Raw genomic sequence first — 57671 nt, 5'->3', positions numbered from 1 at the left:
TTGGCTAGCAATTACTGGAACTGCATTGCGCGCATGACTTGCAATCGCAACTGTTTTCACGTCATAAGTTTGAGTCGCCAGCTTTGGATATAAGCCGATCCCAATGATTGGCAGTAGCAGGCAAGCCGCAATGAAAAACTCTCTTGGCTTCGCATCTAACACAATGTTCTGCACAATCGCTTTGCCTTCTTTGCCGTAGAACATTTCGCGCAGCATCGAAAGCAGGTAAATCGGCGTAATGATCAGACCCACCGCTGCTAGTAGAACCACAACTCCCTTAAAGGCAGAAGTGTAAGCATCGCTCGTGGTGAAGCCTAAGAAAATTGCCAATTCCCCGACAAAGCCGCTCATTCCAGGCAACGCCAAGGATGCCATTGAACACATGGTAAATAGAGCAAAGGTTGTCGGCATCTTCTTCGCCAATCCGCCCATGTCATCCATGTTGAGGGTGTGGGTGCGATCGTAGACAATTCCAGCCAAGAAGAACAACGCGGGTGCAATCAATCCGTGGGAGAGCATTTGTAGCACTGCCCCATTCATACCCAATTCAGTAAATGAGGCAATTCCCAACAGCACAAAGCCCATGTGAGAGATCGACGAATACGCCATCCGACGCTTCAGATTTCGCTGAGCAAAAGACGCCAATGCTCCGTAAATAATATTGACAATACCGAGAATCGCCAGAATTGGGGCGAAGTAAACATGAGCATGAGGCAACATTTCCACATTCATGCGAATGAGGGCATAGCCACCCATCTTTAGCAATACTCCAGCCAGAATCATCGAAACCGGAGCCGATGCTTCACCATGAGCATCCGGTAACCATGTGTGAAGCGGGAAGATAGGTAACTTGACGCCATAGGCAATCAACAGTCCAGCATAAACACACAGCTCAAACGGCAAGGAGTATTCCTTCAAGCCCAACTCATGCAGGTTAAAGGTAACCACATCGCCCGAAAATGCCATTGCTAAAGCAGCGACCAGAATGAAGATAGAACCAACTGCCGTATAAAGAATAAATTTAGTACCTGCGTAGAGCCGCTTCGGGCCACCCCAAATCGAAATCAGGATGTAGACCGGAACCAGTTCAACTTCCCACATGAGAAAGAACTGAATCATATCTTGAGCGCAGAAAACGCCAATCTGAGCGGAATACATCACTAGCATCAGAAAATAAAAAAGCCTGGGCTTTTCTTTCACCTGCCAGGCTGCCAGCATCGATAAAGTTGTAACTAATCCCGCTAAAACAACCAGCGGCATCGAGATTCCATCCACCGCAACCGACCAATTAATACCAACTTGTGGCACCCAAGCATAGCTCTCAGCCAATTGGAAGTCAGGATTTTGAAAGTCGTAGTGGCTCCAAACCGCGTAGACCAAGAGCGCAAAATCAAGCAGTCCAACGCCCAAAGCGTACCAGCGTACTGTTTTGCCTTGTTTGTCTGGCAGGATCGGGATTAAGAGAGAGGCTACCAGGGGCAGCAGGATTAGGGTCGTTAGCCAAGGAAAAGAGGTACTCACCATGAGAACTGAAACCAGGTTTGTAGGGATGTAGAGAGGTCGGTTCGATGTGAAGCACACCTAATCAATCCGCAGAGAGGCTCGTGTATCGGGTGAAGCAAGAGGCTGTAGTGTGCCAAATCTTTAGATCGATAGTGAGCTAGGCAGGATTCGCGGGTGAATCGAAGTGTCTCAAGGCGAGGCGGTGACTATCCACAAATCCCGCAATTCAATAAACCAAAAGGCTTTATTGAGCGGATCGAGAAAGGAGGAGGTTAACCCAATGAGGATTAATACCTACTGACCCATCTTACTCTAGTTTGATGAAGTTTATTAAACTTTAAAAACAGAGTGTGACGGTTTTTTGATTGAAAGTTTGCGTTTAAGAAGGCGCGATCGCTGAATTTGCCGATCCAGTAAGCTATGAAACTAATCCCTCTCGGCTGAAAGCGTCTACTTTCACGCTGCTTAACAATCGTTCACATTATAGGCGTGTGTTTTTGAATCGCGTAAAAACTTAATATTTGGCTAAATCCTTGATAGGCAAACCGTTCCGTCTATAAGATTAGGCATAGAAAAAGAGAGGCAAGCACTTGCCTCTCTTTTTTAGTTGAAACAGAACTTTACTTAAGGTTCTTGCGAAAAGTTCTAATGATACCTAAATTCATCAGCTGCCAAAAATTGGCACTCTTATCGCCCTAGCTGAAACTTCCTCAGACTAGCTGTTTTTCACCAACACTCCAATCTCACGCTGAATTGGCACAACATCTAGCACATCTAATCCTGCGCAATATTTCAAATCGTCATGGCAGTCGAGTTTAAGCAAGCGCTTACCGTGACTGGCATAGTGCAAGAGTTCCAATAAATTCTCTTTCCACTGCTGATAGAGAGTCACTGCGCCCACGACTTCATCGTTGCCCGTGATCTCCTCTAGTGAGCAATCAAGCCTTTCAGCTAGAGTATGCGCGATCGCACCTGCACAGACTGTATCTTCTAACGCAAACGAGCCTTCCCATCCTGCGTTCACAATCCATACGGTATCCGGTTGCTGCTTGAGCAAATATTCAACGATCGCCTTGCGGTTAATCAACGCTGCCGCTAAAACGGTTGGCGATGCCTGAATCTTCTGAAGCGCTCGCGTTCCATTCGTTGTGCTAATGAAAAGACGCTTTTCATTCATTAACTGAGGCGTGCAGTCAAGCGGAGAATTTCCTAAATCGCAGCCTACCACCTTGCTGCCACCGCGCTCGCCTGCCCGTAACCGTTTCTCTGGCATCCAGCTTTCGCTTTCATGCATCAGCTTGTCCAGATCGCTAAAGACTTGAACCGCTTCGGCTCCTACCGCTAATGCCGTTGCGATCGTGCTTGTTGCTCTCAACACATCGATTGCGATCGCGCAATCAGCATAATTTTGGTCAGGAGTGAGTTCAGGAGTATGAAAAACGCAAAGTTTCATAGTGTCAAAAAGACTGCGGAGCAAAGGTATACGGATTAAGCAGTGATGTAGAAGCCGGAAATTGTCACAGTTTCAGAATACTGGATACTTCGCGGATCAACGCAACTATTCTTAATCCATAACAATAGAGTAAAAGCAATGCTTGTAACACTCAGAATTGGTTTTTCCTCAAGTTTGATTCCTAATACTCGAAAGGGTAGGCAACCGCCTACCCTTGTACTCTTTAAACCATCAACTTAAAGCATCAACGCGCTTTTGCAAGTTTCTGTGAGGCAAACTGCGCTTATTCTTCTAGCTCATCATCGTCGATATCATGCTCATCGACTATGCCAACCGTGTTCGCCGAAACCTCTGCGCCCATTTCTAGCTTCTCGCGCACCAGTTTCTCAACTTCCACGGCAAACTCAGGCTTTTCTTCCATGTACTTAATGGCATTGTCGCGACCTTGGCTAATATTGTCGCCGTTGTAGCTATACCAAGCCCCCTTGCGAACCACAACGCCCGTTTCTTCTGCCATGTCAATCAGGCAGCCCAAGGTCGAGATACCCTTACCAAAGATGATGTCAAACTCCGCAATACGGAATGGCGGCGCGACTTTATTCTTCGCGACTTTCACCTTGGCGCGAGTGCCATACTCTTCGTTGCCCTTCTTCAGCGTTTGAATCCGGCGAATGTCGAGTCGCACCGAGGCGTAATACTTCAGCGCTTGTCCACCCGTGGTCGTCTCAGGGCTACCATAAGTAACGCCAATCTTCTGACGCAACTGGTTGATAAATACCACCGTACAGCCAGACTTACCAATGTTTCCGGTAATCTTGCGCAAGGCTTGGCTCATCAGACGCGCTTGCAGACCCATGTGAGAATCGCCCATCTCACCTTCAATCTCAGCGCGAGGAACGAGAGCGGCTACCGAGTCGATGACCACGATGTCTACCGCCGTCGATCGCACCAACTGATCAACGATTTCTAACGCAGCTTCTCCAGTATCCGGCTGAGACACTAACAGATTATCAATGTCTACCCCTAAGTTAGCGGCATACGCCGGGTCAAGGGCATGTTCTGCATCGACATACGCGGCTACGCCACCAGCTTTCTGAACTTCTGCCACGGCATGAAGCGCGATCGTCGTTTTACCCGAACTTTCAGGACCGTAAACCTCAATCACTCGACCTTTGGGCAAGCCACCACCAAGTGCTAGATCCAGCGTCAGTGCGCCACTCGAGATCGTTTCCACCTTCATTCGGGTGGCATCGCCCAAGCGCATAATGCTGCCTTTACCGAAGTTGCGCTCAATTTGAGTCAGCACCATGGTTAGTGCTTTTTGCTTATCAGAACTCTCTGTTTTTGTTGCCATTAGCGCCTCAGAAAATGAAAGTATGGGGTGGGGGAAAGAATGGTCGAGGTTAGGTATGACTAATATCTAACAACTAAGATGAAGGACGAACAACTCATTCTCAATCTTATGTAGCATGGAAGCAGCTATTCTACGATTTGCTCAGTAAAGTTGCTCGGTAAGGTGTAAATCTGCTCTTCTTCCAGGGTACACACGATGACCTCTAATTTGCCGTCTTTACTGGTGCCAGATACCGCCCTTTCTGTGGCGGGTCTCACGGCATACATCCAACTCCTGCTCGAGGAAGATGATCAGCTGCGCCAAGTTTGGATCACGGGAGAAGTATCGAGCGCAACGCAATACAAGAGTGGCTTGTTTTTCACGCTGCAAGACCCGGATGCTAAAGCCGCAATTAGTTGTGTGATCTGGAACAGTCAGTTGCATAAGTTAGCGACGTTACCGGTTCAGGGAGAGCAGTTTATTTTGCTGGGTCGGGTGCATGTACAACCCCATCGTGGTACTTACCAATTGATTGTGTGGCAAGCCCTGCCCGCAGGAGAAGGGTTAAGAGCATTGCGCTACCGCCAACTGCGGGATCGCTTAGAGGCAGAAGGACTGTTCGACCCAGAGCGAAAGCGTCCTCTACCGCTTCATCCGCAAACTGTAGCCGTTGTCACCTCACCCCAAGCTGCAGCTTGGGGTGATATCCAACGCACTCTAAAGCGCCGCTATCCAGGATTGCGTGTCCTGTTCTCTCCGGCACTTGTCCAAGGAGATCAGGCTCCTGCGTCTATTGTGGCTGCGATCGCTCGAGTCGAACGCGATAATAGAGCAGATGTACTAATTCTATCACGCGGTGGCGGTGCGAGCGAGGATATGGCCTGTTTTGATCATGAAATTGTGGTACGAGCGGTGGCAAACTGCCCCATTCCGGTGATTGCGGGGATTGGGCATCAGCGTGACGAGTCGTTGGCGGATTTAGCAGCGGATGTTCATGTCCACACGCCCACTGCTGCTGCTGAACTCGCGGTTCCTTGTCTTGCAGATTTGCGGGTTGAGCATGGGGAGCGGCTAAACGCGTTAAACCAGGCTGTGAACAGATATCTGAGCAGTGAGCGCGATCGCGTGCAGACAATGCGCGATCGCTTCGGTCGATTAAAGCTCGATCGGCTGCTTAAACAAGAGTATCAAGTCGTGTCCTGGCTACAGCAACGGCTGATTCAATCTACTCAACGTCGCTTTCAATCCGCGCAGCAACATCATCAGATGCTGCAAGAAAAATTGACGACTCTTGATCCTCAAGCCGTCTTGCAGCGAGGCTATGCGGTTGTAAGGCAGGGGAACGGCGGAATTGTCCGATCAATCAATGATGTAAATCAGAACGAAAATTTAACCATTCAACTTGGTCAAGGGCACATTAAGGTTACAGTCACGGATGTATCAGGTGCTTCACCCAAGTTCTCTAAATAGGGACTAACAAAGAAGAGAACGCCCACTTCGCTTGTTTTTGGGGTAACGTATGGCTAAGTCCCAAAACTGCTGCTAAGGTAACTCGCTTGCCATCTTCACCTGATTACGAGCATTGGAATTACGAAAGAACGGTTGCTAGAGTTGAAGAAATTTTGACAAGAATTGAATCTGGCGAACTAGACCTTGCGGCTGTTTTTGAAGAGTTTTCTGCGGCAGTTGAATACTTACGCCAATGCGAATCTTTTCTAGCAGAACGGCAGAAGCAAGTCGATTTGCTAATTGAGACGTTGACCGACGAAGCTGAGTTTTAGTAACCAGATTAATTGCCTAAATATTACAGACTTCTTCTGTAATGGCCTCGATTGTTAACTTCAAGTCGGGTAAGTAATTTTCAATAATGTTCCATACCACCTCGAGGTCAATATCTAGATACTGATGTGTTAGTAGATTTCAGAAATCAGCAATTCGCCTCCAGTTGAGTTCAGGGTGTGCTGCTTTCCACTCATTAGGTAGGCGCTGAGTTGATTTGCACAATGTTTGCAAATTTCTAATAACGGCATCTTGGGTCTTCAAATTCTTTAGGAATCCAGCTTTTCCTTCTATTAAGTAGCTTTCAATTCTTACAATGCAATCGCGAATGTAGATCAGATAAACTCGCTTATCTTTCATAATGGTTTCGCCTCTTCCAAGACACGATCGCGGATAAAGTAATGCACCGCTCTTGCAGTTACAACATCAACTTTTCGACCTAATAAATCCTCAAGCTCGTGAATTAAGCCTGTCGGAAACCAAGGACTTAGTTTTTCGCCCAAATCAATTAAGAAATCAACATCACTCTCTGACGTTGCCTCTCCACTAACTACAGAGCCAAACACTCGAACATTTCTGGCACCATGTTTTGCCGCGATCGCTAATATTTCATCCCGCTTCTCTTGCAGATCCTGAAAGTCCATTACGCAATGCTGCCTCGCTTACGAGTTTCTTTATAAGACGTTCCTACATTTTTGAGTCCAGCTCGAATCATTTGTTGTTCTAGCAGTGCGAAGAATCGAGCACGATCGCCGCCTCTTACCACCGCTTGATTATGCGCTTCTGCCAAGGCTACCGGATAGCCATAACCCTTTTGAACTTGGGCTAACACAAGACTTAATGCTGAATCTAACATCTCGCGATCGCCCGCCACCCAGCCCGGAACCTCGACCCGCGCAATCTCGCTACCCACATGCACATAGCAGAAATGAATCGCATGATCTCCGTAAAACTCTTGAATTCGTGCCGAACTTTTCCATAAGGGACTGCGCTGTCCAGGCTGTAACAGTCTTCCCCACAACGCTGTGTCTTTTAAGGGATCAAGCACTTGGCATGGGGCACGGTTAGAAGACGCTTCGCGACCTGTTTGTCCGGCACAATGAGAGGCGCAATCAGGGGCAAGATAGGCGCAACTCTGAAGCCGCAGGAAATTTAACGCTTCACCACTGCGAGACGCACTAATGTATCCAACTAGCGGAACGTCTAGCGATCGCAGCTTATCCCATGCCTCCAAAATCGGCGTCAGGATCTGATCCCGCGCTTCAGTAGGCAATGGTTCTAGAAACCAGTACAGTAGTGAGCCATCGACGAGCGCGATCGCAGGCGCTAAGCGATCGCGGTCTTCTTCGACTAACGCTTCCGCCAATTCTGCCAGCACACACGCTTCTTGAGTTGTACGCTTGTATCCCATCCATTCTTCAGTCCTGATGCCCCACTGCCGCGACGCATAGAGATCTTCAGAACGATAAAACGCTTCGGGCAAGCTATCCAATAGAGGAAATTTGCTTTGACCGTAATGTAGAACAATGCGCCCAATGTTGATTAGATAGCAGTATGCAATTTCGTGATGACTTGGCGCAATCTGAGAACCATCCGTAGCAATGACTGTGTGAGCCGATGGAGCTAAGTCAACATCGATCCGGCTATTTAGCGATTCAATCGGTTCGGCAGCGGTGAATATGAAGCGATCGCGCCACGTTTTTTGCATCTCTACTAGTTCAGATTGCCGCTCAGAAGCTTGTGCCATCAGCAGTTCGGCTCGTTCAATTCGTTGACGAGTTGCCGTTGCCTCCACCGTTAAGTGCTGGCTAATGCCTTGCATTTGCTGAGCTAGTTTGGTGAGATCCAGCATTCGCTTACTACCAGTTCCTTTGCACTAGTAGCATAGCGCTTTGCTATTTGTTTAGGAACTAATTACAGCAGGATCATCGCCATACAGAAAAATCCTGACAAAACTGATCCAGCGAAAGGAGATGAATTCGATTATCTTTGAATGCTGCTTGTCGTTCTTCAGGAGTGTTATACCCCCAATTCGCAAGAAAAAGCTCTACCGTTTCTAGCTGAGGTTGATGTTGCACAACTTGCAATGTTTTTAATCGATCTTCAATAAACCAAATCACCGAGTCATCGCCATATTTCTCTTGCAACTCTTGCAAAATTTGATACTTCGAGCGTTTTGCCTCTTTACCGTAAATTTGAGAATCTGAAAAATTTAATCCTTGCTGTTGCAGTAGCTGTTGGATAAAACGCCCTTCTTTAGTGCTAATAATGACAGAGTTTGTTGAACGAGCAATGGCTTTTTGAAGTCGCTGAAGTACACCTGGATAAAATCGATGTTCTGCCAACCAGCTATCTAAATCAGATGCGATCCACTGATCTCGAATGGTATCTACAATAGCGCTGACTTCCAAAGGTTTCAATTCATGCTCGGCGATGATTTCCGATGCGATCGCGGCCCATCGCTCTAAGATCTCATCTTCATTCGTTTTCAATATCAATGCCCGCAGCAAAACTGGCATTTCCCAACCACTTTCGACGACAGGGCGCAATCGGTAAAAGCTTTCATCAAGACCTTGTGGTGGAGCCGTCTGATCGAGTTGCCAAATCTGGCAGTATGCTCTCCACGCCGTTTGAAAATACTCTTTCAACCCATCACAAATCACACCATCAAAGTCGAGTGCTAAAAGAGTAGGATTGCTTGCCCGCATAATTTCTCAGAAATCGTTGTCCTCTCACCCTACCGCATTCCCAATCCTTCAATTGGATAATCAATTCTTAAAGGCTTTCTCTAGATTAAGTACTAGAGGAGCGATCCGAAGAATCGCTCCTCTAATTCACTCTTCCAAATTTGGCTCTTCTGGCTCACGGCTACGACTACCCGCCAGAGCCGCCGCCATCGCATCTACGACTCGCGACACCTGGACGACCTCTAGCCCAACGTCTTTATAGCTCGATCCCTTCGGAACAATTGCCCGCGTGAAGCCAAGTTTAGACGCTTCTTTGAGCCGGAGTTCCATCTGAGAAACGGGGCGAACTTGTCCGCCTAGCCCCACTTCACCAATCACAACCGTATGGGGATCGATGATGCGATCGCGGAAACTTGCCGCTACTGCCACCGCCACTCCCAAATCTGCTGCGGGTTCTCCCACGTTTAAACCGCCGGACGACGCAACATAGGCATCAAGTTTAGACAACGGAATGCCAACCCGCTTCTCCAGCACCGCGAGAATTTGTAGCAGACGGTTGTACTCAATTCCAGTTGTTGAGCGGCGGGGTGAACTATAGCTTGTCGCACTGACAAGCGCTTGCAGTTCGACGACGATCGGGCGGGTTCCTTCACATGCCACAATGGTGGCGGTTCCCGAAGACCCTTCTTCCCGGTTGCCTAAAAACAGTTCCGATGGATTGGTGACTTCTTCTAAGCCCTGATCCACCATCTCGAAAACGCCGATCTCGTGCGTCGCCCCAAACCGATTCTTCACCGATCGCAGCAACCGATGGCTGGCGAAACGATCGCCTTCAAAATACAGAACTGTATCAACGAGGTGTTCGAGGACTTTCGGACCTGCGATCGCGCCTTCTTTGGTCACGTGTCCCACAATAAACAGCGTAATGTTCTGCTGCTTTGCCACTCGCATCAAAATGGACGTACATTCCCGAACCTGTGACACCGATCCCGGCGCTGACGTTAGCGCACTATAGTAAAGCGCTTGAATACTGTCGATAATGGCAACTCTCGGTTTTAGCGACTCCAGTTCTTCCAGAATCGTATCCAAATCAATTTCCGGCAGAAGGTAAAGATTGGATGGGTCTGCTTCTTGGTCTCCCTTATCTCCCTTAATTCCCAGCCGTTGCGCCCTCAGCTTCACCTGCTGCCCCGATTCTTCTGCACAAACATAAAGCGTGGGATATCGCGTAGACAACTGATTTGCGGTTTGCAGCAACAGCGTCGATTTGCCAATTCCAGGGTCGCCGCCAATCAGCACTAGCGACCCTGGAACAATTCCACCCCCTAACACGCGATCGAGTTCGGTATAGCCCGACGCCAACCGAGCTTCAGTGTGATCCGAAATTTCCGTAAGTTTTAAGGCAGAAACGGCGTGAGCAGGGCTATTCTTAGTCGAAGTACGCCCGTTGCCACCATTGACGCTGCGAACACGAGTTGCCGTAGCAGTCTGCGCGGCAGGGCGAGCAACCTGTTCTTCTAGCGAATTCCACGTTCCACAGGAGGGACATCGACCAAAATATTGAGACGATTCCGCTCCGCATTCATTACAAACAAAGGTCGATCGTACTTTTGGCATTTGCAAAAATTAATATTAGGTTGCTCTGCAAATCAGGTAAACATTAAGAAACTCTGAAGCTCAGCCAGAATAAGGTTTTTACGCCCTCAAAATGAAGAAACGAGTTACTATCTTTAATGATAAAGTACAAAAATTAAGGTTTATAGATTTGACTTCAAGGAGCGTTGCAAAACTTGGAAACTCATAAAGAAAAGATCTTGGTGGTCGATGACGAGGCAAGTATTCGCCGCATTCTCGAAACTCGCCTTTCTATGATTGGATACGATGTCGTAACGGCAGCAGATGGTGAGGAAGCCCTTGATACGTTTCGTAATGCCGATCCCGATCTAGTCGTTCTCGATGTGATGATGCCAAAGCTCGATGGCTATGGCGTTTGTCAAGAACTCCGCAAAGAGTCGGATGTGCCGATCATTATGCTGACGGCATTGGGAGATGTTGCCGATCGCATCACGGGGCTAGAACTTGGCGCAGATGATTACGTGGTCAAACCGTTTTCTCCAAAAGAACTCGAAGCGCGAATCCGCTCGGTTTTGCGCCGGGTGGATAAGACAGGGGTTACGGGTATTCCTAGCTCTGGTGTGATTCACATCAACAGCATTCGGATTGATACCAACAAGCGCCAAGTCTACAAAGGGGATGAACGAATTCGTCTGACAGGTATGGAATTCAGCTTGCTAGAACTCCTCGTCAGCCGGTCTGGAGAACCCTTCTCTCGGTCAGAGATTCTGCAAGAGGTTTGGGGTTACACCCCTGAGCGACACGTCGATACTCGTGTAGTAGACGTTCACATTTCTCGTTTGCGTGCCAAGCTTGAAGATGATCCTAGCAACCCAGAACTAATTTTGACAGCTAGAGGAACGGGTTATCTATTCCAAAGAATTTTGGAGCCTGGGGAGATCGAATAAGGTTGCTGCCAGCTTTGGCGCTCCATGCTTGACTTGAAATCTATAGCTGTTCAGAGCTTGTAACCGTAATTTGTCTAGGCAAGTAATCGGTTCCAAGCTTTTTTGCACAGAAGCCTATCGAGATGGTTTGGTTAGGCTGCACATTGCGCCCCCACGCTGGAGGCGCGACCGTGTAGTGTGAATTTTGTTTCTCATACCAAATTGCACTGACCAAATTACACTGAGAAGATGGCAGACAACGTTGAAGAACTTGCAAAAAGTGCTGCCGATTGTAAATTACTTGCTCAAACGCGATGGCCAACGAGGCGATCCGAGCGATCGCGATTAGCAACGATGAGATTAGACCTGATAAAACAGAAGAAAGGGTAGTGACTGCACTACCCTTTTTAAGATTGAATTACTTTTTTTCAGCACTCTCAATGTCGATTGCATAACGAGCGATCGCTAGGGTAATTCGTGCCTTCTCGGTTTCAGAAAGGTCTTCCCACGCCGCCGAACGCATATTGTTTGCTGGATCCTCGCCTCGCATTGAGTAAGCAAAAGGACGCGCCAGAACTTGCAAATCATCTTCTGCCCACCCAGGCAGCACGTCCTGCACACACTGCACTAACTGATCGGCGAGCGCGATGGAGGTCTGCGCCACTTGCTGAGCTTGCTGTGCGATGGCATTTAATAAATCCTGAGGAACATTGGCAAACTTGTGTGATAGCGAAGTTTGCAGAGTTGTTACCGAGAACAACTGATCGATATGGTTGAACAGAGACTGCGATCGCTCGGCGACGTCTTGATCCGATAGCTCCAAAGTAAGCGCTTGCTCTAAATCATTGAAGAATGATTCTGACGCTGGATCGGCAGGATTCCAGGGATAAGGAAGTTTGCTCTTTGGCTGATCTAGTACCTCAAACTCATCTCCGTTCCACGTCACGCCTTCTGCTTTGAGCAGCGCATCGAGAAGATCTTGCTCCACATTAATTGAGCGATTAGAACGACTTGCTTCCTTACTCATAGCTGATGAATCCCGCGTCCACGAATTAAATTAGGTTTGCTTTCTAGAGCTACAGACTGCCCAACCTCGATTCCGTAACTGATCCTACAATTTCCGTTAAATCACGCAATGATGGGACAGTTTCTGCAACGTCCTCCTCTCAGATCGCCTCTGACAGCATAACTGAAAATTCTAAGACAGAATTCTGAGAACCCCCGAATTTTAGTTGCGCTCCGGGCTGCAACGACACCTCCTGATGGTGGACTTTCTGCCAGTCGCCGGCAACCGTGACCCACGTTCCGTACCGAGAAAAATCTCGCAGAAAATAGGTAGGTTGATGAGCGCCTTCTGCCACGCTGCGATAGAAAATTTCTGCATGTTTGCGCGAGACGCCTGGTTCGCTTGAAAGAACAACGTCGTTTTCAGCACTCATGCCGACTCGCATCAAGCCACCTCGAATCTGCCATACTCTGGAAGTTTCCAGCGATCGCAGGGCGGCGATCGGCGTGGGTTGCCCAAGCTGACTAGGAGTGCGCGGAATTTGAGTTAAGCTTTCATCCGATGGCTTGATCAATTCCCCGTCAAACTCAGGGTGCATGTAGAGGACAGGCAATGTCCAGGCTTGATGATTAAACCGAAACAAGGTCAGTAAATGTTGCCGCGCCACGGCGACTGCTTGATCGATCGGCATTCGCTGAGCCAAGGCTTGAGCGAGAACTTCGATAAAGCTCAACGCTTCTTCATCCGTAATCGAATCGCGCATCGCTAAAACAGCCGGAACCCCGTGATGCAGCAACACTTCTGCCAAACTACTCCGAGGAATCACCTGATAGCCTTGCTGATCGGGTTGTGCGCCCCAACAGGCATTAAACACGGCTAATTTGACTTGACAGCGCGTGAGGACCTGCGCTAGTTCCGTTCCATTCATCGGCATGTCAGGACGCAAGAACAGCATCCCGCCATCTGGTGCGGGGACTCCGTGCCCTGCATAAAACAGGACGTTGTACCGCTTGGCTTCTAATACTTCAATCAATTCTGCGGGCGTCGGTTGTAATAGGGTATCGACCCGACAGGGTGCCATCCGCCGTCCATCCCCACCCTTTGGATTTAAGATCCGAGTCAGCGCGATCGCTTCTTGCTCTAGCCGCAACCGGTTTAGATCAGCCTTCTGAATTCCTTCTAGCGCACTAGAATTAGGCTGCGCTCCCGGAGCCGCGTCTTGGCCCAACACCAGCAGAATATTCAAGCTTTGCTCAGAGCGCAAGGCAGGCAGCGCATCTACGTCACTGGTCGTGCGACTGAAGAGAAGCTGCTGGCTCAGGGACACCGCTTGCTTGCCCGCATCGCTCTGCATAATCTCCCACGGAATTTCAATCAAGGCGGGATCGCGGACATCGATCCGGATTCGCAGGGGTTTACCTTGCCCAATCGCGATTCCCTGGCTTTGATCGAGGCTACTCTGAATCGGCCCATCAAATAGCCAATGCCATAGCCCAACTCCTAGCGTCTGCATCAACCGCCCGCCCCGAGAAACGGGCTGTCCTAGAGGGGATTCAATTAGAACGGGGGGACGGGCTTGCGACACGTGAGGCACATCCGGCAAGCCCCGCGCCGAAAATAGCTCTTGCCATGCCCACCAAAGCTGTGCCAGTTCATCTGACCAGATCGAGTCGTGCAGCACATATCCTGCTCGATAGGGCGCTTGGATAACATGAATGGCAAAGTGCGGCGCTTGGGTTGCCCGCAATCGTCCGATCGCTAAACTTAAGCAGGGAATGTCCAACACAGCCATTAATTCACTACAAATACTCAAACATGATGCTTCCCAAACTCAATCTTAAAGGCTAGACCTGTTAGAAACGAACTCTTCGTTCGGTTTCTGTCATTCGTTAGCGATTTGGCTGAGGAGATTGCCGTGGCGTATCCGTGGGCGAAGGAGTTGAACTCGTTGTTGAACTCGCTGGACTAGAGGTTGTAGTTGGACTCGGAGTTAGGCTTGGAGTCAGGCTTGGAGAACCAGGAGTACACGCTCCTAACTGATTGGGCTGGAGGCTAAGGTCTTGGTTGATAAAGGGCGCGATCGCGCTTTCCTGCTGCCATCCAGTTTGTCCTGGAATGGCAAATCCACTATCAGGCGGAACCGAACACACTTTCAGCCCAACCCAAGTTTGGCCCTGGACGGTTCGCTGTCCTACCACCTGAAGAACACTGCCTGAAGGAATTTGTCCCACAATCTGTTGAGGCGAGAGGTTGATCGGCTGTTCAGGATTCCGTAAGAGCGGTAGTTTCGGGCTCGCCGCATCCCGTTCGAGTTGCAGCAGCGATCCCGTTGATAATTTGACGCTAGGAGACGGGGAGGGATCAGGGGCAACTGCTGTAGGTGTCGAGGGAGTGGCTAATGGGGGCGTTGGGATTACGGCTCGGCGTAGCTCTGGAATCAGCAGAAGTGCTAAGAGTCCGCCGAGTCCGAGCAATCCGAGAAAGGTAAAGATTGGGGCAAGCCACCGCCCCGATCTAGACGCGTTAGACGGCACAACAATTTGTGTTTTTAGACGGGACGGATTGCTGGTCGCCTTGCTAGGAGGCGTCTGGGGAGGAACTGCCGATTGAGCCGTAGATAAGATAGGAGCATCGCCACGTTCTTGGCTAACTTGAAACCGCATGAGAGCGATCGTCACGTTATCGTGGCCATTTCGAGTGTTGGCAATCTCGACTAATCGGCGGGCAGCAGTTCCTAAATCTGCTTTGCCATCTAAAAGCGGCGCAATTTCGGTCTGCCAGCATTCCTCGATGCGATCGTTGTCGCTCAACCCATCGGAACACAGCAGAAACACACAGTCTTCGTCTATGACAAATCGCTGCACAGTGGGATGAAGATACGTTGAACTACCCATTCCCAACGCTTGCACTAGAGAGCCAGAGGCGGGATGCTGGAGCGCTTCACGGTACAGGGTATAGCCAAGCCGCACTTCCCGCGAGGCTACGTCATCATCAAGCGTGACTTGATAGCACTCGGTGCGAGTGATGCGGTAGGCGCGGCTATCTCCCACATGGGCAAGGTAGAGTTGATGGGCAGAGGCTAAACCCATGACCACGGTTGTCCCCATGCGCTGGCGCTCTTGCCGTCGTTCTAAGTCATTTTGCTGACTGATGCTGTTGTTGGCAGCACAGACCGCTTCATCTAACATATGGGATACGCTGGCGGCGTCCATAGAATGGGAAGCATTTTTCTGGACTTCTTCAGCGATCGTTGCGATCGCGATTCCTGACGCAACTTCTCCGCCTTCATGTCCGCCAATTCCGTCACACACAATTACTAAAGGGAACGGCGCGGCCTCGGTTGACGTGACAAAATTCGTGCCTTGGGGGGGATAGCAAGCGTCTTCGTTGGTCTGGCGGCTTGGCCCTTGATCGGTATCGGTGGCGATGTGAACTTGGCGATGCTGCCCGGTTGCATGGGTTGCCAACGCTTGATCGAGAATGGCAACCAAATGTTCTGGGGCTGTGATCTGCTCGTCAATCAAGTTTCGGCAGAGGTCGCTCAGAAACTCTGCGATCGCACTGTTAGATCGGGGTTGCCACTCTGCCCAGAGGTGTCCCAACTGAACGAGCGTAGGCGGCTGGCGATCATGGGCGAGTTCTAGCGATCGCACTAACGCACCATCAACTCGCAGCAATTCTGGAACAAGTAGGGTCGAGGCAACCTTCTCTGAACTCATCGGTTGCCAAAGCTGAGCAATTTGCCACAGCCAATTCAATTGACGCAACGCAGAACTGGATGGCCATTGACTAGCGAGATCTGGCATCAGCATTCCGCTCAAGTCTTGACCTTGGCTAGACCTAGCTCCGCTTGAATAGATGGGGGCTTGCTCTAAAAGCAAAACAGCCATGTCTTCTGACTCAACAAAGCCGTAAATTTGAGGAATATGAATACGGTAAGGGAAAAGCCGCAAATAAGCTTCGAGACTCGGCGTAATATCTGTCGGTGCCTCTGGGATCAAACCAGGCGTTGTGTCTAGCAGAATTCTCTGACTTTTCAAAATATAGCGGTTGGCAACCCTATCGCCCGGACGAAGCGTTTCCAAACCAACACCTACGGCCCAGAGATATCGCTTTGGCAGAGGCGTTTGGCAGTTTGAGCAGATCTGACTGCTCTCTGCATTGGGCATCTGACACAAGTAGTTAGGACACTGAATAGGTGAATCGTTTTGCATTGAGACTTACGCACTGACTAGAAAGGCGCACTGACTGGGAAGGTGGAAAAGGGCAATGCGGATTAGCTTAACATTCCACCGAAAACAGCAATTGCCACCCTTCTATGTTATCCCGCGTAGGTTATTCCACTTAATTTCTACTTGACGCCAGGCTGAACCTGCTGGAGGAATACTGGCGTCAACGCTGCGTCCATGAAGAACATATCGACCGATTAATATCGACCGATATAGACTGACCAACATCGACAGGATAAATGACTAGGTATTTGCGCTTTCCCCAGATCCACCTAGAATTGAGAGGGGAATAAGTAGATATACACAGCAGGATAATGGATATGGCAGAAAATGAGTCTAAAGTTTCATCCTCTCAGGCTCAGTCGCCATTGTCAGAACGGGAACTCCAGGTCATTGAACTCGTGGCGTCGGGGTTCACGAATCTAGAGATTGCTGAAAAGTTGGAAATTAGCAAGCGAACGGTAGACAACCATATCAGCAATATCCTGACCAAAACGGGAACCGATAACCGTGTGGCGTTAGTACGCTGGGCGCTGCAATGGGGCAAAGTGTGTATTGATGAAGTGAACTGCTGCACCCTGCCGCCATACAAGGCTAATGAGGACAGAGCCTCGTCTTAGAAGAGCTTGAGTTCAAGGAATTGAGTTCAATAGTGGGGTCTTCCCCAATATAGCGATCGTACACGAGGTGCAAACGTTGAAATATTCCATCCGAAATGCTCGGCTTCCTTTGGCAGTTTACCGAGAGATTGCGGCTCATCTCTCTCAACTGGAGGGCGTGAAGACCGATTTGACGCCAGAAACTTCTAAATCCTTTGACTACACGGCAAGCCAAATTGATCGCTTAGAGATTCAACTTGCTGATCCCGCCCAGGCAGAGGAGAAAGTTGAACAAATTTTGGCGTACTATAGCGATCGCTTTGGTGCGTGGGAACGCCAGTCAACCTAAATATTATTGAAATTTCAAAAGCGCAATGGCTTCAATTCAAGCAATTCGAGGAACGCGGGACATTTTGCCTGGTGAGATTGGCGACTGGCAAACGATCGAATCGGTGGCTCGAACGATTCTAGGCTGTGCCGCTTATCAGGAAATTCGCACGCCTCTGTTCGAGCAGACCGACTTATTTGAGCGGGGCATTGGCGAAGCAACGGATGTGGTCGGCAAGGAAATGTACACCTTTAAAGATCGCGGCGATCGCTCTCTTACCTTACGCCCCGAAGGAACGGCAGGCGTTGTGCGATCGTATGTTGAACATGGACTCCATGCCCAAGGCGGGGTGCAGCGATTGTGGTACACCGGAGCCATGTTTCGCTACGAACGTCCCCAAGCCGGACGGCAGCGCCAGTTTCATCAGTTGGGCGTAGAAGTATTGGGCAGCAGCGATGTGCGAGCGGATGCCGAAGTCATTGCGATCGCTAACCAAATTCTTCAAACGATTGGCTTAAAAAACCTCTCGCTGCAACTGAACTCGATTGGCGACGCGAGCGATCGCAGCAACTACCGGGAAGCCCTCGTCGCTTATCTGGCGCCCTTTCAAGACCAGCTTGATCCCGATTCGCAGCACCGTTTGAGCCACAATCCGCTCAGAATTCTAGATAGCAAAGACGCTAACACCCAAGCCATTCTCGATAAAGCACCCAGCATCTTGGAGTATCTCAGCCCTGATTCGCAGAAACGGTTTGAGCAAATCCAAGCTCTCTTAAATGATTTGGGCATTCCGTCCACGATTAATGCTCGCCTTGTGCGCGGCTTAGATTACTACACGCATACCGTTTTTGAGATTCAGTCAGAGGACTTGGGCGCACAAGCAACAGTTTGTGCAGGCGGGCGCTATGACGGGCTGGTGAGCCAGTTAGGCGGACCCGAGACGCCAGCCGTTGGATGGGCAATGGGGCTAGAACGCTTGGTCATTCTTTTGCAGCAGCTTCAAGCCCAAAAACTACCGTCGGTTGACTTTTATATCGTTTCTAGGGGCGAGGCGGCAGAAGCCCAAGCCCTAAAGCTCGCACAAGCCCTTCGCCAAAGCGGATTCAAAACTGAATTGGATCTCAGTGGCAGCGCCTTTGGTAAGCAATTTAAACGTGCCGATCGCAGTGGAGCCGCCGCGTGTTTAATTCTAGGTGATGCAGAAGCCGAGGCTGCAACTGTGCAACTGAAATGGCTGAAGAGCGGTGAACAAAGCGCGATCGCCCAAACAGAGTTGCTGAGCAATCTTGATCAGCTAAGGCAGCAGCTTACCCACGCAACAGCATAAGTAGAGCCTAAAGAATTGCATTTCCCGTCCTGCAAAAATCACCAATTTTTTGGGTTCACCTACTTAACTTAAAGGCATCGCGTTGATGAAATGGCGACGAACTAATTCAGAGCAACCGTTAGTTGATCGATGAGTGGATTGTAACGATTCGATTAATCTTCTACTTCATCCGTTGTGACAGAGTGAACTTTTCTAAAGACTTTGTTATGGTTTCCACCTTTTTCTCCTTAGAATAAATCTCGAATTCTTTTTGTTCTTTTCAGAATTATTAGGAACTATTAAAAATATGACTGAACAAGTCGTGAAGCCTTACCAGGGAGATCCCTTTGTAGGAAATCTCTCCACACCCATCAACGATTCTTCGTTCACCCGTGCGTTTATTGGCAACTTGCCAGCTTACCGCAAAGGTCTCTCGCCTCTGCTGCGCGGTCTAGAAATTGGCATGGCACACGGCTATTTCCTCGTCGGACCTTGGACAGTCTTCGGACCCTTGCGCGATTCCGAGGAGGCGGCTTTAGGCGGATTGATCGCGGCCGTTGCCCTCATCCTGATCGCGACGCTTTGCCTCTCGTCCTATGGATTGGCCACCTTTCAGAATGACGACGACAACTCCTCCAAAAATTCGCTTCAGACCTCAGAAGGGTGGAGCCAATTTGCGGGTGGATTCTTTATTGGGGCAGTCGGCGGTGCGTTTGTGGCTTACTTGCTGTTAACCAATCTTCCGATTCTTGACTCTATTATGCGCGGCGGCTTCAACTAAACAAGTTGTGCGACGCTCAGTCACTTCAATCTTGCTGTTTGAGTCTGATTTTCAACAATCAGGCTCTTTTTCATGGTCTTTATCTCCGGGAGTTAGAGGTAACTTTCATAATCCGTAGTCAAATCGTCGAACTTGGTCTACTCTTAGAACTACAAATTTCGGTGGGAAGCTCCTTAGCCATGCCTGAGACAGCAGAATGGGAATTTCTGTTACAGCAAGAAGGCGATCGCTCGTGGTTGCCGCTCGAATCGCCAGATGTGGAGATTTTGGAAGGTCGATATCGGATCATGGCGCGATCGCAGCGTCAGAATGCGACGGTGGACATTCAGATTGCTCATGAAGATTTCGACGACGATCCACCGAAGCGGCGCACCCAGAAGCGGACAAATCGAACCAACCAAAATGGCTTGCTAGTTGTGATTCCATACACCACGCTGAAGCCAGGAGCCTGGGAAATTGTTTGCTCTAATAGCGATCTAGTGACCGATTTGTTAGGCAATAGCTCAAAGCACACGGTTAAGCTCCACGTTCTGAGTCGCGAATCGGATACGTTGGATGACTGGGATTCAGATTGGCAAATTTCTGCTGCCCAATCAACTGATGCAAATGCTGCTTCTAGCATCGCATCGACTTCTAGCGAAATAACAGCGCACTCTAACAAAGAGAGTTCATCCTCCTCAGAAGAAACTGCCGAGTTTAAACCGTTGCCGTCTTTAGAAGACATCGTTGAGCTCGAACCACTGCCTGTTTCAGAATCCGACACAGTAGAGCTAAGCGATGCCATTCCTCCGATAATCCCTGAACCCGAAGTTTCCGAAATTAATGACTCTGAAACTAATGACTCTGAAACTAATGTCTCTGAACTTGATGTCTCCGAAGCCGAAGTCTCTGAACTTGATGTCTCCCCATCTGAAATAGCTGAAAGCTCTCCACCATCGGCATCAGATGATATTGCTGAGATAGAAAGATTGCTTTCTTCAGGCGTGGACAACCTAGCTCCTATCTCAAACGCTGAAGATTCGTTCTTACTGGCTTCAACAGAACTCGTTGAGCGATCGCACGATACCGATGAACTTGCTCTAGAGTCCAACGCAGATCCGCTAGTTGCTTTAGAAGAACTGGCTGAAGTTGAACAATTGCTTGCCTTTGAGACCGACGAGATAACTGAAACCAATGCGATAACGGTATCGGGTAAAGAACGGTCTCTGGCGCTAAGGGAGACGGCTCCAATTGAGGAAAAAGATTTTCTGGCGATCGACCCTCAAGAAGACGCTGATCCTTTGGTTGAACATTGGCTTGAGCAGGCTGAGCAGATGTCCCAACAGATTGCCGATGAGGTACTGCAAGAATACGGGTTGTCGCCCGATGACCTGACAATCAGCAGCGAATTCCCAGACATCCCGCTCACCAACATTCCCTCTCTTCCTCCCTTACAGATTGAACTCACGCAAAGCACTTACATTGCTCGTCGCGGCGAAACCCTAGTTTTAACTGGGCAGATTACAGCCACCGAGGAGGTTGCAGGCGATGTGCCAATGTTAGCCTCCGCTCTGCTAAATGTCGTGCTGCGTGATCCTCAAAGTGGCGAAACGCTGCTAGAAACTCAAGCAGCAATTGCGAGTCAGGCTTTGCCTGCCGATCTGACCTATCACCTCACTCTACCTTCTGAGTTGACGACTCAACTGGTCTTGGGCGAGGTGACGCTCTACGATATGACTCCCGACGAAGAGAGTGAGTCGTTCGGACTGATGCGGAGCGCCAACCGAATTTTGGCCAGTCAGCCTTTTACCCTCACAGCAGACGCCGCAGATTTACTAGACGCGATCGCAAAGCAAGCGGCCTCTAACCTCGCAGCGCAGGAATCGGAAGCGACACGACAGGCAGAAGCATCTGAACAGCATCGTCTAGCGGCGGAGACTACCACACCTCCCATCGCGCAACCTGCTCCTCTTGATCTCGCCTTTCTCAGCATGGTTGAACCCGTGCGATCGATGCAGTTCAAGAGTTTAGCGGCCACTATTAAAGAATCTTTGCCCCCCCAACTTTTTACGGCATCTACTGATGCAAAGCGCAAACGGTTAGACTTACCCGATTTCTCATCCCCTAAAACAACCGATTCAAACGCGCAGAATCCGTTTGCTGTAGAAGAGTTTGAGTTCGGTTATCCTGACGTAGAGCAACTCAACTTATTTGATTCGCCGGAGCCAACCATAGACTTAACGGCCTTAAAAGCAGCCGAGGCAGATTCAGAATCCGAAGAATTTGTACCGCTTCAAGAGGTTTCAGAGCAGATTTCACTAGATGAAGCCGGTCAAGGCGATGCGCCTCAGCCGCCGGAAACAACGCTCATTCAATCTACCTTTCAGGCTTTGAATATTCAGGATCGGTTTCTCGATCGCCTCAATTCGCTCGCCTCTGATTCAACTTCTTCAACTGAGCTAACGTCATTAGACCTAACGTCATTAAACAGTGAGGAATCGGCATTATTTCCGAGTACCTCTGACACATCGAAAGCTTTGGAGCCAGACAGAGCAGGTTCCGAAGATCTGCCCTCAGCACCACCCGTTCTATTTGAAGATCGCAACTTCAGATCATTTCCCGAAGCGGCTCCGACCGATGAGTTGTCCAGCGATGAAATCGTTGTCGATAGCGAACCGATCTTACCCCTGGCTGAATTAACGCTGTCCTTCGCTCAAAAGCCCTCTTTAGTAGAGCTGCATCCGGCCAACAATCCATTTCTGCTTCCTGAGGATCAGCCTGTCCCAGTGCCCGTTTTAGAGGCGATTGAAACTGAGTTAATCGGAGGGCAACCCTTCTCTGTGCGGGTAACGCTTCCCGATATCTTGCCTAAAATCTATGTCAAGCTTTGGATTCACGATCGCCAGAGCCGCGTTCTGCTCAACAGTCCTCGCTGGGTGTCAGAATTCACACCCAACGGGCTTGAAGCGGTAGAAGCGATCGCTCAACTCACCGTCCCGTTGGGCAGCGTCGAAATTGAAGTGAGTGCGATCGCTATTGAAATGACCACGAACCGCGAAAGCCACAAAGCCTCCCTCGATCTTTCCGTGACTCCCCCTGACTTTGCTGACTTGACCTTAGACGAGGTAGAAGACTAGAGGTTTGGTAGATTTAGGGATGAATGTTAAGAATTCTAAGAACTCCACTCCTCTGTCACCCTTCACAGGTAAATTCACAATTGGAATCATTTCATCACTAATAGGAAGTTTTCTTATGACAGGTTCATACGCAGCCTCATATCTGCCCTGGATTTTGATTCCTGTAGTGACCTGGCTATTGCCAGTCGTCGTTATGGGACTTCTGTTTCTTTACATCGAGCGCGAAGACCCCACAGGCATCTAAGTTCTAATCTCAAGCTTGTGAAATGCAAAACCGCCTTACTGCTCTAGCAAGGCGGTTTCTTGTATTAAAACCTAACTTAACGAAGCTTCTCTTACATGGAAGAGCCAATCCCTGCGTAAGAACCGTAGAAAAACAGCCCCATAATTCCGATAACGCCCAAGCCCGCAACTGTTGCTACAAGCCAAAGGGGAACCCGTCCGTTATTGATCATTTCTCCTCCTAACAAGCAAGATCGTAAATAAATCTGACGTCAATAAACCTAATCCAGGCAAGCTGGACTGAAACCATTCTCTCACTAGTTAAAGAAGTAACTAGAGAAAAGAATTCCAACCGTGAAAATGAGTAGCAGACCCAAATACAACGATGTCCGGTTGAGTTCAACAGGTTGTTTGTTGGGGTTGGGAGAGCCTTTGATGCCAGCCATTGTACTATTCTCCTAACGTTGGATAAATTGCATTGCCGCGATCGCGCCGATAAAGAAAATAGCGGGCACAGCTAACGTGTGAACCGCGATCCAGCGGACCGTAAAAATGGGATAAGAAATGGGTTGATTCGGATTTCCGCTCGTCATTGCTTTGCTCTTCTTTTAAACTACTTACTGCTACGAACTTGAGATGTGAATTGATCGACCTGCTGCTTCGCTTGCTGACGATTGCTAACGATGGGAGCCGATTCTTGACGTGCCATCGGATAGTATTCGTTTGGACGAGGAGTACCAAACACGTCGTAAGCTAACCCCGTGCTGACAAATAACCAGCCAGCAACAAATAATGCTGGAATTGTGATGCTATGAATAATCCAATAGCGAACACTCGTAATAATGTCACCGAATGGACGCTCACCAGTAGTACCAGCCATTTAGATTCCTCCGCAAACAACATTGAAAGCTGTAATAACTATCATACGGGACTTCAGAAGACCTCACAAGCAAGGTTTTTGAATTTAGGTTTTTCTCGCCCATTCCCGATGATTCAGGTGTCAGAAAACAAGCCTATTCTCGGTCGAGATTTCTATCTCAATTACGCGGCATTAGACACACCTTGATATTTTAGTAACGTACCACGCTGACCTAACACATAACCCCGGTTGGCGTCAAAGAAAACGATCTTATAGAGGTTAGCTGGAACGTCTTCAATTTCGCGGTCTTTCTGCCAGGTTTGTCCGCCGTCGAAGCTGGCAAGTAAGTTACCGCTACCGCCGACAATCCAGAGTTCTTCAGGCGTCCGATACGCGAGATCCAACATTCCCCAACTGGTCGAGAATTCAGGATTTTGAGGGTCTAGCCAATCTTCTGGATCAGGAGATGCGGTGAATTGAAGCTGTCCGCCTCGAGCTAACATCCACAGCCGCCCATCTTGAGTAAAGCCCATACTCTGCAAGCGACGAGAGCTATTTCGGTTGTAGGGATGCCATTCGGTGTCGCCGGGTTGCCAGACCGAGTAGAAGTTACCACGGGCCGAGACGGCCACGTATTTTCCGTCTTGCGATCGCTTGAGCGTCCGAACGACTCCAAAGGCGTCAGAAACAAGAGCTTTCCAATTCTTACCGCCATCCGTGGTGCGATAGAGCGCGCCAATATCCGTAGACATCTCCGCTATCTTGTCTCCAAGTGCCGCAACCTGATCAGGTGCGCCCGGAAGCTTTTCGCTCAGTGCCACTCGTGCCCATGATTGACCTCCATCAGTGGTGTGCAGCAAGAGGGAGGGCTGACCTGCAATCCAGCCTTCGTCACCGGAGAAACTGACCGATGCGAATCGATATTTCTGCTCTCCCAAGTCCAGCACTTTCTGCTGCCATGTTTTGCCGCCATCGGTTGTTTCTAGCAACGCCGAATTCGTCCCGACAATCCAGCCGTGCTGTGGATTAGCAGTGAAGCTAATTCCCAACATATTTTCTTGCAACGGCAACTCAATCACTTGCCACGGATTGACGCTCAAGGCGGGCAAAAATGCTTGGCAGCCTGTCGTCAGCAAGACAACTGCTACTAAGATGACAATTTGTTTCCAAGCTTTCACAATCCGGTGCATCACTTTACTTAATCTCTGTCCATTTAGAGGGTTTACAAGGTTTTGTACGAGCATGAATACGAACGTCTAGAAGCCCTACTGGATCCCATACATGCCGAGAAACAAGAGGAATGCTAGGACAAGACCCCCAAAAATGAGAATGTTTTTCTGTCCTGGGGTGAGAGTATTGACACCAAGACCGTAGTTCAAATTCTCTTTAAATCCGGATGGCGCACCTACCGGGCCAATACTGGCAAATCTTGACTTTGGCGCACCGCAAACCGGGCATTTCCAGTCAGCGGGCAAATCTTCAAACGCCGTTCCAGGAGCAATTCTGCGCCGATCGTCACCTTTGATAGGCTCGTAGTCGTACCCACAGGCAGCACATTCGTAGCGATCGAGAGTCTTTGGATCAACAGCTTCGGTACTCATAAAAGAAACTTAGGTGTAGGGGATAACTCTGCCAACCTTAAAATCTCCGTTACATATTATGACATTAGCTGGATTACTCTTCGCAGTATTCTACAAATCTCTACCAGCAGATCGATGAGACGCACGAAGTTTTCGCGTCAACGGTCAATTAAGCTAATTTCTGTAATAAATCTTATCAAGATTCTGATTTTCCATAGCCTGATCTCAATAGACAGCATCTATAAAGAAGTGGCGTCAATTTAAGGAAAATCAGGGTTTGGCCGCATCGGAGTGAGGAGTAGCGACCTATAATGAACTGTGAAGCATCATTAACGTAACGATCTTCAACGCTGTGGTTTGAAGTAAATCATGGTCTGAAATCTATGTTTTGAAGTAGAGGCAGCGACTTACGTGTTTGTTTTAAGCGGCTACGAGTATCTTTTGGGCTTCCTGCTGGTTTGTAGTTTGGTTCCGATTTTGGCACTAGTGGCATCGAAGCTAGTCCGCCCCAGTCGGCGTGGGCCTGAACGGAGAACTACTTATGAGTCTGGCATGGAGCCGATTGGAGGCGCATGGATTCAGTTCAACATTCGCTATTACATGTTTGCTCTGATCTTTGTAATCTTCGATGTTGAGACTGTCTTTCTATATCCTTGGGCTGTCGCGTTTAGCCGCTTGGGGTTACTCGCGTTTATCGAAGCCCTCATCTTTATTGGAATTCTTGTTGTTGGTCTCGTCTACGCTTGGCGCAAAGGAGCGTTGGAATGGTCATGAATCCTGAAATGGCGACTGAAAATACAGAGTCGCTGATAAATCCGATTGAGCGTCCTGCTGTGACGCAAGAATTGTCTGAGAATGTTGTTCTAACCACCGTAGACGATCTCTATAACTGGTCGCGGATGTCGAGCCTTTGGCCGTTGCTGTTTGGGACGGCTTGCTGCTTTATTGAGTTTGCGGCGTTGATTGGGTCGCGCTTTGACTTTGATCGCTTTGGACTGGTTCCGCGATCGAGTCCTCGGCAGGCTGACTTGATTATCACGGCAGGCACGATCAACATGAAGATGGCTCCAGCATTGGTGCGTCTGTATGAGCAGATGCCGGAACCAAAGTATGTGATCGCGATGGGTGCTTGCACGATTACGGGTGGGATGTTTAGCGCTGATTCTACGACAGCCGTTCGAGGAGTGGATAAACTCATTCCGGTTGATGTTTATTTACCGGGATGCCCGCCTCGTCCTGAAGCGATCATTGATGCCATCATTAAGCTGCGGAAGAAGATCTCGAACGAATCGATTCAAGAACGTGGGGCAACGCGGCAAACGCATCGCTACTACAGCACAACGCACAATATGAAACCGGCAGAAGCAATTCATGACGGAAAGTATCTCCAAGTTGAAAGCCGGATAGCTCCGACTCGCGAGTTGGCTGAAGCGATGGGTCTACCGATTCCGGTGGCTTTGAAAGAAGCAGAGAAGGAGGGTCGCGATCGTGTCTGAAGAAGAAATTAAATCCTCTGAGGCAGAAGCTAAACCTGAAGCAAAAGCCAAACCTGCTCCGGAAGCCGCTCCGATCGTAGAAGCAGGCAAATCATCGAAGTGGCTCACTGAACAGGGATTCGATCATGAATTCTTGGGCAGAGATGCAAGTGGCGTTGAGATGATTAAGGTAGAACCTGATCTGCTCATTCCGTTCTGTATGGCGTTACAAGCAGATGGCTTCAACTATCTCCAGTGCCAAGGCGGTTACGATATGGGGCCTGGTGCAGATTTAGTGAGCTTTTATCACCTGACTAGATGCAGCGATGATGCTGATCGTCCTGATGAGGTGCGGCTCAAAGTCTTTCTCCCGCGCGAAAATCCTAGAGTGCCTTCGGTGTTTTGGATTTGGAAGGCGGCGGACTGGCAAGAGCGCGAGACGTTTGATATGTACGGCATTATCTATGAAGGGCATCCAAACTTAAAGCGGTTGCTGATGCCGGAAGATTGGGTGGGCTATCCGCTTCGGAAAGACTACATCTCGCAAGACTTCTACGAACTGCAAGACGCTTACTAGATTGAACTCTTTTAACGTGAAGACTCTCCTCAGTTCTTGAGGGGAGTTTTTTGTGAGGATGCGATCGCGCGGAGCTTTGCAAGGGAGATTGCGATCGATAAGAAAAGTAGAAACTTTAGTTCAATACCTTTCTATTTAGGTTATCGATCAACGAAGATTAAGAACAGATCAATGTTGTTTTGTTCTTGATCTTTGTTGATTAAGAACAAAACAACGTTGATTGATAACGTAAATAGAAACTTTAGTTCAATACCTTTCTAGGTTTCTTATCGATCAACGAAGATCAAGAACAGATCAATGTTGATCAAGAACAGATCAACATTGATCGATAACGTAAATAGAAACTTTAGTTTAATGCGCTTCTACTTTTCTTATCGATCAATGTTGCTTAAGAACAGATCAACATTGGTTAATTACAAACTAAAGCAAAATGGCTATCTCTCACGCCATTGCTCTACGTCTCATAACGTCGATCGCCGTTGATGCCGTGTGAGAATGCTCATCATTTCATCGGCGTTACCAGTCGGCAAGAGCGGACTCCAATCTCCAGCTTCGGCAAAGCCGCGTCGATGTAAGGTATGAATCGTTTCAGTCACACCTGTAGACGTGCCAACCACAATGACTCTTAGGCGTTCTTGTCCAGTGAGGGGCGGAGGAGACGTGACGACTGCTTGCAGTGCAGTTTCATGGGTTGGCTGAGGTTCGACAAATGAGCGATGCAACGTTCTATTCATGATGGATTCTCCAAGGTTGAGTTCAGTAACCGCAAGATTCTGAACCCAAAAAGTTAGCCACCCCACACGACACACGAAGCAGGGTGGCTGAGGAGAATGGTAAAATCCATCCTTAGCCTACCGAACTGCTTAACCCAGTTTGGCGGGTTAGCTGCTCAAGGTTGTTGGCGCAACTTTGAGTAGCGACTAAATTTTTGGGTGAGTCACGGAAGCGACTTAATTTGTGAGAGTAGAAGATTTTCCGATGTTCGTCAAGTAGGGCATTGGGGATTAGAGGGGTGCGATTGGCTCTGCCAAGCTCCGAAGGATCGTCTTCTAGAAGGGGTTTTCCTTAATAAATCCTCAATCAATAAGTCAACCTGTAAGTATCAAGGAACCCAGCATCAAATCTGGTTTAGGGATTGACAATAAAGGTTTGTTGAAGGGACGAAAATGCTCTTTATCTTTGAAGACGTTATCTGAACAGTTCGCTGTATAACATGCTGCCTAGGGATGTTATTCGAATCTGCGTCTGTCTATTCCTCTAATTTGAGAGATAGACAGATTAGAGTAGGGAAGACGTCTAACTATTATTTAGACCGCTCATCCGTTGGCAGTCCTGTCCACTTTTGGGTGGGTGCTGGAGTCGTGTTTGTATTGTGATAGAGGACAGGTAAGTATCTAGCGCATTGGTATCATGGCAATATACTGTCCAAAGGAAACCTCTGAAAATTCGTTTGTATGGAAATCTATATATCAAAATATTCAAATGAATTTGGCGATGAGTGGATTTTTGAGTTTGATTACAGTGTTCTGGCTGGAACTTTAACTGGTTCAGATATTGATTGGACAGTACATCAAGTATTAGATGGCAAAGTACCTGAACTCAATCTCTATCAGGATGAGAAGCAATGGTTAAAGTCAGTTTAGAGAGAAGCAATTAAACCAGTGCCTAAAGCTTTTCGGCATATTATGTCTCTTACAGTGCATGATGGACGATCATTTACACCTAATGAGCTTCGTAATTGGTTATCAAACCCTATACATGCCGGGATTGGACCTTTTAGTAGACTTATTGATGTCGAGTTGGAAACTTTTGAACAGACTGACCACCTCTGTAGTGATTCAGAATGGATAAAGATTCAGAAAAAGCTTATTGAGGAGGATGGAATTCGTATTTCTCTTCTCCGCATTAGAGGAACTTTGCGCGAGACTCTTGGATTTAGAGTTGAAGAGATTTCTTATGAAGGATGGCTTGAAGAAGCAATTCGTACGGTTGAGGCAAATGGTACTGATTCCTTCTTTAAGAATCTTCTCGCTACTTTACGTCCAGTCCAAACTCCACTTCAGCTAGGGAGTACCCAAGTATATTTTCAAGATATTACCCAAGAATTATTAAGTACTCTGATTCGTGATCCTCAAGAAATTTATCGGATTTCGCCAGATATTTTTGAACAAATTATTTGTGAACGGCTAGACAAAATGGGTTTTGAAGTTAAGAGAGTTGGTGGACATACATATCATAAAGACGGAGGTATCGATATTGTTGCTTGGTCAAGAATTTCGTCTTTTCCATATTTGATGGCAATTCAAGCAAAGCATCATCGAACACCAAAGAAAAAGACTGGCCCTAAAGATGTTAGAGATCTTTATGGAGTAATTCAGCAGCACCCATTTAACATAGGTGTATTAGTTACCAATACTACTTTTACCCCTGATGCAAAATGGTTTGCCCAAAGTAGTAAAAATCTATTGCGTCTTAAAGACATCCATAATATCCAAGATTGGTTACAAGGAAGGTATCTAGAAAAATTTGAGCTGCGAGATGTGCCAAGTGAAATTGAAGTATGTCCAGGGGTGAAGATAGAAATTCCAAAGTTTATGTGAGGAGTAAATTTCTTGCTCTCCACTAATTCTTCAGGCTGTTTTAAGAATGCGGGCGCGGTCTAACAATTCGACTGGAGCGGACTGACAAACGCCCTTAGTGGAGATGCAAAGTTTACTTACCGCTCAGCCGAGCCGTTAGGCTTTGCTACTCAATTTTAAGTTTCACCGCGATCGTCCTGTCAAACTCTGAGTGATCGCCTCTGTTAAACTTCACTGCGCTTACTTCAGCCAAGTTTCAATGCGATCGCCTTTGCTAAACTTGACAGCGTTTCCTTCGGAGTTGCGCTCTGCGCTAATCGCCGCTGTTAAGTGTCAAAGCGACTGGCTGTCCCAAACCCCGGAGCGATCGCGCCACTAACACCCATGATTAACAAGTGCGTCAACAGGCAGCAAACTAGATCAAGCAAGAGAAAACAGAATAAGCCTTCCAGCTTAAACTAGTAGATACCTTGAATGCAAAACTCTCATGAGCATTAGTCTCACTCCCGACCAAGAACGTCTAATTCAAACCAAACTTCAGTCTGGCAAATATCGCTCCGCAGAAGAAGTGCTTGAAATTGCCTTGCGCTTACTCGACCAATACGATCGTGCCGATGGCGAATGGGTTGAGGACGTGCGAGCAAAAATTGATGCCGCGATCGAAGCTTCAACGCATACCCCCCCAATAGATGGTGAAACGTTCGTAAACCAAATTTTGGAGCGGTTTCAGCAAGCGCATTAAGCATAGATATGAATCGTTACGTCATTAACAGTCTCGCTAGCCGAGATCTGAACGACATCGCTGACTACTTTGCTGAGAACAGTCTCGCAGCAGGTGAGCGCTTTTTTCGAGACTTCAACCGCAGATGCCAACAACTTGTTGCATTTCCCAGTAGTGGCAAGAGCTATGCATTTATTCGTCCCGATCTACGAGGGCTATCCCTAGAAGGCTATGTTATCTTTTACAGAATTCTGGATGATGGTATTGAAATTCTGCGTGTTGTAAGCGGTCGTCGTAACTTTCCGTCACTCTTTGAAGAATCTAACTAAAATACATTGTTGCACTGCCTTCAGCGATGGTTTCAGCCTTATTAGGTGTAGCAATCTCTTGAGCGATTTCGAGAGCAATAGCGATCGCTCTACCCAACTTCTGCGGAACTCGAAAGCGATCGCTTCTGCCAAGCTCCGAAGGATCGCCTTCTAGAACGGGTTTTCCTCAATAAATAAGTCAACCTTTGAGTAGCAAGGAACCCAGCATCAAATCTGGTTTAGGGATTAACAATAAAGGTTTGTTGAAGAGACGAAAATGCTCTTTATCTTTGAGGATCTTATCTGAACAGTTCGCTGTATAACCTGCTGCATCGGGGTGTTACACAGATCTTCCTCTGCCTGATCCTCTCTTTTGAGAAGATATACAGACGCTCAATCCAGCTAGCGTCCTGATCGGAGCATTATGTAACTTTAGTCAACGGGCTCCTGTACCAAGCCAATGCAATGTTGAGGAATTCAGGCAGACGTTTAGGAGTGAGGCCTCTAGTGCAAATGTTCAATTTGCCTGCCTACTGAGCCGCTCCTACTGAAGGCAATAATCGGTTTACAGAGCGTCTGAAGAAATCCCTACCTGAAGGAGCGAGATTGAAGGCTGATAGATTCAGCCCCGCAGAACGGGCAAGAGAGTTTGGTGCCAAGGAATAGTAGGGAGACAAAAGGGAGAAGTCTCTGTTTCTTACTGTCAACGCTTGGGAAGGATTGAGCAGTAGAGGGTCTGTGTTGGCTCCAGTAGCAGCGCCAGAATGCAACTCTTTGCTGATCGCTCGCCATGCTCTGAGCGATCGGTAGGTTGTTCCGTTCCAATGAACTCTAAAGGTCCCGTCAGTATTCCAATAATAGTTGCCGTAAAAGTTCACGCTGGAGAACGGCTGATCGGCGGACACTAATAACATTGGAGATCGAGCCAAAAAGATGTTATTGGCAAAGAACACGTTACTAATTGAACCACCTTGTACTTTAACTACCTGAGCTGCCCCCTGGTCCGTGATGACGGTATTGTGAAGAAAATATGCATTTTGTACACCGAATGGATTACGGCTATCTGACCAGACTGATATCCCTGCACTTGATCGGCTTCCGTCGTATGCCGAAATGTTATATCTAAACGTCAAGTTTTTTAACGGTGCTGCATTGGCATACTGTGCGATCAAAAAACCAGGTCCCTCGTTATGGTGCGAATAGTTGAATTGCACAATACTGTTAACGGAACCGCCATCTAAATTAAAGCCGCCGCCATCCGCAACTGCCTTACCTCGGCTGTTATGATGCGACTCATTAAATTGCATCAAAACATCCTTACAATCGTAGGCCCAAAGCCCCACTGGTCCGCCAGATGGACCGTTAGAAAGGCTTCCGTTACCGAAGGACTCGTTATGCTCCATCACCAAGCCTTCAACTTGTCCAAAGACAGCGCCGTTTCCTGAAAAGGTTGTCGTCTTTGTCGGTATGCCTTTGTTATCGTAAACTCGGGACCGGGACAAGACAAAGTTGGAATGAGGCCAAGCAGTTCGCACAGCTGCTTTGGCGGGTGCGTACCCGTAGGACATAATTCCTGCATCCCCATTGTCATGGGCTTCGATTTCGGTAAGCGTAACGTTAGCGAATCCTGCATAAGGAGACGCTTCATTCCATGAACCAATGGCGATTCCATTCGCTCCGAATTGGGATACCTCCACCCGCTCTATTTTGATGTAAGGAAGTTTAGTATTGCTTGCAAGATCCGTGTAGAAGCTGATGCCATTGGTCCGCAGAGTATAATTCGCATCTCCTCGGATGGTCAAATCACGAATCTCAAAACCCGCTGTGTTATACGCATAAATTCCATCGCTTTTTGATGCAACGATTGTTGCACGACCCTTACCGTAACTTCCGACTCGAATGGGTTGAGCTGGACTTCCTCGGTCGGCACGATCAAAATAAATACTTCCAGGAAAGACCATTCCGCCTTCAAAGAAGAGGCAACTGCCCTTGTTGAAAGTGACTTTATTGACCTTAGCGATCGATCGCCAGGCATTCTGAATAGAAAGCCCAGATGCATTATCGTTACCAGTACTACTCACGTAATAGGCAGTAACACACGCCTTGGCAGGTGCGCTGATCAGTGTCGTCTGGTTCGGTGTTTGAGCAAGAACAGGCACAGCGATGGCAATCACAAACGCCAACACAATCGCCATGACGCGAATGCGATTTCTCATTCCGCTTCTCCAAAATCAGACAGGTTTAGATCCTCGCAGAGGTGATCCGTGAACTGGGACTATGCTAAAGCTTCTCAGATATCAACATTGTCAACAGTCAGATGAATCGTTTGAGGAACAGTGTAATTATTGCAAGTTGCTTCCTGAGTCGCAAGCTAACATTGCATTGGTGCGGACGGAACAGAGGCTATCGGTAGGAGGTCAAGAATGACCTGCCGCACGATTTTTCCGTTAGGCTTTGCTACTCAATTTTAAGTTTCACCGCGATCGCCTTTGCTAAACTCGAAAGCGTTTCCTTCGGAGTTGCGCTCTGCGCTAATCGCTCTATCCAACTTCAACGCGTTTCCTTCGGAGTTGCGCTCTGCGCTATCGCCTCTGTTAAGTTTCAAAGCGATTGGCTGTCCTAAACCCTGGCGCAATCAGGCAGCAAACTTGATCAAGCAAAGAAAACAGAATAAGCCTTCAGGCTTAAACTAGTAGATACCTTGAATGCACAACTTTCATGAGCATTAGTCTCACTCCCGACCAAGAACGTCTAATTCAAACCAAACTTCAGTCTGGCAAATATCGCTCCGCAGAAGAAGTGCTTGAATTCTAGACTACACTATTTCCGATTAAGTCTATTAGTCAGAGCAGAGCTGGGGGTTTACCTGATTAGATCAAAGGTCTGAACCTCGATGTAAGCATCGTGGAGCAACCCAACTACAGCATCTCTAGAGGTTGCGATCGTGCAGGCGGCGGAAATGCTTCATCCAACGCAGCCAAATCAGCTTGGCTCAACGTGATATCTAACGCAGCATAATTCTCTTGAATGCGATCGCGCCGACTCGATTTTGGAATGACCACGACATTCTCTTGATGCAGGAGCCACGAGATCGCAACCTGAGCAGGAGTAACATTTAATCGAGAAATCGCACCCAATGCTTTGTTCTTCAATAATCGACCTTGCTCAATCGGGGAATACGCCATTACAGGAATGCCTTGCTGCCGACACCACGGCAACACATCCCACTCAATTCCACGTCGGCTGAGATTGTACAAAACTTGATCGGTTGCGGTGAGGTTGTGGTCGAACTGGCGAGCCTCTACTAAATCGTCTTGGTCAAAATTGCTCACGCCAAAGTCGCGAATCTTTCCAGATTGTCGAAGTTCGAGTAAGGCTTCAAAGGTTTCTGAGAGCGGGACGGAGCCGCGCCAATGTAGCAGGTAAAGATCCAAGTAATCGGTTTTGAGGCGTTTGAGGCTACGATCGCACGCTTGAATCGTTCCGCGTCGCGTCGCATTGTGCGGATAAACTTTGCTGACCAAGAAGAGGCGCGATCTCTGCCCTTTGATCGCCTCTGCCACCACCTCTTCTGCTCCACCTTCACCATACATTTCAGCGGTATCAATCAGCGTCATGCCTAAGTCGATCCCAAATTTCAAGGCATCGATTTCTTGAGAGCGCTGTTTCGTGCGTTCTCCCATACCCCACGTTCCCTGACCGAGAACAGGCATTGTTGCGCCAGATGGAAGAGGGAGCGATCGCATAGTTTATCTCCAGATTGCGCCTGAGTTAACGATAGAAGGAGTAGCCATCCACTACCTCTAACTCTTGCAGGATTTGCTTGACTCTATTTTTCTGGCTCTTAATCGACGCTGACTTTGGCAAGAAACTAGCACAATATTGCGACCTATTCCGCAGTCTGCCCCACAGTAGTTTGACGTACGACCTCGGCTCAGTCGAAGAATTGTGGTTTAAGTGTGCTTTGATAGAGCAATCCACGACTAACCGCAGCAGTACTCATGTCTACTCAGTCTGTGACGACAATTGTTCTTTGCCTAACCCCAGCTTTCCTTTGTTTCGGAGCAATGGCGCGGGCAGACGATGCAGACTTAGTGGTGTCAGCGCCGACCAAAGCCCCTTACGTGATTAAAGGGTCGACTGCCGCTGAGTTGCGATCGCAAATGAATCAGCTCGGCCCATTCAGTGCCAAGGAAAATCGTCGCTTTGATGCCAAAACTGATTCTAAACCCTTCGCCAATTTCACATTTGGCGGCAAGAAAGGCAAAAGCTGCAAGTTCAAAACCGTGAAAGTTACGGTTACAACGCAGTTTACTGTGCCGCAGTGGACTCCTCCTGCGGGTGCTGATCCAGCCCTAGTTTCCAAATGGACAGCTTATTTGGCAAAGGTGCAGACCCACGAGGATGGTCATCAGCAGTTAAGCATTGATGCAGGCAAAGATTTGCTGGCAAAACTCAAAGCGCTACCGGAAGCGACTTCTTGCCCAGCGTTGTTAGAGTCAGCCAAGAAAGTGCAGCAGCAAGCCCAGGCGACATTGGATGCGAACCACGAAAAGTATGACACCAGCACAAAGCATGGCGAAACTCAGGGCGCAAAGTTCCCTTAAGGGCTAACTTTGGAGGGCTAACTTTGGGGTAACCCTTGAGGCGGTGATTGAGGTCCGGTGAAACCTTCGCCATTGAGTTGCAAGGTGCCAGAGCCGCTTTCGTCCTCATCTTCCTTTTTGTCTGGCTTGGGAGGCTGAGGCGACGTAGAGAGCGGTTGAATGCCTGCGTTTTGGGGATCGGCAACGAGGTTTGTGAGGTTGACTGGCACTGGGGAAGCGGCGGACTGAGCGCTCACTATTCCTTGACTAGAAGCAATCTGGACAGGAGCCGTACTCGCGCTACCAGAAGCGGGAACAACGCGCACTTGCAGCTCAGCAGGCGTACTGTAGTTGCCTTGTGTAATCATCCGGGCATAGACGCGATCGCTGACGCGGCTCCAGGGCGTGTTGCCCGATGTAGCACGGACATTCTGGGTCACGAGCGCACGAGATAGCGATTCGTAGTTATTACCGTAACGCAGCAGTGTCTCGCGGGTTTGCTTCAGCGTCACAACGGTTCTGCCAACGTCACCCAAACGGTTAAGGCTAGAATCCATCGACGGCAAGCCAGGAACCGTGCTGGAGAGTTGGCTCCAACTAGCATCAATTTGTTCTAAAAAGCTACGTCTGAGGCGCGGCTTGAAGTCTGGCAGTACAAGATCGACGATCGCTCGAAGTTCTGGGGTCATTTCCTCATACTTCATGCCCGCCTGCAAATTCCATGAGAGCACTTGCAGTTGCGGATGAGGCAGGTTTAACCCAACTGTGCGAGAGTTGAGCGCCACAATCACATCCGCCATTTTGCCCTTCAGTGGAGCCAGCAAATACCGATGTCCGGGCGGGCTAGACGCCGCATGTTTCATGCAAAACACGTTTACTGGAATGGCATAGTCACCCGGAGCCAGCAGAACAGTACCGTCGCGGCTAGTGCGAATTTGCTGCCCGATGGGACGCAGATCGCCAGTGGCGCGAAAGGGTCTACCTGGAAGGGTAGCCACCGTAGGAAAAAGAGCTTGGGCACTTGAGACGATCGGGGCTTCTGTTTGTAAGGTTCGTCCCATTGCTTGTGTGATCTGGTCTGCGATCGCGCCCTTAATGATCCCTTCAACGGCGGGGACTCCTGGAATTCCAATGCTGGGGAGCCTGATGTTGAATTGCGCCAGTTTTAGCCCAGAAATAGGTGTCGAGCCGGAAGCAGGCGAGGCAGCAGCCCTAAATTGAGTCGAGCCGAATAAGATGAAGCCACAGCTTAGTAGAGACGCCCAGCGGCAGGTTTGGTGTATTTTTAGACGCATGGGTTGACCTCAATCACTATCACTCCAGTATCAGCATAGTCAAGGCAGCAACTTTTTTGACATTTGTTTTCTAGGATAATCTTCAGGGGGGTTGGCTACTTAAGCTAGGAAGATGTCTCTCTGACTTCGGCTAACTCATCCCAAAATTCTCTTTGTACTTTAATTAGCCCTCACAATTGTTCTACCTCAGCTCGTAGTCAACAGTGCCTCTGATGTGGGAATTTATCACTTGAAGATAACTGTCTAAACTGCCCTCTCATTTAACTGAACTCTAATGGATAGTATTCAGCATCTCATTGAACCGCATGTCCAAGATCTAGGAGGATTCCAAGCCCGTCGGCTCCTTCCCTCAGATATGTTGACCTTGGTTGGTCCCTTCATCTTTTTTGATCATCTCGGTCCTGCTGTGTTTCCACCAGGCAAAGGTGTAGATGTCAGACCGCACCCACATATTAATTTAGCCACAGTGACCTATCTGTTTGAAGGCGCGTTGCTGCATCGAGACAGTGTGGGCAGCAATCAGGAAATTCGTCCGGGTGCCGTGAACTGGATGACGGCAGGACGAGGGATTGTCCACTCTGAGCGCACTCCTGACCATGAGCGCAGCAAAGAAGCCACATTGCATGGAATCCAGACTTGGGTGGCCCTTCCTGATGAGCATGAGGAAACAGAACCTTGGTTCCGGCATCATCCTGCCACTGATTTACCCGCTTGGGAAGAGGCGGGAGTAGCCATCACCCTGATTGCGGGAAAAGCATATGGTCGTCAGTCTCCAGTGCAGACCTTTTCACCTATGATTTACCTGGACGTACAGTTCTCTGCTGGTACGCACCTTACCTTACCGGGTGACTACCCAGAGCAGGCCGTTTACAGCGTGACCGAAGGACTACAGATCAACGATGCCCCTCTGGAGCAGCATCGGTTAGCGGTTCTGGGATCAGGTGCATCGGTAGACATTTCTGCCGATCGCTCGGCTCGTTGTATTGTGGTCGGAGGTGAACCTGTGGGAGAGCGGCACAAGTGGTGGAATTTTGTTTCCAGTCGCTTAGAACGCATTGAGCAAGCGAAGCGGGATTGGCAGGAAGGGCGGTTCGGGCAGGTTCCTCAAGAAACAGAATTTATACCATTGCCTGAGGAACCGAACCGCAAACGAGAACAGCCGCTATAGGACGACTGAGTGCCACTCATCCGATCACTCAACTAAATCGAGCACCGAACACAAGGAGAAGAAATGTCCCATAATCTGCTCCTACTCAGTAACTCCAAGATTCACGGGAAGGGTTACTTGGAGCACGCAATGGATGCGATCGTAGAGTTTCTGGACGGATGCCACGTCCTCCACTTTGTCCCCTATGCCCAAACTGAGTACGAAGCGTATACACAACGTGTTCGCACCGCGCTGCAACCCTTGGGCGTCGAAGTCATTGGCTTAAACGCCGGGTCAAATCCACGGGAAGTTGTGAAAGAGGCCGAGGTGCTATTTGTAGGAGGTGGCAACACGTTTCGTCTCCTCAGAAGTGTGCAGCAGTTGGGTCTTGTGGAATTAGTCCGGCAGCGAGTATTGGCGGGGGAGTTGTCTTACATGGGTTCCAGCGCTGGAACCAACCATGCGTGTCCCACTATCCGTACCACGAATGACATGCCGATTGTACAGCCGGTTTCTTTCGAAGCATTTGGGTTAGTTCCGTTTCAGATCAACCCGCATTATCAAGATGCAGATCCGCGCTCGACTCATATGGGCGAGACCCGCGAGGAGCGCATCTGCCAGTTCCTTGAAGAAAATGATGTGCCAGTGCTAGCGATGCGGGAAGGCGCGTGGCTTCGCCGTCAAGGTAGTAAGTTAATCCTCCAAGGGCAAACCGGGGCACTCCTCTTCCAGCGAGGAACCGAGCCAACGCCTTATGAAGAAGAAGCCGACCTCTCATTTCTTCTCAACCTGCCCACTCAGTTCGACACTTCCTTGTAATGTTTGCAGTTGGCTGTCAACTCGCCCAGCAGCACCACAGGCAGTACCGTAAAATCTCTCTCCCTCTCAAATTCGCCTAACACTGCAAGACCAACATTGAGAGGAATTGAAGCGATAAGTCTGATTCGGAAAGATCAAGTAGAAGGAATTGAACACGCGAATCGTGTATCTCAAGCAAGGTTCATCGAAGCAATCTTTAGAGCGAGTGCTTATATGTTTGAGCTTTACTGGAACGTTACATGTTTTACGTCGAGCAGTGGCTAAATTTCAAATTCCATCCGCTGATGTGCATCCCCTTTTCAGAGTTGGTTGAGGCGTGAGATTCTTGATGCTCAAATTCCATCGCCGCAAGGCAGAGTCAATCCGAGAGTGGTCAAAAAGCCCAGGTCAAAGTTTCCGGCCAAAAAGCGACATCATCTCGATCAGGGCACTCAATGACCGCAACTTACTTTTGCGATTTCCAACTCTGCTTAAGGCTTAACCGAGAAGTATTGTTCCAGTGACACCCAGTTCGCAGCAGATAAAAGATGGCATTTAATGCCTGTCGATTCTCCATTCTCGGTCGTCCTCCTTTCGGTTTCGGACGCTCTGCTGGAATCACATGCTTAGCTCGCTCCCAAACTTCATCCGGCAGGAGAAATTGCGGGTCAATTTCTGTGCAGGACATGACTAATCATGGGCTGAAACAGATTGTAGTTGAGTATCTCATAGATTCAGAGGTTTTCGGATAGACTCTAAATGCTGTTATCCGATCGTTCGTTTAACTTTCGTACGCCTCCATGGGCAGACACGAGCAGACGAGATTGCGATCGCCGTAGGCATTATCAATTCGTCCCACAGCGGGATAGAACTTATGCTCGCGAGTCCACGCGGTCGGGAAAATGGCTTTTTCACGAGAATAAGGGCGCTGCCAATCGGATGTTAGATCGGCAACGGTATGAGGCGCGTTTTTAAGGCAATTATTCGTGCGATTGGCGCTGCCAAGCTCCGCAGGATCGCTCTTTCCAGTTTCAATTTCACAAATCTCTTCCCGAATCGCAATCATCGCATCACAGAATCGATCCAACTCCGCCTGAGATTCGCTCTCGGTTGGCTCTACCATGACCGTTCCAGCCACAGGCCACGACACCGTAGGCGGATGGAACCCATAATCGATTAGGCGCTTTGCAATGTCATCCACTTCGATGTCTGCACTCCTCTTAAATTCTCGTAAATCGAGAATACATTCATGGGCAACTAAGCCATTCTTGCCTTTGTAAAGCACCGAGTAATGTCCTTCCAATCGCTTCGCAATGTAATTTGCGTTGAGAATGGCAACTTCTGTCGCTTGAGTTAAGCCTTCGCCGCCCATCAGCGCAATATACATCCACGAAATGGGCAGAATGCTGGCGCTGCCCCACGGAGCCGCCGAAACCGCACCGATGCCCTGCTTGCCCCCAATCTCGATCACCGAATGCTTGGGCAAAAATGGCATAAGGTGAGACATTACGCCGATCGGTCCCATACCCGGCCCGCCGCCGCCGTGCGGAATGCAGAAGGTTTTGTGTAAATTCAAATGGCAGACATCGGCTCCAAAGTCTCCGGGGCGACACAAACCGACTTGAGCATTCATGTTTGCGCCATCCATGTAGACCTGTCCACCATTGGCGTGAACGATATCACAGATTTTTTGAATGCCTTCCTCAAAAACACCATGAGTTGAGGGATACGTGACCATCAGCGCCGATAGGTTGTCTCGGTGCTGTTCGGCTTTGGCGTTGAGATCAGCGATGTCGATATTGCCCTGATCGTCACACGCGATCGCAACCACCTTCATGCCTGCCATCACGGCACTAGCGGGATTTGTGCCATGTGCTGACTGTGGAATCAGACAGACATTACGATGCCCTTCTCCTCGGCTTTGATGGTATTGCCGAATTACGAGCAGTCCGGCGTACTCTCCTTGAGAACCAGCATTGGGTTGGAGCGAAATTCCGGCAAATCCAGTAATTTCAGAGAGCCAGCCTTCGAGTTGCTGAAACAGAATGCCGTAGCCTTTGGTTTGTTCGATGGGGGCAAAAGGATGAATTTGACCGAACTCTGGCCACGTAATCGGAATCATTTCTGCGGTTGCATTTAATTTCATCGTGCAAGATCCTAAGGGAATCATGGCAGATGTCAGCGACAAATCTTTAGACTGCAAGCGATACATGTAGCGCAGCAGTTCAGTTTCAGAATGATATTGACTGAAAACAGGATGGGTGAGATAAGCAGACGTACGAACCAATGAACGTGGAATTTTGGGTTGGGCACTGAGACCATGAAGATGCTCTGGCGAGGCGTCGAAGATCGACAGCAAATCTGTCAAATCCTGCTGTGAAGTCGTCTCATCAAGCGCGATCGCAAGCGCATTCTCACTCAGTTTACGAAGGTTGATTCGACGCTCCAGCGCCTTCTGAATGATTTCGTCCGCCCGACTTCCAACTTCGACTTGCACTGTATCAAAGAACGGCTCGGTACTAATTGTGTAGCCTGCTTTCTGTAAGCCTGCTGCTAAAAGTGTGGTCATATAGTGAACACGTTCAGCAATACGCTTAAGGCCGCTTGCGCCATGATAGACCGCATACATTCCGGAAATCACTGCTAACAAAACTTGCGCTGTACAAATATTGCTAGTCGCTTTGTCACGTCGAATGTGTTGTTCACGAGTTTGCAATGCTAATCGCAATGCTGGCTGACCACTTCTATCTTTAGAAACGCCCACCAACCGTCCGGGAATTTGCCGTTTGTAAGCATCTTTCGTGGCAAAGTAGGCCGCATGAGGCCCACCATAACCGAGCGGAACACCGAATCGCTGCGTGTTTCCGATCGCAATATCTGCCCCAAACTCACCCGGTGGCTTCAGTAAGGTGAGACTAAGCACATCAGCAGCAACGGTGACGAGTGCGCCAGCTTGGTGAGCGCGATCGCAGAACTCAGCATAATCATAAATCACGCCATCGGTGGCAGGATATTGCAACAAGGCACCGAAGATCGGCGTGTCAAACGCAAACGTTTGGTGATCGCCAACAATCACATCAATGCCCAGTGGAATAGCGCGAGTCCGAATCACGTCAATGGTTTGAGGATGGCACGCTTGCGACACCCAAAACGCATTCGCTTTATTTTTGACCAAGCCGTAGCTCATAGACATCGCTTCTGCGGCTGCCGTGCCTTCGTCTAAGAGCGAAGCATTGGCGATCTCAAGTCCCGTCAAATCGATGATCATCGTTTGGAAGTTGAGCAACGCTTCTAGCCGACCTTGAGCAATTTCGGGCTGATAGGGCGTGTATTGCGTGTACCAACCTGGATTTTCGAGAATATTGCGCTGGATGACGGGAGGCGTGATGCAATTGGAGTAGCCCATGCCAATAAATGAACGGAAAATCTGATTTTGCTGCGCGATCGCTTTCAATTCTGCCAGCAATTCATACTCGCTCCGAGCCACCTCAATTTGAAGCGGACGCTTCATCCGTATTCCTTGTGGAACTGCTTTGGCAACCAAATCTTCAATGGACTTCATTCCCAAAACGTCGAGCATGTGCTGAATTTCAGTTCGGCGCGGTCCTAAATGGCGATCGACAAAGCGATCCGGGTAAGCCAGATCCATAGGCTTTGCATGACTCGATCCATTCCCGGAAGGCGGCGTGTCAGAGATCCCGGTGGCGTCATGGGTCAAATCAGCCGTGGATTGAAGTTGAGTGACAGGCTCAGACATAAAGGATGATACGGATGAGGTGGACTGGAATAACCAAGGTAGACAGAGTATGCCGACGGAAGGAGGAATGAACCATTCACCGCAAACGAATGGGTTCGCGATCGGAAGGTTCATCTTAGAGGCTGTTATTCACATTTTGCAACAATAAACCCGCTACGGCTGTAAGCGGGTGTAAAGGAAGAATGAAGTTGTGGTGTAGTCTAGCAAGAAATATCGAAAAGAACCGCTACAGATGCCGTGTATTGAACTCGTGATTTAGATCTCGTGCTTTAACTAAGGATGCGAAACCGGGCATAACGACTGCATCCTCTATCTGTTATCTATGGTATATCCATGATACAAAATCCGCTGTCGCTCTGCTCAACTCCCCTCTACTAAGCCGCGATACTGTTCAGCCGATAGTGAATTCTCAATCTCGCTGGGGTCGCTGATCTTTACCTTAATGAGCCAACCTGCACTGTACGGGTCATTGGCTAAATTCTCTGGAGCGTCTGCCATTTCGGTATTAGCCTCAACCACTGTTCCGGTTACAGGAGATTTGAGATCTTCGACTGCTTTCACCGACTCGATCGTGCCAAAGCTCTCGCCTTTTGTCACCTCTGTGCCCACATCTGGCACTTCTAAAAACACAATATCGCCCAGCTGATCGATCGCAAATGCCGTAATGCCCACGATCGCGACGTCGCCCTCAAGCTGAGTGTATTCGTGGGTGTCGGTGTATTTCAAATGGTCGGGATAGTCGAATGCCATGATGATTTCTGACGGGATGAAGACGAGATATATTCTACTTCTTGGCTCGGTAGAATGGGCGCTTAACCACGATCGCAGGGTAGAGTTTGCCGCGAATGCTAACCTCAACTTGCTGTCCGGGCTGCGCGAGTTCGACGGGAAGGTAAGCAAGCGCGATCGCGCTACCAACAGTTGGCGCTAGGGTTCCGCTCGTGACGATTCCTACTTCTTTGCCCTCAAACAGGACAGGATAACCATGGCGGGCGATATTGCGTCCCTGCATTTGCAAGCCGACGAGCCGCCGTTTGACGCCCTCTTGTTTTTGTCGTTCTAACGCCGATCTCCCGATAAAATCACCTTTGCTATCAAGATGCACTAACCAGCCTAATCCTGCTTCTAAGGGGCTAATCGAATCGTTGATGTCTTGTCCGTAAAGTGCCATCGCTGCTTCAAGGCGTAAGGTATCTCGCGCCCCTAATCCGCAAGGAACAACCCCAGTGCTGAGCAGCGATCGCCAAAGTTCTACTCCAACTGCCGGATCGACCATTATTTCAAAGCCGTCTTCTCCGGTGTAGCCCGTGCGAGCGATAAAGGCAGGGTGTCCAAGAACAGTTCCTTCTAGATGTTCAAAGGGCTTGAGCAGAGAAAGATCGTCTGAGGTGATGGCTTGCAGATGCTCCTTGGCTTTCCGCCCTTGCAGCGCAATCAGTGCCTTTTCAAGCGAATGATCATAAAACGTCAGGTCGCTCGTATCTAAATTCTCTAGCATCCAGGTTTTATCTTTCTGCGTCGTTGCCGCGTTCACAATCACCACCCAACGCTGCTGATCGGAGCCATCAAGCCCCTGATAGTAAAAGATTAAATCGTCAACAATGCCGCCTTGAGGATTGAGAAGAACCGTGTACTGCGCTTGTCCGGGCTGCAAGCGGCTCAAATCGGACGGCACAAGCTGCTGAATTTGGGTCAACACATCCTTGCCCTGCAACGAGAACTTGCCCATGTGCGAAATATCAAACATGCCTGCATCGTTGCGAACGGCGTGATGCTCTTGCCCAATACCCGCAAAATGAACCGGCATTTCCCAGCCGGAGAATCCGACCATCCGGGCATTTAGCGCGATCGCAGCGCCATACAGTGGAGTTCTCAGTAAAGTGTCTTTCACAGCTATCGTCCTCACAAAACAACGTCCTATTTCGTTGATCAAATTATCACTGCTCTGATTCAGAAATGTGCGGCTACCTGTAATCTGCGTAACATGTAATCTACACAACAACGACAAGCGATAGATTCCCAATCCCTGTCTACTAGACGCTTTGCTCCCTATTCTTCAATCTTCTTACTTAAACCTCTTGCAAATAAAGCCATCCAGACACACACTATTGATGGGAATCAAAGTGGAAGCTGCGAGGTTATTTTGTGAAACGAGTTTTATCGATTATTTTAGGCGGCGGTGCAGGGACCCGTCTGTATCCTCTAACAAAGCAACGGGCAAAACCTGCGGTTCCACTCGCAGGCAAATATCGCCTTATTGATATTCCAGTCAGTAATTGCATTAATTCAGAAATTTTTAAGATCTACGTTCTGACTCAGTTCAATTCTGCCTCCCTTAACCGTCACATTGCACGTGCGTTTAGCTTCCCCGGATTCAACGACGGGTTTGTAGAAGTGTTAGCCGCGCAACAAACGCCCGAAAATCCTAACTGGTTTCAAGGAACGGCGGATGCAGTCCGGCAATACATCTGGCTGCTCGAAGAATGGGACGTAGATCAGTGCCTCATTCTCTCTGGTGATCATTTATATCGAATGGATTATCGCCAATTTATCGAGCGCCACCGGGAAACGGGGGCTGACATTACCCTATCAGTTGTGCCGATCGATGAGAAGCGCGCGTCCGATTTTGGGTTGATGAAAATTGATGGGACAGGACGAGTCGTTGACTTTAGTGAAAAGCCAAAAGGCGAGGCGCTAAGAGCAATGCAAGTCGATACAACGGTTCTGGGATTGTCTCCTGAAGAAGCGAAGCACAGTCCCTACATCGCATCGATGGGGATTTATGTCTTTAACAAGGATGTTTTGATCAATCTGCTGAAAGAGCAAAGCGATCGCACTGATTTTGGCAAAGAAATCATTCCTCAATCGGCAGCAACTCACAATCTGCAAGCCTATCTCTTCAACGATTATTGGGAAGATATTGGAACGATCGAAGCGTTCTACGATGCCAACCTTGCCCTGACCCAACAGCCGCAACCACCCTTTAGTTTCTACGACGACCACGCCCCGATCTACACACGTCATCGGTTCTTGCCGCCCAGCAAGTACTTGGACTCCCATATCACCGAATCGATTATCGGTGAAGGCTGCATTCTCAAGAATTGCCGAATTCACCATTCAGTGTTGGGCGTCAGAAGCCGCATTGAAGCGGGAGCGACGATCGAAGACTCGATGATTATGGGTTCTGACTTCTATGAAGGTCACGCCGAAGGTCCCGTAGACTGTCATGCTTCGCAGGTGAGCTTAGGCATTGGCGCAGATACGACCATTCGTCGTGCGATCGTTGATAAAAATGCCCGCATCGGCTGCAATGTGCAAATCATTAATAAAGATCGTATTGAAGAAGCTAACCGCGAAGATGAGGGATTCATTATCCGCAGCGGTATTGTAGTTGTGGTGAAGAACGCCACAATTCATGACGGAACCGTGATTTAGACACCCCAGGCAAGGAATGTGCAAGGGATGACGCTGTGAAGGAAGGACTGTCCGTTCAAGCGTCGTCCCTGATTTTTTTAATCGGGCTTCCCGGTAGTGGCAAATCAACCTTGGCGCGATCGCTACTCGCCGCTCATCCCGATGCTCTGCTCATTTCAACCGATGCGATTCGCGCTCAGTTGTTTGGCGATGACGCTATCCAAGGAACGTGGCTCAAGGTCTGGTTAGAAGTTCGCCAGCAGTTTCAGCGGGCTGTCGAACAAACGTCTAGCGGGCAAGCTTCGTTTGCAATTTATGACGCGACGAATGCCGTAAGAAAGCAACGCAGAGCCGCGACCGCGCTGGCTCGAACAACTGGATTTACGCACATCACCGGAATTTGGCTAAACGTGCCGCTCGATCTTTGTTTGGAGCGCAATCAACAGCGCAGTCGGGTTGTGCCAGAAGAGACTATTTTGCGAATGCATCGCCGCTTACTGGGCGCACCTCCCTCTTTAACAGAAGGGCTAGATCAATTGGTAGAATGCACCCCTTAATCTCTACCAATCCGTTATCTCTCCAGCATTCATTGTTCTAATCGTCTTAGCGTAATAGAACGCGGCTTCGAGGCCCGATCGATTGAGCAGGGGTGCGCGCTGACTCTAAAACAACACGATTGACCTCAAAAAATGGAGCGGCACCCAGTGATCGCAGCACACTCGCATCTGAATTAGCAGGATTGACGCTAGGTTGGGGTGTCCCGTTAGAGGGTGGACTAGTCGGGGTCGCGCCTGGCAACGTTGGACTAATCGGAGTCAGCCCTGCCGGAACGGTAATGGATAGCCGAACGGGCATGTTAGTCACCGTGTAGGAAAACACCGTTGGCTGTGCTGGAATCGATGGATTTGCTCTGGTGTTATAGTGCGATCGAAAGTCAAACACTGTTGGACTTGAGCCACCGTTGCGATCGCTGTAGCGCGGTCCTTGTCCTCGAACGTCAAATGTGCCTTGATACTGAGCTCCGGTGTTGGGATCAGTCGCAATTCCGGTGTACTTACCCAAAACCACAAATTCATCTTGAATCGTGCCGTAAAACCGGACATTTTCTCGGTTGTTAAACCGTTTAACCAATAATAATTCTCCATTTGATAATGCTGGAGAGATTAATGCGCCATCAACTGAGACAACAGGAATGCCACGAAAATCAACAAAGTAGCGACCACTACTGTCAACTTGAACAAGATTAGGATTGAAATCTTGAGCGGAATACACTAAAACACCATTACGAAAATAGCGTCCTTGGCTATCGGTATCGACCCGCGTTGTGCCTTGATTAAAATTTGGATTGATGTTGGGCGGCGCGATCGTACCGTTGACCACTCCTGAACTATTGATGGTAACTTGCGCGATTAGCTCTGGGCGCACTTCTGAAGAAAATGCAGCAGCAGGAGCCAGCGCCATCAGACTACTAGCGAGCAGGAAAGAATGCAAACGGTTTGACAACATAGTTTGACAACTTAGAATAATTAGCTACAGCGAATAGATTAGTTTCAGCACCCGGTAGACAGTTCTTCTAAAACCTAAACGTTGCGCGTACTGCTCCAATGACCAACGTATCATTATCGCGATTGTGATTCGGATTAAACACGACAAGCAAGCCCGGTGTCAGATCAATAAACGAATTCAATCTGGCTCGGTAGAACACTTCTAAATGATAAGCACTATCGGGCTGCCCGCCCTTTTCCCCACCCTGACTAAACCGGGGAAAGTTGTATCCGGTTGGTAAGCTGCTAGATGTAATTTTAGGCGGTTGCCCAAACAAAACGCCACCGAGATTTCCACGGGCAAACAGATCTGGAAAGGCAGAAAAGAGCATCCAGTTCGTAGTCTGTACTGAGCCAGAAATATCGGTTGCCGTCGAAGTTGTCCAGCCGCCCCACCCGCCAATCGTCAACCCAGGATTGATACGCCAAGCGGCAGTAGCCCCGATCGCATGAGTATTAAAACCAGAATTCGTGGGGGCAAAGGGAGACAGAAGCTGAGCATCTCCGATTCCGGTTCCAATAATGCCGTCAGGCGCATGGGAGAAAAGATAGTGGAGGCCAAGATTGATCGTATTAGTGGGAGCGAGAGACAACTGAGTGCCGATCGTATAGCGTCCGCCAAATAATCCGCCGATATTTTGATCGCCCGTAAAGCTCGGTAACTCAGCGCTGTAGACTGCTTGTAGACTCACGCGATTGCTGATCTGCCAATCGAAGCCTGCGCCCCCCGTCCCGTTGCCCAGCGTGATGATCGGGTTGCGTTGTCCCAGCAACGAAAGTGCGCCTTCGCCCTCGCTCTCTAGAGGATTAATGCCGCGAAACGTATTGCTCGCATTCACACCCGCCGCTCCGACAATCACCCCAAACTTAGAACTGATAGGAAAGCGGTAAGATAAGTCGCTGAGGACAAGTTGATTGTTTAGCTCAGATTCATAGGCGAGGCGTCCCATGTTGGTGAATACAGTCGGAGCCGACGATCGCAAGTTTCCGGTTTGCAGGCCGGTTAAGAGTAAGTCGTCACCCTTAAAGGAAGTTGCCAAAGAAATTTGAACATTATTGGTGAGCGTCGGTTCAAGTTTACCTTTGCGCTCTGGCACACCATCTCGTGGAAAGAGATCAACATCGACACTGTTGCTGCCTTGAATAGATACGATCGCTTGTCCAACCAGTCGAGTTGTGGTTGAGAACTGCTGTTTTTCTAGTGTTGCAGTTTTGCTGTCAAGCGCATCGACTCGACCTCGCAACGTATCGACTTCAGCCGCAAATTCCTTCTGTAGTTGCCCAAGGGTGGCGAGATCTTCTCGGTTAACCAAATCTGCGCTTGAGCCAGCAATCAATTCATTGATGCGATCGGAGCAAGCGTTTAATCCAGCCGCAAACTCGTATCGAGTTAGGACACGGTTCCCCAAGTAAGTGCGGTCTGGATATCCAGCAATGCAGCCATAGCGCTCAACGAGCGACTGCAACGCTTGAAATGCCCAGTCGGTCGGGCGCACATCTAAAAGTTGTGATACTGAATTAACTTGTGCTTCATCCGATACTTCTGCCTCTGGGCTACTCGAAGGGCTAAACTCTGGTTGAGCAAGACGTTCTGGAAGGGCAATTGCCGAATTTTGGAGAGATGTCACTGCCGTTGGACGGCTTTGAGCAATTTTTTGAGGCTTCACTGAAGAAACCCTGAGGTGCCTATGGCTGGCGTTAGGCACTACTGGCTGAACAGGGATTTGCTTTGCGGATTGTACGAGGGTCATTAGACCAAAATCTGTCATTTTTATACAACCAGAATTCTAGCTTTCTCCTTATACCCGCATTTTCAGGTTTCGAGGTAAGAATGATTTGGAGTGCTAAGGTTTTACGGCGCGATCCTTCGGAGCTTGGCGGGAACCAATCGCGTCCTAATGCCTAGAGTAGTGTTATAAGAAACGGTAATTATGGCTGATCTAGATAGATTGACTAACAATTAGTCTGATAGTTGAGAGACGGGAAGTTTGATTTGAAACTTGGCTCCCTGTCCGGGCTGTTTGAATCAGATGAGTCTGAAGTTGGTGCAACTCTGCGAGGGATTGTTCTAGCTGTTGGGTTTGCGCTTGAGCGACCGCAGTTGCCTTACAGCTTTGTTGATACAGTTCAGCTTGCTGAACCAGAATGATCTGTTGTTCTGCTTCGCTCTCAGTTTGATATTGACTAACAACTGCATTTAACGCAGCCAACAAAGGATTTGAAGCTGCCTCTAAAATAGCTTGCAAATATCGCTTTGACCGTGGGCAAGGGGTAACCGGGTAAATTGAAATCTACATCACGGTAGATCAGGCCTCTATGCGATCGCTCTATTAACGTAATCAGTTCGCCTAATGTCTGATGCAACTGCTGCCGCTCAGAAGGATTGTGGCTACAAACCAATCTCAAACAAAACAGTGCCGTTCGTTGAGATAGCATTCGCTGGCGACCGCTAACGTTTACGATCGCGGCGCTAATCGCTTGAGAATTGCCCTGGTCAACTTGTTCTCTTACCAATCCCGGACACTGAAGACGTTGCGGCGAACGAGCTGATAGGCATAACCTAGAAAATGTGCGATCGGCATCGTTAACAACGAGACACCACAAAAAAACCATCGGCTTAGAAACGAGGGGATCTCTTCTGAATCGCCGCGCCAAAATTCTGAACTAAAGCTTTGGTTAAACTCTAAGGTGACGCGCAGGCTCTCCAGAAAGGGCAATAGTACACCAAGCAAAATGCACTGTTCGATTGGTAGATCGAGTTGAGGGGTGAGAATATCGAGCATTAGGAGTGCGATCGTACAGGAGATCACTAAAAACGGTAGTCTTCCTCTTAAACTCGATTTCTTGTGTTTTGTAGTTGTAAGAAATCGTCCTCTGCCATACTTAAAATACTGAATTAGCAATGCTTTCCAAGTGCTTCTAGGATAATACCAGACACAGATTTTTGAACTGATATAGATTGCTTTAGAAGATTGCTTTTCTAGCCTCTGATTAAGCTCAGAGTCTTGGTTGGTAACCTGATCGAGGGCGAAAGTGGTATTCGACAATCGAATATTTAGCTCAGCATCTTCATTAACTGCTTCTGAGCTATAGCCAGAGCAATTAAGCAAATCTTTTCTCCAAAAACAGCCTAAATAGGCTGTATCTGCATAGCCATCATATTTAGGATTACGATACTTTGCACCACCATTGCCTAACCAAGTTTTAGAAGATAGAGCAACACCCGCCTGAAAAGCATTTTTTGCCACAAAACGCTGTGCTCCGCCTACATTAACAGCTTCAGACCTCAACAATGCTTCAACACACCGTTCAATATAGTCAGGTGCATAATCTGAGTGAGCATCGGCTCTTAGAAAAACTTCTCCATCACCGTGTTGCAGAATTAAGTTTAATCCTGCTGCTTGAATCTTGAGTGGATTATGCAAAAGTTTGACTCGTGAATCTTCTGAAGAAATCTGATGAACTATGAGTTGGGTTCCGTCCGTACTGCCACCGTCTGCAACTAGTATTTCAACAGCATTAGAATACTTTGTTTTTAAAAATCTCTGAATAACCTTCTCAATGGATTGAGCTTCGTTATAAGTAGGAATTGCTATGGTGATTGTAGGAAACAATTTCATCCTCACTTGTTGATAAAGTAGAAGTAAGAAAACACATTCCCGAGAAATTCGCATTAAAAATAGATTATTGCAATGCAGAATCATACTCAAGGCTGGTTGGCCCAAACGGCTTGTATTGAGTCAGAGAATTGCCATCTTGTAAAAAAAGTAAAAACAGCAGCCATCCAGTTGGCAATGATGCAACACTGTTGAAATACACCATCAAAAGAGATAGGCCTAAACATGCCCATGCGTACTGAGATATTTCAGCGTTAACCCGTAATTTTCTGAATGCTGCAGCAACGAAGATAGAAGACATAAATACTAGTCCAACTACCCCCATATCAAAAGCAACTAAAGCCCCATAAGCATAAGGCTTAAGGTCAACAAATCCGTTATGCATAAAGAAATTGATTTTAGAAGGATTAAGTCCTGAATCTTCTAGAGTATTTAAGAATTGAATTGACCAAGAACCTAACCCAGAGCCAAAGCCATGAGTAGTAAACGCGTTAAAATACCCGGCATAAACGCTGATTGAACGTTGGCTGCCAAGCTCATTTGTCAAATTCAACAGCTTAAAAACATCAAAGTCTTCATAGCTAGACGAGGAAAAAGAAGTTAGAAGATCCAAAATTCTAGAATTAGGTAATATTGTTGTCAAAATAACTGGTGAGACAAGAATCAAACAAGTGAAAATTCCTATTAAAAGAAATTTAAGTAAGGTTGTCCCAATTCGCTGAGATAACAGCTGAAATGTTAGTAGTTTCCAAGCGCTTCTCATCAAACTAACAAGCACATGAAAAGTGAGAAAAATTGCAAAAAATATTGCAATTGTTGCTGACAAATTTAGAAATACCATGATGACACAGCTACTAATCATGAAGTAGTATTCTAACTTCCTTATTTTTCCATTACGGCGAAGAAAGAATATAAAAGCCAACATTCCAATAATAATTTGAGCCGCATATGAAGGCTCTGGCGAAAATCCTGAGACTCCCCTGGAACCGCCTAATGACTCTCCTAAAAATCTAGGAATAAGAATAGTCAAAACAGTACTAATTCCGGTAGAGGAAAGAATAGACGGGAAGCATTGCTGCAAAATGCTAATAAGTAACCAGGGGTATAAACAGAATCTAAACGTCTTCGCTGATATCAGTCGAAGGTTATCAAAAAGAGCAGCAAAAATAAGAAGTGGCGTCGTAAGGATCAGAATAGACTGTAATGCACCCAAGACAAGTGTTTCTTCTGAAGAGACTAAGAAATATCTAAATACACTGATTAGAAAGTAGAAGGCTGTAACTGAAAAAAATAAAGTGATATAGTGGCGAAGGAATTTAGGAGCTTGGTTATTTAGTAAATAAATTCCAGCTACGATCGCTGCAATGGGCTGAGTTTCGGAATTTCCAATAGGAATTATTCTAAAAAAAGGAAAAAAACAGAGTAAAAAAGTCAAATTGAGGAGAGAATTCTGGTTATACAGTTGGCGCATTACTCCTCCAAGCAGTCAAAATACGCGACATCATTCTTTTTAAGATACTGTATGAGTTGAAATAGAAAAGTTCAACAACTTCATCGCTCACGAATGATAACAGGAGAATTTTAGGAAGAAACCGCAGTAATACGCAAAGTTTATTTTTCTCAAATTCAAGATGTTCTTTCATTCTAGGAACTAAGCATTTAGAGCTTGTAGAAACGCCTCCAAATCTACTCAACGAAACGACTTGATCTATTACTTCTATACGCTCAGTAGCGAACCTACTCCAAAGTTCAGCATCAGCAGCATATCTAAACTTGGTGTCGAAGTAATGGTGTTCAAAATCATCACGCTTCATAAACAAAGCCTGATGAGGAAGATTTTTTCCCTGGCTCTTCACATGGATTAAGTTTGATGACAAATGGCTAAAAAAGGCATTTATCCCACACACGGAATGTCTACGATCGCTAAAGCCAATTGAACGAACCACATCAAAATCAAAAAACAAATCACCTACATTCATGAAATTGACAAAGTCTCCTAAAGCAAATGACATTCCTTTATTCATCGCAGCGTATATACCTGAATCTGGTTCGCTAATCCAGTAATCGATATAGTGTTCATACTGCTCAATTAGAGCCAATGTATTGTCTGTTGATCTTCCATCAACAATTATGAATTCTAAATTTGAGTAAGTTTGGTTAATCACAGACTGAATCGTCTGTTCAAAATGTTTTTCTCCATTAAAAACTACTGTAATTATAGATATGAGAGGCTTCTCTTCGCAGGAGTGCTTAAATATTCCTTTAGTTCTAAGTCCACCTTCCTGCCTTTGTTTAGAATGAGTAGAGGAGAGAATCGTTTTTCTATCTCTATATTCTGAGTTAGAAGTAATCAAGGATTCATTAAATGCAGTATCCTTCCACTGGGCGATTTCTTCTATAAAAAAGTGGTTACGAGGCAAAGACAAATACAAGTGATGAATGGTTCTCCAATAGCAGCCAATGACTTGCTCTACTGGAACTTTCTTAAGCTCATACTTTTGGCTAAGCTTCATATTACGGTCGCATAGATAAACAATTATCTTATGCCTACGCTCTTTCATATTAGTTCTCTCAAGAATGGCTACTTGCCAATCATGATCTACAAGGTTTTGTTGAAATATTTTGTCACTCCAAGCTTGCCTAATATCAATATCATACACATCACACATGTCCGCCACAGAGATTAGCGAAACTAAGCCGTGCCAGCTAGTTAAATCTTGGCTATCATGCGGCTTCACACTTAATACTTTTGTGAATTTAATCTGTAATTCTAAAGAGTTAAGAAAATTCAGACATATGGAGTTGGACAAATTTTCATAGCTTGTTAATCTTATAGGTTTTGTAGGTTTCATCTTACTCAAATTTCTAAAGCTCTATTTGTTAAAGTGAGAATTTCTAGTAGATATAACTCGCTTAGTTTTGCAAAAGAGAGGAATAGACTAACTGGGTTTGTTCAGCGCAGTTTTCCCAAGAAAATTTCTTAGCTCGTTCTTTACCCAACATAGAAAGAGTCATTGTTCTTTCGGTTGAGAACAAAACTTTTTCTAAGGCATCTGCTATGTTATCAACGTTGTAAGGATCAAAATATTCTCCTGCTTCTGCAACTACTTCTGGAATCGAACTAACGTTACTACAGATTACTGGGCATCCGAATGACATTGCTTCAATTGGAGGAATGCCAAAGCCTTCATACAGGGATGGATATGCTAGAGCAGCAGCGTGAGAGTAAAGGCCAGCGAGAGTACTATCATTACCTTCTAAATGAATAACTTTTCCGTTAGGTAAACCTAATTCACTAATTTTGGATAGTTCAATCTTTGAAAAGGATTTACCTCCAAAAGATACAAGGCTAAATTCTTGGCGTATTCGTGAATTGTTAGCGTAAGCTTCAATCAATCTATCGAAATTTTTGTATTTGTCGCGCCGTCCTACATAAAGAATATAAGGGACATTAATAACTTTGGAATGACCACTGCTGATGTTGCTTCTTAGTGAGTGACCTAAATAGGTAACAATCACCTTTTTAGGGTCTATATTGAGAAGAGAAATTAAATCATTCTTAGTAGCTTCAGATATACAGATAATGTAGTCAGCTCTATTGATTGCTGCTGCTTTAATAGAAATCAACTCACGTTCCCGGTTGCTCATCAGATAGCTAAATTTTTCGTGAATCATATCGTAAACGGTAAGAATAGTTGTGCACCGTTTAGGCGTAATGCACTTTTGTGAATAATAGGTTTCGTGAAGTAGATCTACTTTACTCTGTCTGAACCAGCATTTTGATAATTCAGCATTAGCAGCGCTTAAAACTCTTGAAGCACCAGGAAAGTAAGGAACTTTGTGTCCTCTTACTAAAGTTTTATCGCTTTTCTGCAAGTATCCATTTACAAAAACACCTGCAAAAATTTCAACCTCAAATTTGGTTGTTTTGGCAGTGCGAGTAGCAATTTCATAGATATACCGAGCAATGCCTCCGTACTTTGCACGTGAAAAGATTTGATAGTCATACACTAACTTAACCATTTTTGATTTCCGCAAGAACAATATTTGTCGATTTTCTATCTGATAACACTACAAATCATTAGATAGATTTTTTATCAGAATTTTGTGATCTGAATTAGTTTTTGAAGCCATCCTAATTTTTACATAATGCTGTAGGATGTGAGATGGCTTACCTGTTAAAAGTTTTAATAATCTCATTTTATTAACCGATTCATTTGTAATCACATGAATATTTTTGTTGGAGTATAGAAACAACGATAATTCGTTAGCTATATATTGGAGAGTTCGCGCCTGAAAAAATGAAATGTGCTGGCCTGTTCCTAGAGTGTAGTACCACCATTGCTCGGGATCTGGGGGCATTCTCAAAAATAGCTCTGTTGAAAAAATTATTGTTGATGTTTCTGATTTATTTAGAGCATCTTGTATAAAGCTAAGTGGATTGTAAATGTGTTCAAGTACTTCAAAGGCTGTAATTGCAGTAAAGGGTTTATGAGCTGTAGATTCATCAAATCCTTTAGAAAATACATTTTGGCAGTATAAGTCTGACCAGTAAAAGTCGAACCCAACGTCTCTCATCAATCTAGCCAATATTCCGTAACCCCCTGCTAGATCTAAGTACTTTCCTTCCTTATCCAATAAGAAGAAGAGAATGCAGCCTAGCTTTTTTGAGATAGAAATATTTCTTGCAATTAGCCCTGTATCTGCATCTGCGATCGCGCTACTGTAAGCTTCTTCTAACCAGTACGGCTCCTCGGTCTGTAAAAAACCGCAGCGATCGCAATAGAAATAACTAATAGTATACTTATTAAGGATTTTTGCCTTGAAACAATATCTTCTTTCAGCTAAACATATTGAGCATCTATTACTCATTATCTTAATCTCCTTTCCTAACTAACTTTTAGGATTAGCAACTTCTTTAGAATGTCGTTGCCTACTATCCCTAAAGAGAATACGAGAACGCAAATCCCTGTAGACAAAGCAACCCCCACTGAGCCAAAATAGTGCCCTAAAGTAGTTGACAGTAAAAGGTTAGTACAAGCAGAAATAGGGGCAACAACTGCTTGTACATTAACTTCGCCTAAACCGTTAGCTAGCATCGCTACACATTGAGCAGTACAAACTAAGACAGTTGTTAAAAACATCGCAATGATTGTAGATTGTAGAAAAAATTTAGGCTGATTGAACCAGTTTCTAAGAAGCCATGGAAACACTAAGGTCAACAGAAAACCTGCACAAAAAGACCATGTTATGCTGAGCTTGATAGTCTGTTTAAATGTTTTATCAATCCAAATAAAATCGTTTCTTGCTTTTGCTTCAGCATAGGTAGACCAAAGTGGAAGAGTAAAAGCAGATTGTAAAGTTATGATTAGAGCAAACAATTTAAGCGCAATTCCATAAGTTGCGATTGTACTTGCTCCAAACAATTGAGCAATGATAATTAAATCTGTTTGAAAAATTAGAATTGCCGAGACTTGAGCAATCCAGAACTTGATTCCTGATCGAACTAGCCAAATAGAATTAGATAAGCAGAAATAGCGAAATTTAGGCAGCAACCATCTTTTGTGAAAAAAGAATAAATGAATTGAAGCAAAAATGTCACCTAATAGTAGACCAATGAAAAAGAAACCTGCTAAAGCTGATAGATTAGCCTGAAGCTGAATTGCAGTCATTAGTCCTACAACTGCAAAAAGGTTGCCTAAACCGCACCAAAAGCTGTAAATATAACCCTCTTGATAAGCTTGATAAACGCGATTTGGAATAGATAGTATTAAGGACAGAATAAAGAATATAAAGCAGGGCACGAGCGCGGCTTGAATTACTGATTGAGCCTCTAATGAGTGGACATTAAACACTCTATTCCAAGGAATATATAAGTAAGCGATCGCGCTGATGATACTGACGATCATAGCTATACAAATGATTAGCCAGAATGCACTGGATACTGCTTTCTGCGCTGTTCGCATATCGTCCTGTCCATCCGCTGTTGCTAAGGCATTCGTTAAACTGTTGGCAAGCCCTAAATCAACTATGCTGACCCAGCCAACAAACGAAGTTAGCAATAGCCAAACTCCAAACTGTTCTGCTTCTAAATAACTAGCTGTTAAAGGTACTGAAACAAACCCAGCTATGACAGAAATTCCTTTTGAAATTAAAGTAGCTACTCCTGTTACGGTAGCTCGATGAACACGTGTTCTTGCACGATTTCTTGAAGACTGGTGAGTTTGAAGAAAACGCTGAATTGACTGCATTTTGAATCGATGTGCAATTTTGATAACGCGATCGAGGACGCTGGCAATGCACCTATCGTTTACTTATCAGCATTATTACTGAGTTGCTTGCGTGTTTCTGCCTGCACTTCTAGTAGAGTATAAAAAATGCAAAGAATCGAAGATGTAGGAAATACGGAAACTTTTACTTTCTGCTCTAAAACAGTCGCAGAAATACGGAGTTCGATATTTATCTTTTTCTCATGAATAACAAAAAAAGAGCAGATAGAATGAATCTGCTCCTGTATTATACCAAGTGGATCAATACATGCTACAGATAATAGCAGTCGCGTTTGAGGCAA

The 57671-nt window shown here is 47.3% G+C and carries 60 protein-coding genes and 1 pseudogene (1 of these 61 running past the window's edge); 24 read left to right on the top strand and 37 right to left on the bottom strand.

Going from position 1 to position 57671, the window contains the following annotated elements:
• From AC5I6P_RS23730 to recA, 3 genes are all read right to left on the bottom strand, one after another.
• Positions 1–1524 carry the 5' portion of an NAD(P)H-quinone oxidoreductase subunit 4 gene (locus AC5I6P_RS23730; protein WP_495696238.1) on the bottom strand. It extends 81 nt beyond the left edge of the window, so 1524 of the gene's 1605 nt are visible here — the first part of the coding sequence; it begins with the start codon at positions 1522–1524; its stop codon lies beyond the left edge, outside the window.
• A 694-nt stretch (positions 1525–2218) separates the two neighbouring features.
• Positions 2219–2956: a 2-phosphosulfolactate phosphatase family protein gene (locus AC5I6P_RS23725; protein WP_495696237.1), complete on the bottom strand. Its 738-nt coding sequence runs from the start codon at positions 2954–2956 to the stop codon at positions 2219–2221.
• Positions 2957–3239: 283 nt separating this feature from the next.
• A complete protein-coding gene (gene recA, locus AC5I6P_RS23720; protein ID WP_495696236.1) occupies positions 3240–4310 on the bottom strand; it encodes a recombinase RecA in 1071 nt (356 codons plus the stop codon).
• A 195-nt stretch (positions 4311–4505) separates the two neighbouring features.
• On the opposite strand from recA, the gene xseA reads away from it, so the two are divergent.
• Both xseA and xseB read left to right on the top strand, forming a co-directional pair.
• Positions 4506–5759, top strand: coding sequence for an exodeoxyribonuclease VII large subunit (gene xseA, locus AC5I6P_RS23715; protein ID WP_495696235.1), 1254 nt, complete (start codon positions 4506–4508; stop codon positions 5757–5759).
• An 86-nt stretch (positions 5760–5845) separates the two neighbouring features.
• Positions 5846–6070, top strand: a complete 225-nt coding sequence (xseB, locus tag AC5I6P_RS23710) for an exodeoxyribonuclease VII small subunit (RefSeq protein WP_495696234.1) — start codon at positions 5846–5848, stop codon at positions 6068–6070.
• Positions 6071–6086: 16 nt separating this feature from the next.
• On the opposite strand, the pseudogene AC5I6P_RS23705 reads toward xseB, so the two are convergent.
• The 5 genes and pseudogenes from AC5I6P_RS23705 to radA form a co-directional block, all read right to left on the bottom strand.
• A pseudogene (locus tag AC5I6P_RS23705) lies at positions 6087–6428 on the bottom strand (HepT-like ribonuclease domain-containing protein).
• Positions 6425–6712: a nucleotidyltransferase family protein gene (locus AC5I6P_RS23700; RefSeq protein WP_495696233.1), complete on the bottom strand. Its 288-nt coding sequence runs from the start codon at positions 6710–6712 to the stop codon at positions 6425–6427. Before AC5I6P_RS23700 ends, AC5I6P_RS23705 begins: the two are co-directional and overlap by 4 nt.
• Positions 6712–7920, bottom strand: a complete 1209-nt coding sequence (locus tag AC5I6P_RS23695; RefSeq protein ID WP_495696232.1) for a DNA double-strand break repair nuclease NurA — start codon at positions 7918–7920, stop codon at positions 6712–6714. The genes AC5I6P_RS23700 and AC5I6P_RS23695 overlap by 1 nt, the downstream gene beginning before the upstream one ends.
• Positions 7921–7993: 73 nt before the next feature.
• Entirely contained in the window at positions 7994–8776 is a 783-nt protein-coding gene (locus AC5I6P_RS23690) for an HAD family hydrolase (RefSeq protein WP_495696231.1), read from the bottom strand.
• Positions 8777–8902: 126 nt separating this feature from the next.
• The gene (gene radA, locus AC5I6P_RS23685) at positions 8903–10372 is read right to left on the bottom strand and encodes a DNA repair protein RadA (protein WP_495696230.1); all 1470 of its coding nucleotides are present in this window, start codon (positions 10370–10372) and stop codon (positions 8903–8905) included.
• A 173-nt stretch (positions 10373–10545) separates the two neighbouring features.
• On the opposite strand from radA, the gene rpaB reads away from it, so the two are divergent.
• Positions 10546–11277, top strand: coding sequence for a response regulator transcription factor RpaB (gene rpaB, locus AC5I6P_RS23680; protein ID WP_162422093.1), 732 nt, complete (start codon positions 10546–10548; stop codon positions 11275–11277).
• A gap of 40 nt (positions 11278–11317) precedes the next feature.
• Here the strand turns inward: rpaB and AC5I6P_RS23675 are convergent, their stop codons facing one another.
• The 4 genes from AC5I6P_RS23675 to AC5I6P_RS23660 form a co-directional block, all read right to left on the bottom strand.
• On the bottom strand, positions 11318–11608 hold the full coding sequence (locus AC5I6P_RS23675; RefSeq protein WP_495696229.1) for a hypothetical protein: 291 nt from the start codon (positions 11606–11608) through the stop codon (positions 11318–11320).
• Positions 11609–11674: 66 nt separating this feature from the next.
• Positions 11675–12283: a hypothetical protein gene (locus AC5I6P_RS23670; RefSeq protein ID WP_495696228.1), complete on the bottom strand. Its 609-nt coding sequence runs from the start codon at positions 12281–12283 to the stop codon at positions 11675–11677.
• A 139-nt stretch (positions 12284–12422) separates the two neighbouring features.
• Positions 12423–14054 carry a CHAT domain-containing protein gene (locus AC5I6P_RS23665; RefSeq protein WP_495696227.1) on the bottom strand — a complete coding sequence of 544 codons (1632 nt, stop codon included), beginning with the start codon at positions 14052–14054 and terminating at the stop codon, positions 12423–12425.
• Between the two features lie 97 nt (positions 14055–14151).
• Complete coding sequence (locus AC5I6P_RS23660; protein ID WP_495696226.1) at positions 14152–16476, bottom strand: PP2C family protein-serine/threonine phosphatase; 2325 nt, start codon at positions 16474–16476, stop codon at positions 14152–14154.
• 335 nt (positions 16477–16811) lie between these two features.
• Here AC5I6P_RS23660 and pedR point away from each other — a divergent pair, with 335 nt between their 5' ends.
• The 6 genes from pedR to AC5I6P_RS23630 all read left to right on the top strand — a co-directional run bounded on the left by pedR (position 16812) and on the right by AC5I6P_RS23630 (position 22865).
• On the top strand, positions 16812–17111 hold the full coding sequence (pedR, locus tag AC5I6P_RS23655) for a photosynthetic electron transport-dependent transcriptional regulator PedR (protein WP_495696225.1): 300 nt from the start codon (positions 16812–16814) through the stop codon (positions 17109–17111).
• Between the two features lie 76 nt (positions 17112–17187).
• Positions 17188–17439: a hypothetical protein gene (locus tag AC5I6P_RS23650; protein WP_495696224.1), complete on the top strand. Its 252-nt coding sequence runs from the start codon at positions 17188–17190 to the stop codon at positions 17437–17439.
• Positions 17440–17464: 25 nt separating this feature from the next.
• The gene (gene hisS, locus AC5I6P_RS23645; protein WP_495696223.1) at positions 17465–18745 is read left to right on the top strand and encodes a histidine--tRNA ligase; all 1281 of its coding nucleotides are present in this window, start codon (positions 17465–17467) and stop codon (positions 18743–18745) included.
• 286 nt (positions 18746–19031) lie between these two features.
• Positions 19032–19505, top strand: coding sequence for a photosystem I reaction center protein subunit XI (locus AC5I6P_RS23640; RefSeq protein ID WP_495696222.1), 474 nt, complete (start codon positions 19032–19034; stop codon positions 19503–19505).
• A gap of 179 nt (positions 19506–19684) precedes the next feature.
• The gene (locus tag AC5I6P_RS23635) at positions 19685–22621 is read left to right on the top strand and encodes a hypothetical protein (protein ID WP_495696221.1); all 2937 of its coding nucleotides are present in this window, start codon (positions 19685–19687) and stop codon (positions 22619–22621) included.
• Positions 22622–22736: 115 nt separating this feature from the next.
• The gene (locus AC5I6P_RS23630; protein WP_495696220.1) at positions 22737–22865 is read left to right on the top strand and encodes a photosystem I reaction center subunit VIII; all 129 of its coding nucleotides are present in this window, start codon (positions 22737–22739) and stop codon (positions 22863–22865) included.
• A gap of 91 nt (positions 22866–22956) precedes the next feature.
• On the opposite strand, the gene AC5I6P_RS23625 is transcribed toward AC5I6P_RS23630, so the two are convergent.
• From AC5I6P_RS23625 to AC5I6P_RS23600, 6 genes are all read right to left on the bottom strand, one after another.
• Complete coding sequence (locus tag AC5I6P_RS23625; RefSeq protein ID WP_495696219.1) at positions 22957–23076, bottom strand: photosystem II reaction center protein J; 120 nt, start codon at positions 23074–23076, stop codon at positions 22957–22959.
• Between the two features lie 84 nt (positions 23077–23160).
• On the bottom strand, positions 23161–23289 hold the full coding sequence (gene psbL / locus AC5I6P_RS23620; protein ID WP_495696218.1) for a photosystem II reaction center protein PsbL: 129 nt from the start codon (positions 23287–23289) through the stop codon (positions 23161–23163).
• A 12-nt stretch (positions 23290–23301) separates the two neighbouring features.
• The gene (gene psbF / locus AC5I6P_RS23615; RefSeq protein ID WP_495696217.1) at positions 23302–23436 is read right to left on the bottom strand and encodes a cytochrome b559 subunit beta; all 135 of its coding nucleotides are present in this window, start codon (positions 23434–23436) and stop codon (positions 23302–23304) included.
• Between the two features lie 20 nt (positions 23437–23456).
• The gene (psbE, locus tag AC5I6P_RS23610) at positions 23457–23723 is read right to left on the bottom strand and encodes a cytochrome b559 subunit alpha (RefSeq protein ID WP_495696216.1); all 267 of its coding nucleotides are present in this window, start codon (positions 23721–23723) and stop codon (positions 23457–23459) included.
• Positions 23724–23884: 161 nt separating this feature from the next.
• The gene (locus AC5I6P_RS23605) at positions 23885–24892 is read right to left on the bottom strand and encodes a photosynthesis system II assembly factor Ycf48 (RefSeq protein ID WP_495696278.1); all 1008 of its coding nucleotides are present in this window, start codon (positions 24890–24892) and stop codon (positions 23885–23887) included.
• Between the two features lie 75 nt (positions 24893–24967).
• Positions 24968–25303, bottom strand: a complete 336-nt coding sequence (locus AC5I6P_RS23600; RefSeq protein WP_495696215.1) for a rubredoxin — start codon at positions 25301–25303, stop codon at positions 24968–24970.
• A 390-nt stretch (positions 25304–25693) separates the two neighbouring features.
• On the opposite strand from AC5I6P_RS23600, the gene ndhC reads away from it, so the two are divergent.
• Genes ndhC through AC5I6P_RS23585 form a run of 3 tightly spaced genes read left to right on the top strand, consistent with a single transcriptional unit; the run spans position 25694 to position 27334 of the window.
• Positions 25694–26056 carry a photosynthetic/respiratory NAD(P)H-quinone oxidoreductase subunit C gene (gene ndhC / locus AC5I6P_RS23595; RefSeq protein WP_495696214.1) on the top strand — a complete coding sequence of 121 codons (363 nt, stop codon included), beginning with the start codon at positions 25694–25696 and terminating at the stop codon, positions 26054–26056.
• A complete protein-coding gene (locus AC5I6P_RS23590) occupies positions 26047–26778 on the top strand; it encodes an NADH dehydrogenase subunit K (protein WP_495696213.1) in 732 nt (243 codons plus the stop codon). Before ndhC ends, AC5I6P_RS23590 begins: the two co-directional genes overlap by 10 nt.
• Positions 26771–27334 (top strand): NAD(P)H-quinone oxidoreductase subunit J, encoded by a 564-nt coding sequence (locus AC5I6P_RS23585; protein WP_495696212.1) that lies wholly within the window; start codon positions 26771–26773, stop codon positions 27332–27334. Before AC5I6P_RS23590 ends, AC5I6P_RS23585 begins: the two co-directional genes overlap by 8 nt.
• A gap of 461 nt (positions 27335–27795) precedes the next feature.
• On the opposite strand, the gene AC5I6P_RS23580 is transcribed toward AC5I6P_RS23585, so the two are convergent.
• A complete protein-coding gene (locus AC5I6P_RS23580) occupies positions 27796–28068 on the bottom strand; it encodes a hypothetical protein (protein WP_495696211.1) in 273 nt (90 codons plus the stop codon).
• 720 nt (positions 28069–28788) lie between these two features.
• Here AC5I6P_RS23580 and AC5I6P_RS23575 point away from each other — a divergent pair.
• The 5 genes from AC5I6P_RS23575 (at position 28789) to AC5I6P_RS23555 (ending at position 30963) form a co-directional block, all read left to right on the top strand.
• The gene (locus tag AC5I6P_RS23575; RefSeq protein ID WP_495696210.1) at positions 28789–28977 is read left to right on the top strand and encodes a hypothetical protein; all 189 of its coding nucleotides are present in this window, start codon (positions 28789–28791) and stop codon (positions 28975–28977) included.
• An 18-nt stretch (positions 28978–28995) separates the two neighbouring features.
• Complete coding sequence (locus AC5I6P_RS23570) at positions 28996–29934, top strand: restriction endonuclease (RefSeq protein ID WP_495696209.1); 939 nt, start codon at positions 28996–28998, stop codon at positions 29932–29934.
• 190 nt (positions 29935–30124) lie between these two features.
• Positions 30125–30292, top strand: coding sequence for a hypothetical protein (locus AC5I6P_RS23565; protein WP_495696208.1), 168 nt, complete (start codon positions 30125–30127; stop codon positions 30290–30292).
• A gap of 108 nt (positions 30293–30400) precedes the next feature.
• Positions 30401–30655, top strand: a complete 255-nt coding sequence (locus tag AC5I6P_RS23560) for a ribbon-helix-helix domain-containing protein (RefSeq protein ID WP_495696207.1) — start codon at positions 30401–30403, stop codon at positions 30653–30655.
• A gap of 8 nt (positions 30656–30663) precedes the next feature.
• Positions 30664–30963: a type II toxin-antitoxin system RelE/ParE family toxin gene (locus tag AC5I6P_RS23555; protein ID WP_495696206.1), complete on the top strand. Its 300-nt coding sequence runs from the start codon at positions 30664–30666 to the stop codon at positions 30961–30963.
• Positions 30964–31472: 509 nt separating this feature from the next.
• Here AC5I6P_RS23555 and AC5I6P_RS23550 read toward each other — a convergent pair.
• Both AC5I6P_RS23550 and AC5I6P_RS23545 read right to left on the bottom strand, forming a co-directional pair.
• Positions 31473–33158, bottom strand: coding sequence for a right-handed parallel beta-helix repeat-containing protein (locus tag AC5I6P_RS23550; protein WP_495696205.1), 1686 nt, complete (start codon positions 33156–33158; stop codon positions 31473–31475).
• A 251-nt stretch (positions 33159–33409) separates the two neighbouring features.
• Complete coding sequence (locus AC5I6P_RS23545) at positions 33410–33547, bottom strand: hypothetical protein (protein WP_495696204.1); 138 nt, start codon at positions 33545–33547, stop codon at positions 33410–33412.
• 113 nt (positions 33548–33660) lie between these two features.
• Between AC5I6P_RS23545 and AC5I6P_RS23540 the strand changes: the two genes are divergently transcribed.
• Entirely contained in the window at positions 33661–33756 is a 96-nt protein-coding gene (locus tag AC5I6P_RS23540; RefSeq protein ID WP_495696203.1) for a ribbon-helix-helix domain-containing protein, read from the top strand.
• Positions 33757–33860: 104 nt separating this feature from the next.
• Here the strand turns inward: AC5I6P_RS23540 and AC5I6P_RS23535 are convergent, their stop codons facing one another.
• Complete coding sequence (locus AC5I6P_RS23535; RefSeq protein WP_495696202.1) at positions 33861–34688, bottom strand: aldo/keto reductase; 828 nt, start codon at positions 34686–34688, stop codon at positions 33861–33863.
• A 255-nt stretch (positions 34689–34943) separates the two neighbouring features.
• Here AC5I6P_RS23535 and AC5I6P_RS23530 point away from each other — a divergent pair, with 255 nt between their 5' ends.
• A complete protein-coding gene (locus tag AC5I6P_RS23530; protein ID WP_495696201.1) occupies positions 34944–35549 on the top strand; it encodes a DUF922 domain-containing protein in 606 nt (201 codons plus the stop codon).
• Between the two features lie 17 nt (positions 35550–35566).
• Here the strand turns inward: AC5I6P_RS23530 and AC5I6P_RS23525 are convergent, their stop codons facing one another.
• On the bottom strand, positions 35567–36823 hold the full coding sequence (locus tag AC5I6P_RS23525) for a hypothetical protein (protein ID WP_495696200.1): 1257 nt from the start codon (positions 36821–36823) through the stop codon (positions 35567–35569).
• 274 nt (positions 36824–37097) lie between these two features.
• On the opposite strand from AC5I6P_RS23525, the gene AC5I6P_RS23520 reads away from it, so the two are divergent.
• Entirely contained in the window at positions 37098–37991 is an 894-nt protein-coding gene (locus tag AC5I6P_RS23520) for a pirin family protein (RefSeq protein ID WP_495696199.1), read from the top strand.
• 63 nt (positions 37992–38054) lie between these two features.
• A complete protein-coding gene (gene pepE / locus AC5I6P_RS23515; protein ID WP_495696198.1) occupies positions 38055–38789 on the top strand; it encodes a dipeptidase PepE in 735 nt (244 codons plus the stop codon).
• 445 nt (positions 38790–39234) lie between these two features.
• Here pepE and AC5I6P_RS23510 read toward each other — a convergent pair whose 3' ends face one another.
• From AC5I6P_RS23510 to gcvT, 4 genes are all read right to left on the bottom strand, one after another.
• Positions 39235–39456 (bottom strand): transposase, encoded by a 222-nt coding sequence (locus tag AC5I6P_RS23510; RefSeq protein ID WP_495696197.1) that lies wholly within the window; start codon positions 39454–39456, stop codon positions 39235–39237.
• A gap of 93 nt (positions 39457–39549) precedes the next feature.
• Entirely contained in the window at positions 39550–42525 is a 2976-nt protein-coding gene (gcvP, locus tag AC5I6P_RS23505; RefSeq protein WP_495696196.1) for an aminomethyl-transferring glycine dehydrogenase, read from the bottom strand.
• 360 nt (positions 42526–42885) lie between these two features.
• On the bottom strand, positions 42886–43275 hold the full coding sequence (gcvH, locus tag AC5I6P_RS23500) for a glycine cleavage system protein GcvH (RefSeq protein ID WP_495696195.1): 390 nt from the start codon (positions 43273–43275) through the stop codon (positions 42886–42888).
• A 34-nt stretch (positions 43276–43309) separates the two neighbouring features.
• Positions 43310–44416, bottom strand: coding sequence for a glycine cleavage system aminomethyltransferase GcvT (gene gcvT / locus AC5I6P_RS23495; protein ID WP_495696194.1), 1107 nt, complete (start codon positions 44414–44416; stop codon positions 43310–43312).
• A gap of 254 nt (positions 44417–44670) precedes the next feature.
• Between gcvT and AC5I6P_RS23490 the strand changes: the two genes are divergently transcribed.
• Together AC5I6P_RS23490 and AC5I6P_RS23485 are read left to right on the top strand one after the other, a co-directional pair.
• Complete coding sequence (locus AC5I6P_RS23490) at positions 44671–45960, top strand: glucose-1-phosphate adenylyltransferase (RefSeq protein WP_495696193.1); 1290 nt, start codon at positions 44671–44673, stop codon at positions 45958–45960.
• A 35-nt stretch (positions 45961–45995) separates the two neighbouring features.
• Positions 45996–46496 carry an AAA family ATPase gene (locus AC5I6P_RS23485; protein WP_495696192.1) on the top strand — a complete coding sequence of 167 codons (501 nt, stop codon included), beginning with the start codon at positions 45996–45998 and terminating at the stop codon, positions 46494–46496.
• A gap of 46 nt (positions 46497–46542) precedes the next feature.
• On the opposite strand, the gene AC5I6P_RS23480 is transcribed toward AC5I6P_RS23485, so the two are convergent.
• Together AC5I6P_RS23480 and AC5I6P_RS23475 are read right to left on the bottom strand one after the other, a co-directional pair.
• The gene (locus tag AC5I6P_RS23480; protein WP_495696191.1) at positions 46543–47445 is read right to left on the bottom strand and encodes a hypothetical protein; all 903 of its coding nucleotides are present in this window, start codon (positions 47443–47445) and stop codon (positions 46543–46545) included.
• Between the two features lie 67 nt (positions 47446–47512).
• Positions 47513–49150 carry an iron uptake porin gene (locus tag AC5I6P_RS23475; protein WP_495696190.1) on the bottom strand — a complete coding sequence of 546 codons (1638 nt, stop codon included), beginning with the start codon at positions 49148–49150 and terminating at the stop codon, positions 47513–47515.
• Between the two features lie 326 nt (positions 49151–49476).
• Between AC5I6P_RS23475 and AC5I6P_RS23470 the strand changes: the two genes are divergently transcribed.
• Positions 49477–49632 carry a hypothetical protein gene (locus AC5I6P_RS23470; RefSeq protein WP_495696189.1) on the top strand — a complete coding sequence of 52 codons (156 nt, stop codon included), beginning with the start codon at positions 49477–49479 and terminating at the stop codon, positions 49630–49632.
• Positions 49633–49667: 35 nt separating this feature from the next.
• Here the strand turns inward: AC5I6P_RS23470 and AC5I6P_RS23465 are convergent, their stop codons facing one another.
• From AC5I6P_RS23465 to AC5I6P_RS23430, 8 genes are all read right to left on the bottom strand, one after another.
• A complete protein-coding gene (locus AC5I6P_RS23465) occupies positions 49668–49997 on the bottom strand; it encodes a type IV pili methyl-accepting chemotaxis transducer N-terminal domain-containing protein (RefSeq protein WP_495696188.1) in 330 nt (109 codons plus the stop codon).
• Positions 49991–51103, bottom strand: a complete 1113-nt coding sequence (locus tag AC5I6P_RS23460) for a glycosyltransferase family 2 protein (RefSeq protein WP_495696187.1) — start codon at positions 51101–51103, stop codon at positions 49991–49993. Before AC5I6P_RS23460 ends, AC5I6P_RS23465 begins: the two co-directional genes overlap by 7 nt.
• A gap of 64 nt (positions 51104–51167) precedes the next feature.
• Positions 51168–52571, bottom strand: a complete 1404-nt coding sequence (locus AC5I6P_RS23455) for a hypothetical protein (protein WP_495696186.1) — start codon at positions 52569–52571, stop codon at positions 51168–51170.
• Positions 52555–53952, bottom strand: coding sequence for a glycosyltransferase family 2 protein (locus tag AC5I6P_RS23450; RefSeq protein WP_495696185.1), 1398 nt, complete (start codon positions 53950–53952; stop codon positions 52555–52557). Before AC5I6P_RS23450 ends, AC5I6P_RS23455 begins: the two co-directional genes overlap by 17 nt.
• Positions 53953–54013: 61 nt before the next feature.
• On the bottom strand, positions 54014–55123 hold the full coding sequence (locus AC5I6P_RS23445; protein ID WP_495696184.1) for a glycosyltransferase family 4 protein: 1110 nt from the start codon (positions 55121–55123) through the stop codon (positions 54014–54016).
• A gap of 48 nt (positions 55124–55171) precedes the next feature.
• On the bottom strand, positions 55172–55972 hold the full coding sequence (locus AC5I6P_RS23440) for a class I SAM-dependent methyltransferase (RefSeq protein WP_495696183.1): 801 nt from the start codon (positions 55970–55972) through the stop codon (positions 55172–55174).
• Between the two features lie 17 nt (positions 55973–55989).
• Positions 55990–57351, bottom strand: a complete 1362-nt coding sequence (locus AC5I6P_RS23435) for an oligosaccharide flippase family protein (protein WP_495696182.1) — start codon at positions 57349–57351, stop codon at positions 55990–55992.
• Between the two features lie 59 nt (positions 57352–57410).
• Positions 57411–57671: hypothetical protein (locus tag AC5I6P_RS23430; protein WP_495696181.1), on the bottom strand; the 261-nt coding region annotated here is incomplete at its 5' end.

The sequence above is a fragment of the Myxacorys sp. genome (assembly GCF_059501405.1).
Note: the sequence above shows the minus strand (reverse complement) of the source record. Positions and strands in the feature narration are given on the sequence as shown.

Coding starts and splice junctions, on each gene's coding strand:
- hisS (WP_495696223.1), top strand. CDS start 17,465: ATGGCTTCAATTCAAGCAATTCGAGGAACGCGGGACATTTTGCCTGGT.
- pedR (WP_495696225.1), top strand. CDS start 16,812: ATGGCAGAAAATGAGTCTAAAGTTTCATCCTCTCAGGCTCAGTCGCCA.
- radA (WP_495696230.1), bottom strand. CDS start 10,372: ATGCCAAAAGTACGATCGACCTTTGTTTGTAATGAATGCGGAGCGGAA.
- xseA (WP_495696235.1), top strand. CDS start 4,506: ATGACCTCTAATTTGCCGTCTTTACTGGTGCCAGATACCGCCCTTTCT.
- AC5I6P_RS23640 (WP_495696222.1), top strand. CDS start 19,032: ATGACTGAACAAGTCGTGAAGCCTTACCAGGGAGATCCCTTTGTAGGA.
- AC5I6P_RS23670 (WP_495696228.1), bottom strand. CDS start 12,283: ATGAGTAAGGAAGCAAGTCGTTCTAATCGCTCAATTAATGTGGAGCAA.
- AC5I6P_RS23665 (WP_495696227.1), bottom strand. CDS start 14,054: ATGGCTGTGTTGGACATTCCCTGCTTAAGTTTAGCGATCGGACGATTG.
- AC5I6P_RS23560 (WP_495696207.1), top strand. CDS start 30,401: ATGAGCATTAGTCTCACTCCCGACCAAGAACGTCTAATTCAAACCAAA.
- AC5I6P_RS23605 (WP_495696278.1), bottom strand. CDS start 24,892: ATGCACCGGATTGTGAAAGCTTGGAAACAAATTGTCATCTTAGTAGCA.
- AC5I6P_RS23530 (WP_495696201.1), top strand. CDS start 34,944: ATGTCTACTCAGTCTGTGACGACAATTGTTCTTTGCCTAACCCCAGCT.
- AC5I6P_RS23575 (WP_495696210.1), top strand. CDS start 28,789: ATGGAAATCTATATATCAAAATATTCAAATGAATTTGGCGATGAGTGG.
- gcvP (WP_495696196.1), bottom strand. CDS start 42,525: ATGTCTGAGCCTGTCACTCAACTTCAATCCACGGCTGATTTGACCCAT.
- AC5I6P_RS23460 (WP_495696187.1), bottom strand. CDS start 51,103: ATGAAATTGTTTCCTACAATCACCATAGCAATTCCTACTTATAACGAA.
- AC5I6P_RS23445 (WP_495696184.1), bottom strand. CDS start 55,123: ATGGTTAAGTTAGTGTATGACTATCAAATCTTTTCACGTGCAAAGTAC.
- recA (WP_495696236.1), bottom strand. CDS start 4,310: ATGGCAACAAAAACAGAGAGTTCTGATAAGCAAAAAGCACTAACCATG.
- AC5I6P_RS23690 (WP_495696231.1), bottom strand. CDS start 8,776: ATGCGGGCAAGCAATCCTACTCTTTTAGCACTCGACTTTGATGGTGTG.
- psbF (WP_495696217.1), bottom strand. CDS start 23,436: ATGACGAGCGGAAATCCGAATCAACCCATTTCTTATCCCATTTTTACG.
- AC5I6P_RS23520 (WP_495696199.1), top strand. CDS start 37,098: ATGGATAGTATTCAGCATCTCATTGAACCGCATGTCCAAGATCTAGGA.
- AC5I6P_RS23700 (WP_495696233.1), bottom strand. CDS start 6,712: ATGGACTTTCAGGATCTGCAAGAGAAGCGGGATGAAATATTAGCGATC.
- AC5I6P_RS23695 (WP_495696232.1), bottom strand. CDS start 7,920: ATGCTGGATCTCACCAAACTAGCTCAGCAAATGCAAGGCATTAGCCAG.
- AC5I6P_RS23725 (WP_495696237.1), bottom strand. CDS start 2,956: ATGAAACTTTGCGTTTTTCATACTCCTGAACTCACTCCTGACCAAAAT.
- AC5I6P_RS23525 (WP_495696200.1), bottom strand. CDS start 36,823: ATGCGTCTAAAAATACACCAAACCTGCCGCTGGGCGTCTCTACTAAGC.
- AC5I6P_RS23510 (WP_495696197.1), bottom strand. CDS start 39,456: ATGTCCTGCACAGAAATTGACCCGCAATTTCTCCTGCCGGATGAAGTT.
- AC5I6P_RS23550 (WP_495696205.1), bottom strand. CDS start 33,158: ATGAGAAATCGCATTCGCGTCATGGCGATTGTGTTGGCGTTTGTGATT.
- AC5I6P_RS23450 (WP_495696185.1), bottom strand. CDS start 53,952: ATGAAACCTACAAAACCTATAAGATTAACAAGCTATGAAAATTTGTCC.
- AC5I6P_RS23440 (WP_495696183.1), bottom strand. CDS start 55,972: ATGAGTAATAGATGCTCAATATGTTTAGCTGAAAGAAGATATTGTTTC.
- pepE (WP_495696198.1), top strand. CDS start 38,055: ATGTCCCATAATCTGCTCCTACTCAGTAACTCCAAGATTCACGGGAAG.
- AC5I6P_RS23580 (WP_495696211.1), bottom strand. CDS start 28,068: ATGAATAGAACGTTGCATCGCTCATTTGTCGAACCTCAGCCAACCCAT.
- AC5I6P_RS23535 (WP_495696202.1), bottom strand. CDS start 34,688: ATGCGATCGCTCCCTCTTCCATCTGGCGCAACAATGCCTGTTCTCGGT.
- psbE (WP_495696216.1), bottom strand. CDS start 23,723: ATGGCTGGTACTACTGGTGAGCGTCCATTCGGTGACATTATTACGAGT.
- AC5I6P_RS23625 (WP_495696219.1), bottom strand. CDS start 23,076: ATGATCAATAACGGACGGGTTCCCCTTTGGCTTGTAGCAACAGTTGCG.
- AC5I6P_RS23555 (WP_495696206.1), top strand. CDS start 30,664: ATGAATCGTTACGTCATTAACAGTCTCGCTAGCCGAGATCTGAACGAC.
- AC5I6P_RS23590 (WP_495696213.1), top strand. CDS start 26,047: ATGGTCATGAATCCTGAAATGGCGACTGAAAATACAGAGTCGCTGATA.
- gcvH (WP_495696195.1), bottom strand. CDS start 43,275: ATGGCATTCGACTATCCCGACCATTTGAAATACACCGACACCCACGAA.
- AC5I6P_RS23630 (WP_495696220.1), top strand. CDS start 22,737: ATGACAGGTTCATACGCAGCCTCATATCTGCCCTGGATTTTGATTCCT.
- AC5I6P_RS23435 (WP_495696182.1), bottom strand. CDS start 57,351: ATGCAGTCAATTCAGCGTTTTCTTCAAACTCACCAGTCTTCAAGAAAT.
- AC5I6P_RS23480 (WP_495696191.1), bottom strand. CDS start 47,445: ATGTTGTCAAACCGTTTGCATTCTTTCCTGCTCGCTAGTAGTCTGATG.
- AC5I6P_RS23540 (WP_495696203.1), top strand. CDS start 33,661: ATGAGCATTAGTCTCACTCCCGACCAAGAACGTCTAATTCAAACCAAA.
- AC5I6P_RS23455 (WP_495696186.1), bottom strand. CDS start 52,571: ATGCGCCAACTGTATAACCAGAATTCTCTCCTCAATTTGACTTTTTTA.
- AC5I6P_RS23660 (WP_495696226.1), bottom strand. CDS start 16,476: ATGCAAAACGATTCACCTATTCAGTGTCCTAACTACTTGTGTCAGATG.
- AC5I6P_RS23600 (WP_495696215.1), bottom strand. CDS start 25,303: ATGAGTACCGAAGCTGTTGATCCAAAGACTCTCGATCGCTACGAATGT.
- AC5I6P_RS23635 (WP_495696221.1), top strand. CDS start 19,685: ATGCCTGAGACAGCAGAATGGGAATTTCTGTTACAGCAAGAAGGCGAT.
- psbL (WP_495696218.1), bottom strand. CDS start 23,289: ATGGCTGGCATCAAAGGCTCTCCCAACCCCAACAAACAACCTGTTGAA.